This is a genomic window from Rhodococcus sp. NPDC019647 (assembly GCF_044389235.1).
Classification (GTDB): domain Bacteria; phylum Actinomycetota; class Actinomycetes; order Mycobacteriales; family Mycobacteriaceae; genus Rhodococcus_F; species Rhodococcus_F oxybenzonivorans.
The window spans coordinates 1-57,671 of sequence record NZ_JBIRXS010000030.1 but is presented as its reverse complement, the minus strand read 5'-3'; the positions used below and the strand labels follow the sequence as shown (position 1 = coordinate 57,671).

Genomic DNA, 57,671 nt, shown 5'->3' with positions numbered 1-57,671 from the left:
CGACTCGGGCCGCGGCGTCGTGATCCCCGCTCAGGGCGGCGGCGATGCTGCGGACCTGCTCGTACCCGGTCATTGCCAGGAAGGTCGGGGCGCGGCCGTAGCTCTTCATCCCGGCCAGGAACACATTCGGCTCGGGATGTGACAGTTCGGCGACCCCGTGCGGGTAGACGGTGCCGCAGGAGTGCACGTTCGGGTCGATCAACGGCGCCAACTGGGTCGGGGCCTGCAGCACGGGGTCGAGGCCGAGTCGGATCTCCGACAGCCAGGACAGGTCCGGCCGGAACCCGGTGAGCACCACGACCCGGTCGACGTCTTCGATGCGGGCCCCGGTGTCGGAGACCAACGCCACCTGCTCACCGTCGGATTCGATTGTCGCGGTGCGGAACCCGGGAACCACCTGCAACAGTCCGGCATCGACGGCCGCCTTGGCCCGCAGGCCGAGGGCGCCGCGGGCGGGTAGCTGGTCGTCCTCACCGCCGCCGAACGTGGAGCCGACGTCACCGCGGCGCAACACCCACGTGATGCGGGTGCCCGGGGCCTGCTTCTCCAGATTGGCCAACGCGACGATCGCGGTCAGCGCGGAGTGGCCACTGCCGGCGATGACGGTGTGTTTGCCCGCATACCTTGCTCGCACTGCGGCGTCGGCAAGGTTCGGGACCCGGTACTCGATCCGGTCCGCGGCAGCCTTCTCGCCGAGAGCCGGCAGGCCTTCGCCGCCGAGCGGGTTCGGGGCGCCCCAGGTGCCGGAGGCGTCGATGACCGCCTGAGCGATGATGCGGTCCTCCGTGCCGCCTGAGCGGCGCAGGTGCACCGACAGCGGTTCGGTGTCGCGGCCGGCGTCGACCACCCGGTCCCGGCCGCGGCGGGCCACCCCGATCACCTCGGTGCCCAGCTGCACCACGTCGCCGAGCGCGGATGCCAACGGCTGCAGATAGTTCTCGGCCCAGTCCTGACCGGTCGGATATGCATCCTCGTCGGGGGCTGCCCAGCCGGTCGCCTCGAGCAGGCGGCGAGCGGCGGGGTCGATCAACTCCCCCCAACGGGAGAACAACCGCACATGGTTCCACTCGGCGACGGCAGCACCGGCGAGCGGACCGCGCTCGAAGACCAGCGGAGTCAGGCCGCGCTCACGCAATTCGGCGGCGGCGGCGAGGCCGATCGGCCCCGCACCCACTACGACCACAGGCAAAGCATTCATCTCGAAATCCTTTCATCGACGTTCATCGATCTACTGATTTCGGAGAGTATCGATGCTCGTCGATGAATGCAACCATCGATGCATATCGATATAGTGAAGTCATGCGCTCCGTGGAGATGTCGGCCGTCCGGACTACCCGCCCGAAAGATGCGCTGGCGACCGAAGATGCGGTCACCTACGCCGGTTGGTTCGCCTGCCTGGCCGACCCCACCCGGGTCCGGCTGCTGCACCAGGTCGCATCCCGGCCTGCCGGGATCACGGTCGGCGAGCTCGCTGACGCCCTCGAAATAGGACAGCCCACCGTCTCGCATCACGTCCGCAAGCTCGCGGACGTCGGCTTCGTCACCGTGAACAAAAGCCGTACCAGCACCGTCGTCACGGTCAACCCGTCCTGCTGCACCGGACTGCCACACGCCGCGGACGCGGTCATGGGCGTGTTGACCTCGCGCCCGTGCTGCCCGGACGACCTACCCGGCGATGTAACCGTCCGCCCCATGACAGACGAGGACTGGGAGGACGTGCGCCGGATCTACGGCGAGGGCATCGCCACCCGCACCGCCACCTTCACCACCGAAGTGCCCACCCGGAAATCCCTGGACGCACAGTGGCTCCCCGATCATCGGTGGGTCGCCGAGATCGACGGCACGGTGGCCGGCTGGGCCACGCTGAGCCCGACGTCCGGACGGGACTGCTACCGAGGCGTCGCCGAAAACTCGATCTACGTCGCCGACGGCATGCGCGGGCGCGGCATCGGCAAGACCCTGCTGCGCACCCAGGTCATCGCCGCCGACGACGCCGGTATCTGGACGCTGCAGACATCGATCTTCCCGGAAAACCGGGCCAGCATCGCCCTCCACCACTCCGCCGGATTCCGCACCGTCGGCGTCCGCGAACGCATCTCCCAACTCGACGGTATGTGGCGCGACACCGTCTTCCTCGAACGCCGCAGCGCAGCGACGACCTGAACGGTGTTCGCAACCTTCGACTTGACCTTCGAGTCGAGTTGAAGGTTTACCGTCGATGACATGAGCACGTACAGGATCTCCCAGCTCGCGGCGCTCTCCGCGGTGCCGGCCACGACTCTGAGGTTCTACGAGACCGCGGGCTTGTTGCCCGCGGCGCGGACCGCGTCGGGTTACCGGATCTATGACGACGACGCAGTGGACCGGTTGGCGTTCATCTCCTCGGCGAAACTTCTCGGGTTGCCGCTCGAGGAAATCCGGGAGCTCCTCGAGGTGTGGGAGCAGGGGGTCTGCGCGCACGTGCGGCAGCGGATGCTGCCGATGATCACCGAGCGCATCACCGATGCGGACCGCCGGATCGCCGAACTTTCCGCGTTCTCGGCGCACCTGGCCCGTGTCCGCACCGACCTGTCCCAACTCCCGCCGGCAGGCGCTTGCGGACCCGAATGCGGCTGCCTCACAACCGCCCCGACGGCGCCGGTCACGGTCTCACTCACCCGGACCCGGCCCGAGCCGGCACCGGCACCGACAATCGACGACAGACCGGCGACTACGGTGGCGTGCACCCTCGGCGGCGACCAGAAGGGCGAACGGATCCAGCAGTGGCGGCAGGTCCTGGACTCGGCGACAGGCCGTGGGGACATCGACGGCGGCCTGCGGCTGCAGTTCCCGGCCGATCCGGACCTGGTCGCCGACGTGGCACGGCTGGCCGCGGCCGAGCAGGGCTGCTGCGCGTTCTTCGATTTCACCCTGCAGCTGACCCCCGGCGCCCTGGTGATGAGTGTGCGCGCCCCCGAGGCGGCCGAGCCGCTGGTGACCGAGCTGTTCGGAGTGAGGGCATGACGGCAGAATACGAACCGACGAGGGAGACGAGCAGTGGCACAGCCGCAGGGTGTGGTCGCGCGAATGGAACAGCACCAGGTGGCGATCTACCTCGCGGCGATGGTCGCCGGCGCCGGGATCGGCTGGGCCGCACCGGCAGCGGGCCCTGGCCTCGAGCACGCGATCAACCCGGTCCTCGGCGCGCTGCTGTTCGTGACGTTCCTGCAGGTGCCGGCCGCCGAACTGCTGCGGTCCCTGCGCGACGGCCGGTTCCCGGCGGCCGTCCTGGCGGTCAACTTCCTGCTCGTCCCGCTCGTCGTCGCCGCGATGTTCACCTTCCTGCCCGCCGACCAGGCGGTGCGGATCGGTGTGCTGCTGGTGTTGCTGTGCCCGTGCGTGGACTACGTAATCGTCTTCTCCGGCCTGGCCGGCGGCAGCAGCCGCCGTCTCCTCGCTGCGACCCCGCTGCTGCTGCTCACCCAGATGCTGCTGCTCCCGGTGTTTCTCGTGCTGTTTCTGGGTTCGGACCTGTCCGATATCGTCGAGGTCGGACCGTTCGTCACCGCGTTCATCGTCTTGATCGTCATCCCCCTCGCGCTGGCGTGGGCCACCCAGTTCTGGTCGGCGCGTGCGGAATCCGGGCGGCGCGCATCGGCGGCGGCAACCGCACTGATGGTTCCACTGATGGCGGCCACCCTGCTGGTGGTGGTCGCCTCCCAGGTGCCGAAGCTCGAGGGCCAGGTTGCCGATGTGGCCGCGGTGGTGCCCTTCTACGTGGTGTTCCTGGTGGTGATGGCGTTCGCGGGGCTGCTGGTCGCCCGGTTGTGTCGGTTGGACCCGCCGTCCGGGCGGGCCGTGGTGTTCAGCGGAGCGACCCGCAACTCCCTGGTCGTGCTGCCCCTCGCGCTGGCCCTACCCGACCCTCTCGCGGTCGCCGCGGTCGTCGTGGTCACCCAGACCCTCGTCGAGGTCGTCGGCATGGTGATCTACGTCCGGTTGGTGCCGCGTCTGCTGCCCGCGGCCACCGATATTTCACCCGCACCGGCCTGAGCCGGCACCCGGCGGACACTCACGACCTCCTCGATTACGCCGCGGCGGCGATCTTCGAGCGCCTCACTTCAGTCTCCGCAGCACTCGGAGTCATTAGTCGCGGCATCGGGGGTGGGATTGACCGGTGCGGCGCAGCAGCTCTCTCCCTTCCCGGCGTTGACCCCTTCCTTGACCGCGATCACCGCGATCACCAGCGCAGCAACCGGATCCGCCCAGGACCAGCCGAACAGGCTGTTGACCAGCAGGTCCACCAGTAAGACGGCGGACAGATAGGTGCACAGCAGGGTTTGCTTGGAGTCCGCGACCGCGGAGAGGGAGCCGAGTTCACGTCCGGCTCGCCGTTGCGCCCAGGACAGCACCGGCATGACCGCCAAACTCACAGCAGCCAAACCGATTCCGATAATCGAATGTTGCGCTTCGCCCAGTCCCATCAGCGACCGGAGAGCGTCGACACTCACATACAGCGCGAGTCCGAAGAAGGAGAAAGCGATGATCCGCAGCGCGATCTTCTCGCGCGCTTCGGGATCCTTGCCCGCGAACTGCCAGGCCACGGCCACCGCCGAGGACACCTCGATCACTGAGTCCAGCCCGAATCCGATCAGCGCGGCAGACGACACCCTAGTGCCCTCGGTCAACGCGATGACCGCCTCGAGCACGTTGTAACTGATCGTCGCGGCCACCAACCACCGAATCCGGCGCGAGAGCAACTGGCGACGATCCGCCGAGAGACCGGGTGGCCGCATCCCCGGGGTGCCGAGATCTGACGCCATCAGCAGCACCCGTCGGCATCCGCTGTCGGGCAATGGGACGGATCGACGGCCAGGACCAGACCGATCAAGTCGTCGAGCGCACGCCCGATACGAGGATCCGCCAGTTCGTAGCGCGCCCGTCGCCCCTCGGGAACGGCGACCACAAGTCCACAGCCCCGCAGGCACGCCAGATGATTCGACAGGATCTGCCGCGACACCCCGATCTGCTCGGCCAACTCGGACGGATAGCCCGGCGCTGACCGCAGACGCAGCAGGATCTGCGTGCGCGTCGAATCCGACAGCGCGTACCCGAAACGGGCAAGTGCATCACCGTGCACCAGAGTGTCCACACCCAGACGATACATCTGTTTCTGTATCCAGAAAAGCATGTACCCAAGCCCATTCATCGACTGTTCATTTGTGGACTGATTCGATGTCTGTCAATATCGACCTATGTCGAATCAGGAACTGCCGGAGAGTGGTGCATGTTGCTCACCGCTGGTACGCGAACCGTTGACCGAGGACTGGGCCGGCGATCTGGCCCGAATGTTCAAGGCCCTCGGTGACCCGGTCCGCCTGCGCCTGCTCAGCCTCGTGGCCTCTCACGCAGGTGGGGAGGCGTGCGTGTGCGACATCTCCGAAACGTTCGACCTGTCCCAGCCGACGATCTCCCATCACCTGAAGGTGCTCCGGTCGGCCGGACTGCTTGACTGCGAACGCCGCGGCACCTGGGTCTACTACTGGGTGGTCCCGTCCGCGTTGCAGCAGCTGTCCGCGGTGCTGCTCACCGAAGGTGGACCCGTCGTACCATCCGAGACATGCGCGGCGGAGGTGCCGGCATGAGCGAGGCAACCACCACCGAACACCACCCGGCCGTCGTCGGCAAACTGTCTACCCTCGACCGATATCTGCCGGTGTGGATCGGCGTCGCCATGGTGGCCGGGCTGCTGCTGGGCAGGATGATCCCCGGTCTGGGTGATGCCCTGTCCGCGGTGGAGGTCGACGGAATTTCGCTGCCGATCGCCCTCGGTCTGCTGATCATGATGTACCCGGTGCTGGCGAAGGTCCGCTACGACCGTCTCGACACCGTCACCGGCGACCGCAAACTCCTCGTCGGGTCCCTCGTGCTGAACTGGGTACTCGGCCCGGCGCTCATGTTCGCCCTGGCCTGGCTATTGCTGCCGGATCTGCCCGAGTACCGCACCGGCTTGATCATCGTCGGGTTGGCCCGCTGCATCGCCATGGTGATCATCTGGAACGACCTCGCCTGCGGTGACCGCGAGGCCGCCGCCGTGCTGGTGGCGATCAACTCGGTGTTCCAGGTGATCATGTTCGCCGTCCTCGGCTGGTTCTACCTCTCGGTCCTGCCTGGTTGGCTCGGCCTCGAGCAAACCACCATCGACACCTCTCCGTGGCAGATCGCGAAGTCGGTGCTCATCTTCCTCGGCATCCCGCTGCTCGCCGGCTACCTCACCCGCCGCTACGGCGAAAAGGCAAAGGGCCGTATCTGGTACGAGTCCAAGTTCATCCCCCGCATCGGGCCGTGGGCGCTCTACGGGTTGCTGTTCACCATCGTCATCCTCTTCGCCCTGCAGGGCGAGCAGATCACGTCCCAGCCGCTCGACGTCGTCCGCATCGCGATCCCGCTACTCGCCTACTTCGCCATCATGTGGGGTGGCGGCTACGCCCTCGGCGCCGCAATGGGTCTCGGGTACGAGCGCACCACTACCCTGGCGTTCACCGCCGCGGGCAACAACTTCGAACTCGCCATCGCCGTCGCCATCGCCACCTACGGCGCCACCTCCGGCCAAGCACTCGCCGGTGTCGTCGGCCCACTGATCGAGGTGCCAGTCCTCGTCGGACTCGTGTACGTCTCGCTCGCGCTGCGTAGAAGATTCGCCGAGCAGCGCACGCCCACGCCGGCCGTGACGCTCGACAATCACGACTCCTGATCGACACCTACCTCCGAAAGGCATTTCGCATGGCTTCCCGACCCAGCGTGTTGTTCGTCTGCGTCCACAACGCCGGCCGCTCCCAGATGGCCGCCGGATTCCTCACCCACCTCGCGGGTGATCAGATCGAGGTCCGCTCCGCCGGATCCGCCCCGGCCGAGACCATCAACTCCGCCGCTGTGGAGGCCATGGCCGAGATCGGCATCGACATCTCCGGCCAGTCCCCGAAGATCCTCACCCCCGACGCCGTCCAGACCTCCGACGTCGTCATTACCATGGGTTGCGGCGACGCCTGCCCCGTCTTTCCCGGGGTCAGCTACCGCGACTGGGCACTCGCGGACCCGGCCGGCAAGGGCGTCGAGGCGGTCCGTCCGATCCGCGACGAAATCCGCTCCCGGGTCGAGGCGTTGATCGCCGAACTCGTTCCCGCCACCGCCTGAGACGGGGACCGACCGATGACGAAACCCTCCGTGTTGTTCGTGTGCGTGAAGAACGGCGGCAAATCCCAGATGGCTGCCGGGCTGATGCGAAAAGCAGCCGGCGACGGCGTCGACGTGCACTCCGCCGGAACCAAACCCGGCACCGCCGTCAACGCCCTGTCGGCGGAGTCCCTGCTCGAGGTCGGTGTCGACATCACCGGTGAAACGCCGACACCCATTGACCCGCAGCTGGTTCGAGACGTCGACGTGGTAGTCACCCTCGGCCGCGAAGCTCACGTCGACCCCGTGGACGGGACCCGGTTCGAGAACTGGGACACCGATGAGCCGTCCGACCGCGGCATCGACGGGATCGAGCGGATGCGCCTGGTCCGCGACGACATCGCCGCCCGCGTCGATCAGCTCGCCGCCCAACTCTGCACCACCCAGCCCTGATACCCGAGGAGAACCTGCTCGTGAGCACCATCGAAATCTTCGAACCCGCCCTGTGCTGCAATACCGGCGTCTGCGGCGACGACGTCGACCAGGCGTTGGTCACCTTCTCCGCCGACATGGACTGGGTCCGCTCCCAGGGCGGAGACATCGCCCGGTTCAACCTCGCCAGCGAACCCCTCGCATTCGCCGAGCGGGAACCGGTCAAGGTGTTCCTGCAGGTTTCCGGATCCGAGGGCCTGCCGCTGGTGCTCGTCGACGGGGTCACCGCGCAGACCGGCCGTTACCCCGACCGCACCCAGCTCGCCAAGTGGTCCGGACTTACCGAGACCCCGTCCGCGGCTCCGGCCGGGATCGCCACGCTCGGGCTCACCGACGCCGGATCTTGCTGCGCCCCAGACGACGACAGCACCAGCTGCTGCTGAAAGGCTCTGCCGTTATGAAGTTTCTGGACACCCCGCCCCGCTTCCTGTTCTTCACCGGTAAGGGCGGGGTCGGGAAGACTTCCATCGCCTGCGCCGCCGCGATTCACCTCGCCCGCGCCGGCCGCAAGGTCCTGCTGGTCAGTACCGACCCGGCGTCGAATGTCGGGCAAGTGTTCGGGCTGACGATCGGCAACACCATTACCGACGTTCTCGCCGTGCCCGGATTGTCGGCGCTCGAGATCGACCCCGAGCAGGCCGCCGACGCCTACCGCGAACGCATCATCGGACCCGTGCGGGGGTTGTTGCCGGAGAAGGAATTGGCGTCGATCACCGAGCAGCTGTCGGGTTCATGCACCACCGAGATCGCTTCGTTCAACGAGTTCACCGCCCTGCTCACCGACCACGACACCGTCGCCGACTTCGATCACGTGCTCTTCGACACCGCCCCCACCGGGCACACCATCCGGCTTCTGCAACTACCCGGATCGTGGACCGACTTCCTGAACGACGGAAAGGGCGATGCCTCCTGCCTGGGCCCGATGTCCGGGCTCGAAAAGCAACGCAGCATCTACGCGGACGCGGTCGCCGCCCTCGCCGACCCGCAGCGCACCCGGCTGGTTCTGGTCGCCCGGGCGCAGCGATCCCCGCTCGCCGAAATCGCCCGCACCCATACCGAACTCGCCGACATCGGGCTCACCCACCAGTACGTCGTGATCAACGGTGTCCTTCCCGCTCCCGAGGACGGGGACGAGCTCGCTGCTGCGATCTACCGGCGCGAACGGGCTGCCCTCGATGGTTTTCCCCGTGAGCTGTGCGCTCTGCCGTCCGATCAGGTCGAGCTCAAGCCCACCAACATGGTCGGCATCAGCGCACTCGAGAGCCTCTTCACGGCGAATCCTGACGCCACGCCGCAGGCCTCCGGAGCAGAAGCAACACCGGTGCCGCAGGCGCCGCTGTCCGCCCTCATCGACGAACTCGCCGAAGCCGATCACGGGCTGATCATGTGCATGGGCAAGGGCGGGGTCGGCAAGACCACCCTCGCCGCCGCGATCGCTGTCGCCCTGGCGCAGCGAGGACATGACGTGCACCTGACCACCACCGATCCGGCTGCCCATCTGACCGACACCCTCGACGGACACCTCGCGGGCCTCGAGGTTTCTCGGATCGATCCGGTCGAGGCCACCGCGCAGTATCGGGATCGTGTGCTGGCCACCAAAGGCGCCGCCCTCGACGAGCAAGGCCGCGCCACCCTCGCCGAGGACCTCGCCTCCCCGTGCACCGAGGAAGTCGCCGTCTTCCAAGCATTCTCGCGGGTCATCCACGAATCTCGGCGCAAGTTCGTCGTCGTCGACACCGCCCCCACCGGACACACCCTGCTACTCCTCGACGCCACCGGGTCCTACCACCGGGAGATCGCCCGCCAGATGGGTGACAGCACGAATTTCACGACTCCCTTGATGCGGCTGCAGAACCCGGAGGAGACGAAGATCCTGTTGGTTACCCTCGCCGAAACCGTTCCGCGGCTCGAGGCCGAAGGCTTACAAGCCGACCTGCAACGCGCAGGAATCACGCCGTGGGCGTGGATAATCAACAACTCGCTTGCCGCCGCACAACCGATGTCCGACCTGCTCCGGCGGCGGGCTGCGGCGGAGCAATCGGAAATCGATGTCGTCGCGCACCCGCGGATCGCGGTCGTTCCGATGCAGCCCACAGAGCCGGTTGGCGAAGCGGCGTTGACCGCGTTGGTCGAAGCTGAGGTGTTCGGACTGGCGACCTAGCCGCCTGGAACCGGCCCACGGTCATAGCGCTATCGCATGCTCACGGCTGGTTCGTGCAGAAGGCGACGATGTCGTCGACGCGGAAGTGGTCGGGCGACACGTGTTCGCCGCTCACGACGATCAACTCCGCGGCCATCGACGCGGCGCGCAGCCGTTGCACCCACGGCCCGGTCACTTCGGCGATGTTCGCCACCGCATCCTCCGGCGACGCGTACACGCGGATCGGCACGCCCGCATAGGCGTCCGGCTCGTGGCGGACGGCATCCCATGCTTCAGTCTTCGACTCCAGGTCGTGCCCGTCGGCCGACAGCCTGTACGCCGCCGCGAGGGTGTCGCGGCCATGCTCTCCCCGCTCCCACACCGCCCGCATCGACAATGACGGAGCGACCAATATCGCTCCCGCCCATTGCATTTCCCGCAGGCGGATCGCGTTGGCGGCGGTGGTGGCCCCCATCGACTCGCCGATCAGGAACCGGCGCGACACCGGCCACCGGCACGACACCCAGTCGTGGAGGGCGCCCAACGCGTCCTGGGCATCTCGGTTTCCCCACAGATCGCCGTGCAGGTAGGGGCTGACGACGACAAACCCGGCCTCGAGCAGACCGTCGCGTGCGCCGGCCCGTTCATCGATCGACGTTTCATCGGCCGTGCGTCCGTGAAGGTAGTAGACGGCTGCGGATGGTGCCACTCCCTGCGGCACCAGGACGAGCGCGCGGTCACCGGATGCCGGAATGGTCACCGCGTACTCGTCGTACCGCGTGAGGCCGGCCGTGCGCCGCTCGAGCGGCACGGCGGATTCCTCACGAACTCTCATGCGGTCACGCTAACAAGGAGGCTCTGATCCCGCTGGGTCACAAGCTGCCGAACACCCAGCGGTTTACGTCTGTTCATCATGATCCGTTTCCCACAAAGTTCACTACTCATACCATTGGATAAATTGCTAACCAATAGTATGGTCCGCGTATGACATCGGTTGATGACGGACAGCGATGGCCGCCCGTCGCCTACGAGGACCATCCCTGGGTCAGCATCACCGCCGACTACGGATCTCGACGCGAACGTCGCCTCACCGCCGGCCCCTACCGCGCGGCGGTACCGCCATTCATCGCGAACCGGACCATCTCACTGAACGGCGAACTACAGGCGGTGACGGAGGAAGCGGCGACCGAACTCACCCGCTTCGACGCCGAGGTCGGCCACATCACCGCCCCGTTCGCATCCATTCTGCTGCGCACCGAGAGTGCATCGAGCTCGGAGATCGAAAACCTCACCAGCGGAGCACGCCAGATCGCGCTGGCGGAACTCGGCGAGCACGCCTCCCGTAACGCCCGCCTGATCGTCGGAAACGTCCGGGCCATGACCGCCGCATTGGAGTTGTCCGACCGCATCGACGCCGACGCGATCCTGCAGATGCACCGGGCACTGCTCGAACACGGCGATCCGAACACCGCCGGCCGATTGCGGCAACAGCAGGTCTGGATCGGCGGCGGAAGCCTCGGACCACACACCGCACAATTCGTCCCTCCGCATCACGACCGCGTTCCCGAACTGATCGACGACCTGATCGCCTTCGCCAACCGGGTGGACGTGCCCGTGGTCGCCCAAATAGCGGTCGCACACGCACAGTTCGAAACCATCCACCCGTTCCCTGACGGCAACGGGCGCGTCGGTCGCGCCCTTATCCAGGCGATGCTGCGCGGCGGGCAGCTCACCCGGAGCGTCGCCGTACCGGTGTCCGCGGGCCTGCTGCACGACACCGCCACCTACTTTCAAGCCCTCGGCGAGTACCGGTCGGGCAACCTCGAGCCGATCGTGCAGTCAATCGCGGAAGCATCATTCGCTGCCGTCGCCAACGGCCGCACCCTCATCCGGGACCTGGAATCGGTTCGAGCGGACTGGCGCACCCGGGTGACGGCGCGACGGGACGCGGCGGTACACCGCCTCGCCGACTTCCTCCTTCGTCAACCGGTCGTCGACAGCAAGGTCGTCACTTCCACGCTGGGGGTCACCGGCGCCAACGCGCAAATCGCGATCGACCGCCTGGTCGACGCCGGAATACTCACCCAAATCACCGACGGACGACGCAACCGGATCTGGCAAGCCAAGGACGTCGTCCGCGTCCTTGACGAATTCGCCGCCCGCGCCAAACGCCGCCGAGGATGAATGCGGTGGGCTCTCACTCCCCACTGTGGATTCAGGGCACCGCAACTGCGCCGATCCACTACGCGATCCCCTGAAGTGGTCGTCCCGACAGCTCGGTCCGGTACCGGCACATCCACGCTCGCCGACCCACTCGCATGTGATCTCCGGGCGCCGCGTTCGCCGGTGACTGGCAGACGGCCCCCGACTCTTGTGCAGCGGACCGTGTTGGCGCACCTGTTATTCCCCACCGAGGCCGCTGTATTTTGTATCAGTGACGCGATGCGGCAACGTCTTCGTCGAGGAATTCCTTCAATCCCCCACTGAAGACATCATTATCGTCGCCGGCAACCATATGACCGGCCCCGGCAACGTCGATCAGCGTGGCAGTCGGAATCAGCTCGACCAGCTCCTTCGCGCCTTCCTCGCTGACCACATTCGACTGCTTGCCACGAACCAGCATCGTGGGCACGGTGATCGCGGCGGCGGCGTCCCGGGCGCGTTCGTAGCGCACGATCGAGTCCGCTTGCCGGGTGGGTTCGTCACCCTGGCGTAGGAACGCCGGATCCCAATGCCAATACCAGCGACCATCACGCAGGCGAAGGTTCTTGCGCAACCCTTGCGGGTTGGGCTTGCGAACCCGGTTCGGGGTATACGCCGCGATCGCCGCTGCGGCGTCGTCGAGGCTGCCGAATCCATCGAGGCCGCTGCGCATGAAGTCCATGATTTCCGCGGTGCCGGCCGTTTCGACCCTCGGTGCGATATCGACCATGACCAGGCCGCGAGCGAGTTCCGGGTTCTCCCCTTGCCCGATCAACGACGTCATCCCGCCCATCGAGGCACCGACGAGGACCGGTTTCTCCCCCAGCTCGCCGATGATTGAGGTCAGGTCGGCGACCAGCGCATCGATGCCGTAGTCCCCGTCCGGTGCCCATTGGCTGTCTCCGTGCCCGCGTGCGTCCAGCGCGATCGCGGACCACCCGTCCGCCGCGAGGCTGCGCCCGGTGTTTCGCCAGGAATGCCGGGTCTGCCCGCCGCCGTGCAACAACAGGACCAAACCTTTCCTGTCGGCGCCTGATCCGCCGGCATCAGCCGTCGGTGGATCCCACTGGTCGGCGGCAAGGGTGACACCGGCACCACGGAATTCGGACTGTGTGACTACGGGATTCATCAAGGTTCCTCACCAACATTTGTCGAGTCGAGCATTCTCCACCATGTGCACCACGGGGTGAACGGAGTTTCACCTCGCGTTCGTTGCGACGAAAGATTTCGCCGCGCACCCCGGCCGGGAACGGACGCAAGGGCCGTTATCGAGTATCGAGCAGTTCCTTGATGTGCTCGACATGCTCGGAGTTCATCGGTGGCACTCCGAGTGTCTCTGCGCCGGGCCGCAATCCCGCGATCATCACGGCCAGGATTCTCCGCCACCCGGTGTCGGTGACGCCGCGGGTCGTTCCGACGACACCGCGTACGGACCACAGAACCAAATCCAGGTCCGCGTCCGTGGCATCCTCGCGGATCCGGCCGTGCCGCTTCGCCTGCGCCAGCAACTCGACCAGGATCCGACGATATTCATTCCTCAGAACTGTGGTCTGGTCGTCGTTCCACATACGCGACAGGCATCCGCGGTTCGACGCCAGGATGGCACCGCTGCCGTAGAGCAGCTGCTCCAGACCCTCGCCCACCGGCGCGGAACGGGCATCCCGGGCCAGGGCCACGAAGTCCTCGAGCACCTGGCGAACCAGTTCACTGATCAACGCATCCTTGGTGGGGAACCGGCGATAGAGGGTGCCGACGCCGACGCCGGCGACCCGGGCGATCTCGTCGACACCGACATCGAGGCCGCGCGCACTGAACACGGTCGCCGCCGCATCGAGGAGCCGTTGCCGATTCTCCGCGGCGTCGCGGCGCAGCGCCCTGCCACTTCCCTGAACGCTCACATCTGACCTCATTCGGATTCCTCGCCCACCAGCGTGCCCCCGGCGACCATCGCGAGCTCCGGGTGTCGCAACCCGGACGACTGCGCGAGATTGGTGCTCGTGTTCCGCTGAATTGCCGGGATGAACAGGGCCGCGACCGCGCCGAGACCCACCGCCACACCCAGCATGATGAATCCGTGGGTGTAGCCGGATTCCGGCGGAACCCCCGACGAGGACGCCCCGGCGGTGACAACGGTGGCCATGCAGGCCGCCCCCAGCGCGCCGCCGATCGTGCGGATGTTCGCGTTCATGCCGCTCGCGACACCGGTCTGTTCCGGTACCACCGCGGCGACGACAACATTCGACATCGCCGAGAAGGCCAGACCGAAACCAATCCCAACCAACGACATCGCGATGTAAATGTCTATCTCGGTTTCGTGCCGAAACGCCACCACGAAGTACCCGACCGCACTGACGATCGACCCCGCGATCAGCAGATTTTTCGAACCCAGCCGTGCCGCCAAGCGGCCGGAGGCGAGTCCGAGCGCGAACATGCCCACGCTCACCGGCAGCAGCATCAGACCCGACTCGGTAAGCGACGCACCGAAGCCGTATCCGGCCGACGTGGGTGTCTGGAGAAACTGCGGCAGAAAGCCGAACGCGGCGTACATGCCGACCCCCATCAGCAGCGCCAACAGGTTGGCGGCCCAGACGCTGCGGATCCGCATCATCGTCATGTCGATCAGCGGATTCGCCGACCGCGATTCCACCGTCACCCAGACCGCCACGATCACCGCGGCAGCCACCAGCAGCCCGACGACGATCGGAGAACCCCACCCCCACCCGGGCGCCTGACTCACCCCGAGCAACAACGCGACCAGCCACCCCGACAGCAACAGCGCGGTGAGCCAGTTGATCTTCCCGGCAGTGCGAACACGCGACTCGGGAACCAGGATCTGCGCGGCCAACCCCGCCAGCACGACCATGATCAGCGGAATCCAGAAAAGCCAGTGATAACCCAGCACGGCCACTATCGGACCGGCGAGGACGATGCCGAGACCGGCGCCGACAGCGGTGAGCGCGGCGATCATGCCCACCGCTCCCACCACCTTCTCCTCCGGGAACTCGTCACGAATGATCCCGAAGGCCAACGGCAACACCCCGCCACCGATCCCCTGGATCACCCGCGCGGCGATCATCACCGACAGCGACGAGGCGAGGGCTGCCAGCACTGACCCCACCGCCAGCGAAACAAGGGCCACCACGAACACCCGCTTCTTGCCGTGCATGTCACCGAGGCGTCCCATCACCGGAGTGAAGATCGACGCCGACAACAGGTAGGCAGTCAACACCCACGTGATGTCGGCCTGTGTCGTACCCAGCGCCGCCTCGAGCGTGGGCAGCACCGGGATCACCAGCGACTGCAGCAGGGCAAAGGCACCGACACCAACAGTCAGCACCGCAAATGTCAGCTGATAATGCGCCCGCCGTGAAGCGGTTTCCATAGATTCTCCCTACCACAACCGGAGCGCTCACTCCGCATATAGAAAAACTTAGCAGCCCTAATCGCAATCTGCCTACTCTGAGCGCAGCGTCACATAGGCGCTTCATCGTCTGCGCGACGACTATTTCCGCGCGGTGTTTCAGGCTTCGCAACGAGGGTCGACTACGTGGCCCTAGCAGGCGTGGTTCTGCGATCTGAGTCCAGACGAGTCACGTCGCAGATACGCGCGATGAGCGAGCATCGCTGCGCGCTGACCCCCGGCAGGCCCCTCAACCTCGGGATTTCGTCCTACACCGGGTGAGGGCGTGTAAATCACGGAAGTGCCTGCCTGGTAGTGGATTCTTGACTTGTCGACGGTCAAGGTTTGCCACTCAGAGAGGAGCTCGGCAGGGGAAGACTAACCGCTATCCGAGTCTGGTTCTCGACCGCGGCCGCGAGTCGTTGATCTTGTCGTCGGGAGCGCTGCTGCTGCGCGAGTCCGTCCGGGTCGCGGGGTTGGACCGTGCCTTGTCCGCAGCGTTCGCTCCGTGGCGGCCATCGCGATCGATCCACGATCCAGACGAAGTGCCGCCGAAATCCTCACCCAAATCACCGACGGACGACGAAACCGGATCTGGCAAGCCGAGGACGTCGTCCGCGTCCTCGACGAATTCGCCGCCCGCGCCAAACGCCGCCGAGGATGAATGCGGTGGGTTCTCACTCCCCACTGTGGATTCAGGGCACCGCAACTGCGCCGATCCAGATCCCGCTGGTCACGACCTTGCGAAACCCACCATCGACAAGCTCGCCGCGAAAGCCGAGTAGTCGACTACTCGCGATATCCGGGCTCGTTTACGCCAGGCTCGAATAGTGCCGTCCACGTGACTCGGCACCGGCTCGAGAGCGGAGGAATTACCCATGTGTGCTCAGGCTGCGCAGGCTCCGCGGCAGCAGCAGGCCCGCGGAGAGGAAGAGCGGTTCGAATACGACGCCTTCATCTCCTACGCCCACGATGATCGGCCGGTCGCCGCCGGCATCCAGAAGGGTCTGCACCGCATCGGCCGTCGAATGGGCCAGCTGCACGCGTTGCGGGTATTTCGCGATGCCACCGATCTGATCGCCAGTCCCGACCTGTGGGGCAGGGTGACCGAGGCGATGGGCCGCGCCCGGTACCTGATCGTGGTGCTGTCGCCCCATTCGGTCGCGTCGGGCTGGGTGAACAAGGAGGTCACCCACTGGCTCGAGCGGCATGGACCGGACCGGCTGTTGTTCGTCGTTACCGGCGGGCATCTGACCTGGGACGAGGCATCTGGACGGTTCGATCCGGACCGGTCCGATGTGGCCCTGCCGGTCCTGACCCAGCCGGGAATTCTGTCCGCTGAGCCCTTTTATGTCGACGTCACCGAGGACGCGCCGTGGGATCCCGCGTCACCGATGTTCAGGGAGAAGATTACCGATCTGGCCGCTCCCATCCATGGCAAGCCCAAATACGCTCTGGCCGGTGAGGATTTACGCGAACAACGACGCTTTCGGCGACTACGGCGAGCCGCCATCACCGGCCTGGTGTTGTTGACTGTCCTCGCGATCGTCGCGGCGACGCTCGCATTCGTGCAACGGCAGGAGTCGATACGCCAGCGGAACCAGGCGATAGCCGTGCGGCTGGTCTCGGAAGGCCAGTCCATGCTCGCCGGCGCCCGACCCGGCGGTGACGCACGCGCGCTGAAACAGATACTGGCCGCGCAGTCGATCGGCTCCGAACCTGAGGATGCCGCCCTGCTCGACGCCGTGCTCGCGCGGAACGAGCTGCTCGAGATCGCCGAGACCACAACAACGGATGTGAAGGACATTGCGCTTTCACCGGACGAGCGGCGCATCGTCACCGGCGGTGTCGACGGCACCGTACGGCTGTGGGAAGCCGACACCGGCAAGCCGATCGACCCGCCCATGACCGGAGACCAGGGCGAGGTGACCATCGTGATGTTCAGTCCGGACGGGAGGCGTATCGCATCTAGTGGCGCCACGACGGTGCGGGTGTGGGACGCGGACAGTGGAGCACCACTCGGCGCGCCAATGACCGTGGACCGGGGCGAGGTGACGAGCCTCGAGTTCAGTCCGGACGGAAGGCGGATCGCCACTGGCTCGACTGAAATGACTTCGAGCGGCTTGGTCAATCGCGGCGTAGTTCAGGTATGGGACGCGAACACCGGAGCACCGCTCAGCGCACCCATGACCGAGCATGACGGTGCGGTTGGGAGCGTGGCATTCGCCCGAGACGGGCGACGCCTCGTCGTCGGCTCGGGCGGACCCGTCCACGGCGCCGTCCGGGTGTGGGATACAGACACCGGTGCACCGCTCGGCTCGCCCATGACTGAGCATGACGGCATGGTCGTGAGCGTGGCATTCGCCCCGGACGGGCAGCATGTCGCCTCCGGCGGTGCCGACGGCACCGTCCGGCTGTGGGACGCCGACACCGGAGCACCCATAGGCGAGCCCATGACCGGACACGCGGGTGCAGTGGCGAGTGTGGCATTCGCTCCCGACGAGGCACGGATCGTCTCAGGCGGTGCCGACGGCACCGTACGGCAGTGGGATGCCGACACCGGAGCTCCGCTCGGAAAACCCTTGACGGGACACGAGGGTTGGGTCGTCTCGGTGGCCTTCAGCTCCGACGGCCGACGGGTCATCTCCGGTGGCGGCGACGAAGGCACTGTACGGGTATGGGATGTCGAGATCGGTTCAGCCGGCCAGGGTCGGGTGATGAGCGTGGCCTTCGCCCCGGACGGGCGCCGCTTCGTCTCCGCAGGTGCTGACGGCACCCTGCAGCTGTGGGACGCGGATACCGGTTCGCCGATCGGGGAACTGACGGCCGAACAAGGCGTGGTGATGAGCGTGGCGTTCTCCCCGGACGGGCGGCGTATCGTCTCTGGCACCTTCGCCCCAGCGTCGGATGGCACGACTGCCCAGTCGGGTACCGTGCAACTGTGGGACGCGGACACCCGCCAACCTATCGGCGAGCCGATGACCGGACACCAGGGCCATGTAATCAGTGTGGCGTTCGCGCCGAACGGGTGGCGCATCGCCTCCGGCGGCAGCGACGGCACCATCCGACTGTGGGACGCCGACACCCGCCAACCCATCGGCGAACCGATGACCGGACACCAGGATGCAGTGGTGAGCGTGGCGTTCGCCCCGAACGGGCGGCAGATCGCCTCCGGAGGCAACGACGGCACGATTCGACTGTGGGACCCCGACACCCGCCAACGTGTCGGCGAACCGATGACCGGACACCAGGGTGAGGTCACGACGGTGAGATTCGCCCCGGATGGGCAGCGAATCGCCTCCAGCGGTATCGACGGCACCATCCGGCTGTGGGACCCCGATACGCGGCAACCGGTCGGCGAACCTCTGAACGGACAGGGGGGTCCGCTTGCAAGTGTGGCGTTCGCGCCAGACAGCCGCCGCATCGCCTACGCGGGTTACGACCGCTCGGTACGACTGTGGGACACGGACACCCGCATGCCGATCGGCCCACCCATGAGCGAACACACAGACATGGTGCGCAGTCTGGCTTTCAGCCCGGACGGGCGGTGGGTTGTCTCCGGCGGTATCGATGGAAAAATCTGGCGATGGGCTATCAGACCGGCAGACTGGGCAGCCACTCTATGCGCCAAGCTCACCACGAATATGAGCCACCGGCAATGGCGCGAATGGGTTTCCCCCGACATCGACTATGTCGAAGTCTGCCCCGGACTTCCGATTCCCGCCGACGACACCCCAACCGGGAACTGATGGCGCACACAATCCGGCCGATGCCGGTAGGAGGTAGACGATGCACGCCGACGATCATCGATCCGAGCTGTGCCACCGACTCTGGAACGACCCGCAAGGCAAGACGGGATCTCATGGCCGCGCCATCCCCTATGAGAGCGCGGTGCTCGATCAATACCGGATCTACGTAGAGATGGCCGACCGGATCAGCGCCCGACGAGGCTTGACCAACTCGTTTTTCCTGAGCCTCAACACCGGCATCTTCGCCCTCGTGGCGGCCTTCGGAAAAATCTCACTTCCGGACAGGACGTGGTGGCTGGTGATCCCGCTGATCGCGGTGCTCGGTCAGTGTTTCGCCTGGTTCTATCTGGTTCGGAGTTACCGCCTCCTGAACAGTGCGAAATATCAGGTCGTCGGCGCCCTCGAGGAACGCCTTCCGGCCTCGCCGTTCTGGCGTGCTGAATGGTGGGCCTTGGGTGAGGGGAACGACCGGTCCCGGTACTGGCCCCTGTCCCATATCGAGCAGTGGATCCCGATTCTCTTCGGGCTTGCCTACATCTCCGCATTTCTCGCCATCACTTTCACGTGAGTGTGCTGCGTCGGATCCGGCTTCCACAGAGGTCGGCCCAGTTTCGGACTGGAAACAAACCGACTAGGCTCGTTGGTATGCACCAGCCGTGGCCGGTGATCGAGAGGCGCGCGGAGGCACAAGCGATCGCCGAGGCCATAGGCTGCGCCACCGGCCCCCGGGGAGTGATCGTCGACGGTGTCTCGGGCGCGGGAAAGACGACACTTTTGTCGGGATTTCTAACGTCTCGTGTTGGACCGACAACCTGGCTGGCCGGCAACGCGGCTACGAGTAGCACTCCGTTCGGGGCCTTCGCTCGCGTGATCGACAGCCCCGACCCCTGGGATGTGGCAGTGACCTTGTCGAAAATCTGCCGGACGGTCACAGATGAAAATAGGGACGGGACCATCGTGGTGGATGATGCCCACCTGCTCGACCCGCTCTCGGCCGCCATTCTGAACCAGATCGCCACCACTCACACCCTCTCACTGGTAGTCGCGCTCCAGACGGGAGTTCCGGTCCCCGAGGCAATTTCGGCACTCTGGAAGGACCGCGGATTCTCCCGAGTCACCCTCGATTGCTTCGGCCGTAACGAGATCGACACCGTCCTGATCGCCACACTCGGCGGCCCTGTGGACAGCAAGACTTCGGCGCGGATCGCGGCGGCATCGCAGGGAATTCCCCGCTTTCTCCGTCACCTGGTGGAGGGTTCGTTGGCCGACGGCAGGCTGATCTGCTGCAACGGTATCTGGCAGCTGCGCGGCGAGCCCACCATCACCGAGGAATGTGCACTGCATCTGCGTCACCGGTGTGCAGCAGCACCGGCGGCCGCCAAGCGAGCTCTGGCGGTAGTAGCCTTCGGTGAACCTCTCGACGTGGCAGTTCTCGAGACGCTGACCAGCACAGATTCGATGCTGGCGGTCGAATGCACCGGATTGGTCCGTTTCGGCACAGAGGGCGGGATTGTTGTGGCGCGACTGGCGCACCCCTTCCTCGGGGAGCTTGTGCGGCAGCAGGTTGATGGTGCGGAGGGTCGCCGCATCCGTGGGGAACTCGCAGCCCTACTCGGCGCGGACGCCAGGGAACCGCTCACACGCATTCGGGCTGCTGAACTCTCCATCGGTACCGACCATCATCGAAGTCCGCAGTCGCTCACCGCGGCTGCCGCGGACGCGACTGCGCTCTGCTCCTTCGCGAGCGCAGAAGAACTCGCTCGCGCAGCCTCGGCCGAGGGCGCCGGCTTCCGGGCTCAACTCCTTCGCGCAGGCGCACTGGCGTGGACGGACCGAGGCGGCGAGGCGGAACAAATGCTGGCCTCACTCGATCCGGTGAACAGGCCGGAATCCGACTACACCCGGTGGGCAGTGCTGAGGGCGGGAAACCTGTTCTGGAACCTCGACGCGCTCCCCAGCGCATACAGGATCCTGAGAACTGCCTACGCACATGTCGCCAGTCCAGCAGGACGCCACTGTGTGGAGGCGGCGCGCGCGGCCATCGACGTCTCGGCCGGCCGGGTGGTCTCAGCAACGGAGGCCGCAGCTCGGGTTCGCCACTCTCCGAACGCTCCGTCAGCCGCGAAAATGTGGGCGGCGAGCGCGAGCTGCATGGGTCTCGCGATGATGGGACACGGAGACGAGGCGGCCTCCCTGGCCGATGAATCGCTCCCCCTCACTCAACCCGACACAGCTGTGCTGCGGTTCTCCATCGGCCATGGTCATATCACGGCTCTCATCTACACAGGTCGATTCGCTGAGGCAGAACTGGTTGCCGCCCGCTGCCTCGAGCTGGCGCGACACCACGACGCCGCTTGGTTCGGCATCAACGCGCTGGTCGGGAAACTCGACTTGGCCCGGGGGCGAATCGGTGACGCACACAAGAGATTGACGGAGGCCGCAGCGGTCCTTCACACATCCAGTCCCGAGCGACGCGTCGTCACCAACCTTCTCCTGACCCGGGTCCTTACTGTCACGGGACGGACCCCGGAGGCGGTGTGCGCGTTCGAGCAGGCCGAGACGTCCTTGGGCGAACACCGACATCTCTACCGATCCGACGTTGAGATCTCGCGAGCCTGGATCTCGGCCGCTTCCGGTAACCTCGGCCGCGCGATCGGCTTGGCACGTGGTGCTGCCGCCGAAGCGGAGGAGGCGGGTCTTCTCGCCGTTGCCGCGGAGGCAGCGCATACGGCCGTCCGGTTCGGGGACAGCGCTTCGGCCGTTCAGCTGCACGCCCTCTCGACTGCCGTCGACGGGCTGCTGATCGGCCCGATGGTGGTCCACGCGTCCGCTCTCGCCGACTCTGACGGTGATCGATTGGTCGCTGCTGCCGGGGAATTCGAATCCCTGGGTGCCTCTCTTCTGGCTGCGGACGCCTACGCACACGCTGCGGGGGCATACCGTCATGCCGGTAATCGCCGCGACGAACTCCGCTCCTCCACGCGGGCGTACGCACTGGCGCAGAAGTGTGACGACGCCTGGACCCCCGCGATATTCGCATCGGCGGCCCCGCTACCGCTGACACCCCGTGAAAGGGCCGTCGCTGCACTTGCAGCCGGCGAGCTCACGAACAAGGAAATCGCTCAACGACTGGGTGTATCTGCACGCACAGTCGAGGGACACGTCTACCACGTGCTGATGAAACTCGATGTCCGCGATCGAGAAGAGATGGCCGAGACTGTCGCGATGGGGACCTGCCGCTAGGCGTCGGGGTCGATCATGAGCCTGCACACCAAGGATTTCCGATTGTCGACGTCGAGTTTTGTGGACATCCGATACACGTGACCTTCGACGGTGCGTACCGACAACGTCAATCGTTGGGCGATCTCCCGGTTGGTCATACCGATCACGACGAGCGCGGCGATGCCGACTTCACGAGGTGTCAGCCACGTAGGACTATCGAGAGCACGTAACGCGGGTGTCTTCGCACCGGGGCACAGGCCGGCGAGTCTACGGGCTGCTGCCGTCGACAACTGCCGACTGGCATCGTCACCATGCCGCCGATGTACGATTGCAGCCTGCGCGGCCGCATCAGCTGCGAGTAGGTAGGCGTGCATCCTTTCGAACTCCGTTGCGACGCGGTCTAATCCGTGACCGTCCCGCACACCGAAGCTGTGTGCCTGAGCAGCAGCCACGCGCACCAAGGGACCGTCCACCGAATGGGTCAGTGCCCGCAGTCGGCCCGTGGCGGATCGGTCTCCGAATCGGACCGAGGTATGCAACGCCACCGTCTCGACACCGAACATCGACCCGGCGTGAGCCCGCCTCGCAGCCTTGCGTGCGGCCGCGATTGCCTCACGATGCTCGCCACGCGCCGCCAGCATCCAGGCGCGTGCGAGCAACAGATCGGGTTCGAACGACGCCATGTGGGCACCGAACGACGACTCCGCAGCAGCAAGCGCTTCGGTGGCATCATCGGTCCGCTCCTGCATGCCCAGAGCTTGACACAGTCCGATTACACTCAACGTCAGCCAGATCGGGGGTCCCCCGTCCAACGCCGCGGCCCGACCGCGCCGGAACTGATCCTCTGCGTCGGCCGCACGACCCACTGCGAGATGAGCAAGCCCGCGAATGTACATGTCGACCACCCAGTTTGCTCTGCCTTGGTGGGTGGGCACGTAGCGTTCGAGCACCGAATCGAGGGTGTCGAGCTGTCCCGATACGGTGGCGGCGAAGACCTCGGCAACACCGATCTGCATGTGCCCGAGCATGAATCCCACCTCTTTTGCCGCCTCCGCACCACGCGTGGTGACACCTCGGACCTGATCTGTGCTACCCGCTCGCGCCAGCGCTGCGCCACCGATGGACGCTGCGAGCGCCAAAGCCGGCGGCGTCCCTTCGCCGGGCCCGAATAGGTCGCGAGTCAATTCGAGCGATCGCGGCACGTCCTTGGCGAAGAAGTCGAAGGTCAACTCCACGGATGTGACGACGTCCCGTCCGTGGCGGCCCGTCACGCGAGCACGCATGTCGGCCAGCTTCTCCCGCGCGGCGGCCTCACGGTCCGCGAAAAACAAGGCCGTGGCACGCCACATCCCCCAGGTGAGCGATTCCGCCTCGGACATCTCCGCAGGATCAACGGCCGCGAGCAGCGTGTCGGCATCGTTCACCCGTCCTTGCCACGTCATCGCCCGTGCCGCGACCATGGCCGCTCTGATTCCGCCTCCTCGGGACAGGGCCGCCTGGGCGAGGCGCTCGGCGAGCGCATACTCACACAGGTCGAGCGCGGATTCGGCCGCCTCGACCGTTCGAGCGACATCGATCTCGCCGTCACTGTCGAGCGCGAGCGTCGCCAGCCGCAACGTGTCGCCCGGCGAATCACTTGCAAGGTGGGCGCGCACAATCCGTCCTCGCAGTACGCGGGCGGCCAGCACGCCCGTCTGCTCACGCAGCACTTCCCCCAGGATCGGATGGCTGAGTGTCGCGGCGCAGCCCAGGCCCTCGGAGCGAAACCGCAGAAGTCCGCTGCAATGTGCGGCAGCGACGGCGTCAGGTGACGTGGCGCGCTGGAGGACGTCGACGTGGATGCCCTCTTCCAGAGCCACCAGCTGAAGCGCGTCGAGCACGTCGGGAGGCACGTTCCGCAACCGCGACCCGAGCAGCGATGCCAACTCCGTGCTGACAACGGGCCGCGATCGCAACCTCCACACGCCGTCGGATCGCTCGAACAGGCCGGACTTCCATGACCCTTCGACGAGATGCCGTAGGTAGAGCGGGTTCCCCTCCGACATATTCCACAACCATTGCGCGCCGACGTCGTCCATCGGCCCGCCGAGAGCAGTTTCGATCACCCGCACCGCTTCGTCACAAGTGAACGCGTCGAGTTCGACTCGATGCAGGACGGCGTCGGGGAGAAGCGCGGTACTCGGGCGTGATCCACGGCCGCCGAGCGTCACGACGAGTCGAACACTCCCATCGTCGATCAGACATCGGAGCAGAGTGGTGGACAGCGGATCGAGCCGGTCCGCATCGTCGACGACAAGGGTTGCCGTGCATCCCCGGAGTGCGATCACAGCGCTCGTGAGTGCGGTGTCGGGATCCGGTGCCGCACCGATATTCACCACCGAAGCGAATGCGCCCAGCGGGACGCCGCGCAACGAGTCCGCCCCGACGACCCAGACTGCCTCGCAGTCACGCTCGCACACGATCTTCTGCGCCAAGCTGGTTTTTCCCACCCCAACCGCGCCGACGATGACGATACCGCGCGTCGAATCCCGCGCGAGGGCGCTGATCTCGGGCCCCCGCGGGATGGATGGCCACGTCAGAACCATGAAACACAGTCTAGGTGCGGCAGAAGCGCGGGGGAAGGAGGTGGGTTGCCTCCCGATCCGCAGATCGGGAGGCAACGCGCTACCGGCCGTCGTGAGGGTTGACGCCCCCGTCGTCACGGAACCCGGGGCTCGACACGGGGATCTTGAACTGCAGCACCCTGTACGGCCATCCCTTGTCGGGGCCCTCCGTCTTCCACTGACTCACGAAGATATGGAACCCGCCGTCCAACTTCGATCCGGGGACGATCGACGGACCGTAGAGTTGGGCCACCGCATCGTCTCCCTCCTGTCCCCAGCCGACCCCGCGCAAGGCTGTGCTCTTGTGTGCCTCGTAGAGGTTGTCGGTGATCTTGGAGAACACACGCACGTCGATGTCGTAGCCGCCCGCGTCGGAGCTGTCGAACGTGACGAGTACCCACTTTCCCTGGATTGCCCGCAGACACATTTCACCGAACTTGGCGGCTGAGTGCGCTCGCTCCAGCACCGGGGTCGGCTCGTTGCCCCAGCGCCACGCGCCGTCCTTCCAACCCCACCCCTCGTACGCATTCCGGTCGGTGATCCTGTCCTCGCGCACACGCCGGAGGATCAGCGGTTTGTCGCGCTGGAAGCCGGTGGAGAACACGTAGACCCATCCGTCCCCGGGAGCATCCCACGTCCAGAGCTGGGCAAGTCCGCGGTGGATCCCCGCATCGAATTTCGCCCCGGTGTGCTGCCACGTGTGTCCGTCGTCGGTCGACTTCCAGATTTCGGTCCAGACGACGTTGCCGAGGCCCTTGTTGACCATGGCATGCAGGTACATCGTGTCACCGATGGTGACGACGTCGGACGGGAGAACTGTCGAGAAGAACGGATTGTCGTGTTGGTAGTCCCAGAGCTGTCGCGCATATCGGGGATCGCCGCCGGCGGCCTCACTCCACACGATTCCCTCGTCGAGCTTCTTGGTGTCGGAGAACAGCGCTACCGGCGAACGCCAGTCACCGTCACCTACTCGGGGTCCACGGAAGGTGTCGCCGAATATTGCCAGCATTCGTCCCGACGGTGTGCGTGCCATCACGCCGAGATCGGTTGCGGCCATGCCGAACCTGTCGGTCAGCCCGGGACCCGTCACCTCCTTGATCTTCTTGGAGTGGTGCACGTTGGGCCCGGCCTCGATCGGTACCGCCGGCCGGGGTGGTTCCGGTGCCGGCAACCGCCACCCGTTATGGATGACTTCGTTCCATTCACCCTCATAGACGTTCCCCGTGACCGGCCATCCCCACAGCTGCTGCATTCGCGTCGCAACATCTTTGGTGGCCTTGTCGAAAAGGCTGGTGCCGGGAATCCCGATGGTCTGCTGCCAGCGCTTCAGGCCGTCTTTCGAGGACTGCGGTTCGTTGCCGAAGGTGTTCGACCACGATTCGGTGGGCCCGTCCAGCGGCCCCCAGTAGTGACCGGGCGGTAGCGGAAAGCGATCGGGATCTTCGGGTAGTCCCGCGTACCGCTTCGCCGCGGTCAGCACGACGTCATAGGGAAAGGTGTCGGGGACGTCCCAGTGCGTTCCATCCTTGAAACCTTTGAGAACGCGCGAACCGTACGTGTAGTTGTTGTGGCTGCTCACTCCCCTGCGGTTGTGGCCCACCCCGCCGATGTCGACGCGCTCGATCGGAATGTCGTACTCCGTGGCGACCTTGGCGATGACGAAAGCCACCATGTCGAGCATCTTCGTGTGAGCGAGCCACTGCTCGCGCGACTTGGGGCGTTCCTCGCGGTTCGGATTACCGCCACTCCAGGTTTCAGTGCTTCCCGAAGTGCCCACCATCGCGATCTGGACGCTGACACGGTTGTCGCTGAGCACGCCCCAAGCGGTGTTCTTGGTGCTGACGGTGTTGATGATGTGGTGGTCGTCGATCAGGTAGTGGTAGCTGCCGTTCTGCGCTCCGGCCTGGTAGTTGGCAACATTCTCGGCGCGGGCCACCCAGTCCTGGTTCTCGGTGGTGTGCAGATAGATCCGCAGATATGCGCCGTGACCGGTGTCGTACCCTGGGCCTCCGTACCACGTGATCGGGTATCCAGTGGGCGACGTGACCGGCTGCGGTTGCGCTGGTTCGACGACCGGGGTCGGAACGTCTGCGGCGACACCGTCCCACTGGCCGAATTGCTCTTTGAGGATACGGTTCCGGTCGATGCCGACGCCTCCCACCTTCTGCTTGTCGATCTCGAATTGGTGCAGGTGCGCCGCGGGGTGGACGCGACCGTTGCTGCCCCAATTGTGCATCCAGAAATAGGTGCCGATGCCGTCGCGGAGCGCCCACTCGATGGTCGGGTAGTTGCAGTAGACACCCATCCTGGTCTTGCCGAGCCGTTCCTGCCACGCGAGCAGGTAAGGGCGAACCAGCGTATTCCACTGTTCCTCGCTGGGCGACGCATCCACCGACACATAGATTGCCGCCGTCTCGGGGCCACCGGCCTCACGGTGAATCTGTATCCCCCGCTCAGCATCCCGTCGACCCTGCTCCGCTCCACCGAGCCAGTCGGATTTGCCGAATTGGAAGTTGGAGACGACGACCATACCGCGTGCGCGCAGGGCGTCGGCCTCCTCCCTCCGCAGCGGTTTGCCGAGCATCCATCCCGCCCTCGGGTCGGAGATGTACCGAATGGCACCGGCGAATCCGCCCGACTGGATCTGAGCAGCTGTGGGAACACCAGCGGAGAAGTCGACCAGGAGCTTGCCTACCAATGAGGTGTGTCCGTTGTCCTTCGGCGCCTGACGCGGATCTTTGGCTTCCTTCAGCCATGTCGAGTCGGGATCCAGATCGGGTCCGCCGAAGCGGCCTGGCGCACCGAATGTCTCGAAATGCAGATGAGGGCCGCTCGAACCACCCTCCGAGCCGACCACGGCTATCTGCTCACCCGCGTGCACTGGATCGCCGAACTTCCACTGTTCCCCAGTGTGTGGGTTGATGAACGACGATGGCGGCGTGTGGCCGAACGTGAAATCCAAACCCCATTGATTCTGGGAGTCGATCACCAGCCAGGAGCCGTAGCCCTGAGGGTCGTCGTCGATTCCCACATGGGCGATGGTGCCGTCTGTCGGTGCATAGATGGGCGTGCCGTTGTTCGCGGCGATATCGACGCCGCGATGATCCGGCCGGTCCGGGGTTCGGTAGCCGCTGCTCACGCCGGTGTAGGTTCCGGGGGCCAACGGATGGTAGCGATTCATGATTTCCTCACCAGTGAGATGGAACTGCGGTCCGCGACAACGCCGGGGTGCTCCATGTCGGACCAATCACCCCACTGCGCTGAATAGTTCGATCCTCTCCCCTGCCGTGTGGGTTCGTCGTGAGTAGTCCGGTACTCGATTCGCGAGCCAGTTGTCATCGACGTCAGAGGATGAGGTCCTGGAGGCGGATCAATTCACGGGGCAGAGTGGTGCCCTCGACCTGTTCGAGTGGATCAGCCGCCACGTAGGCATCGAGGTCGAGCCCGGTCAACTGGGTGATCCTCCGGACCGGAACCTGAAACGTGCGATACGCGCCGTAGGAGAACGACTCCTCCCCTTCCGTGAACTCGTCGAGCAGTGCCGCCTGAGTGAGCAGGTAGCCGGTAACCGAGAGGCCGCCGTCTCGCTTGGCCATCGCCACGGTCTTCCAGAACTGACGCGGCAGCGCCACCCCACGGTAGCGGGGATCGTCGGCGGCGAGCACCGGACCCGTCAGGACGCTCACGGCAAGATCGGCGTTGTCGGCGTTCTTCAGCACGTAATCTTCGAGTCCGAGCCACAGCGTCCTGCCCGCGTTGAAGTCGTGGTGCTGCGGAGTGCAGTTCGTGAAGTGGAACGTATCGTCGTTTGCCGTCTTCGCATTCGGGCCCCAGGCGGGGTCCAGTCGGCGCACGAGGTGCCCACGGTCGAGCGGGTTGTCCTCGTACACACGCTCACCGGTTTGTTGGCGTGCCGGGAGCCGAGGGTCGAGAATCCAGCGGTCACGGTCCCGCTTCGGATTCTGCGACTGCCGGCCGTCGATGTTCACAGCCGTGAACAGCGCAAGAGCCCGCTCTGTGTGCATGACTACGCTGAAGTGGTGGTAGCGGAGCTCTTCGGACGCAATCGAAGCGACGTGCGGGCCGGGCACCGGCAAGGGTAGATGAACTCGTAAAAACCACGGGTCGTAACCACGACGGTTGCTGTAGTCGGGGTCGATCGAAATTGCTTCGGAGTCAACAGGCTCACCGCCGGCGGCCCTGCGAGGTTCGGCGGAACCGAGGCGGACAGTAATCTCCAACGGAACGCGCACGGTGATTTCCTCCCTGGGCACCACGTCTTGCCGGGGCGATGAAGAGGGTGTCGCTAATTCCTGCTCCGCGCTGACGATCTCGTCGACGAGAGCGCGCCAGTTCCGCGGCATGTCCTGGTCGGCGACGAACTTCATGATGCGGCTGATCCGCACCCCCTCGTTGAGGATCCCACCGAACTCGGTGTGCTGCGGTGCTCGTACGCTCGCGTGGTGGAGCGCAACTACCTCCCACTGGTCGTTGAACACCGGCGAGCCTGAGGAGCCCGGTTCGGTGTCCGCCGAATAGTGCAGGAATCGTTCGGGAATATCGACGATGCGATTCTCCCGCAAGGCAATTTGCTTCTTGTCTCCGCGCGGATGCTGCACGATGGTTACGAACTCTCCGATGACGGCCTTGCCCTCAGCTGCGAACAGCCGGTTGAATCCGAACTGGGCGAGAACCGGCGCAGGTGCCCGAACCGCCACCAAGGCGAAGTCGCGCTCCCGATTGGCGAGGAAGAACCGGCTCGGATCCAGCGGGAAGACCTGCACCGGAAGCGGGTTGCCGTCGATACCGTCCTGATAATCGAACTCGATTACGCTGCTGCGTGCTGTTTCGGCGCTCGGCAGCACATGGTGATTCGTCAGAAGCAAGGTCGGCGAAACGAGAAAGCCGGTGCCGTAGCCCTGCAGGTTTCCCCGGGAATCGCGGATGTTCACCCTTCCGATCGACCGTGCCGCTGCCACCCCGGCATCGAGATAGCGCACTCCCACGAAATCGGAGGTGTTGATGATTTTTTCCAGCACCTGATCGGCCGAGGCGTCACTATCCACCCACTCGCTCACCCGGTCGAGCGCCTCTTCCACGAGGACACCCGACGCTGCGGTGGGGGTCGCCTGCGGTACGTCCTCGCCTGTGTAATAGCGGGTGAGCCGATCCAGGCGTTTGGCGATTCGTTCGGGAGTCTCGACGGCCGCGATTCCACCGCGACCGGCAAGCGCATCCACATGATCGCGTCTCTGCGCGGCCCTCTCCCGTGCGCGGCGCTCGGCCGCTTCGGCCTGCCGCTGTTTCTCGGTCGCGAATGTCTTTGCGGGCGAACCGAGTCGAACTCGAGGTCTTCCCATACTGTTGACGGTGGTCATCATTCTTCCTCGGGTAGTACTGGGCGGTTGCTACCAGCCTTGTCCCGTGCGGCACGGCAGTCATGAGTGGTCCGCTACTCATATTTCGGCGTCACCGCGGAATCGCTACGCTCGAACTGCTCGACACCGTTGCGGACCACCTTGCGGACGGCACCGCCCTCGGCCACGAGGGCGTCGAGGATCGGTACCGCCAATTCTGGGCGGATCGGCGTTTCGGCGAGTAGTTGCCCGAGTTCGAGCGCCTCCGACCCCAGCGCGCCGACGATGAGCCTGCGGCGGGCTCGATCCAGTGCAGCTTCCATGTCCAGCCGCTTTGCGGACTCACCACGCCCCGCCGGTATCGGGACTGCCGTGTCCAGCAGCAGCGCACGGACCTCGGAGGCCGTCAGATTCCGGTCGGTGGCCCACACCAGCATGGCAGCGGCAGCCACGTACAGCGCGGCGAAGGTCGTCCCCTCCATTTCCGGTTCATCGACAATCTCTTCGCAGGTGGTCCCGGAGATGGTTCTCGGCGCGTAGATGTCCGGCTTGCCCTCTCGGGAGAAGTACGGCGTCTCGTGGGTGAGGGAGCCGTCATCCTCGACCGCACCGACCGCAAGTGCGTCGGTGCTCCACGCAGGGAAGCTGGGTTCGTCCGAGTGATCACCTGATGCGATCACCAGTCGACCCTCTCTGACCAGATCGGCGATGATCGTGTTCTGGGTGTCGGTCGGCTCCGCGTTCCCGTAGTCGAGGACGATGATGTCGGCTCCCGCTCGCCCCGCCTCTTCCAACCACAGACAGACTTCGCGCTCCGACGGCTCGCCGTTCGTAAACGCCAATTCGTGTGACAGCAGTTCGGCAAGAGCAGATTCATCGACTCCTGTTTCACCGGCGACGACCCGCCCGGGTACCCCCTGGTTGATGGCACACTGGGTGAGCGCGACGGCGACCTCCTGACGGCGCCGGGCAGTGAACGGCCCGGCGACCGCCAGCTGCAATGGGCGCATCACCGGAGTCGCGGGTGACAGTCGTTCTACGTCGGATTCGAGTTCGGTCGACGTCCCGAAGAAGTCGCTGCCGATCGCCGCTGCCGTAGGAACCTTCCCGGGTGGAACCGCGACTTGCTTGACGAGGACCGGCAGATCGTCCGCATCGAACGAATTGCTCTGGCCAACCAGATCGGCCAGTTGTTCCCACAGTTCGAGGTGGCGCAGTTGGCCGTACAGTTTCGACAGTTCCGTCTCGGAGAAGCGAGTGAGTGTCGGCAGATTGCGGCGGATCCATTGCCACACCTCGGGCCAGGAGAGTGCCTCGAGGCGAATCGTGCGCACTTCGGACGGTCGCAGCGACTGCGTCAGTTGATCGAGATCGCTTGTGCTGGCCACCGCCAACCGTGCGCGGCCGCGTCGTCCGGTGAGGGTGACGAGTGCGTTCAAGAGGTCAGATGCGCCGGCGGAATCGCCTGCGAGCACGTCCGCATCGTCGATCACGATCGCGGCCGGCACGGCCCCGAGGTCCCCGATCAACCGTTCCCACCAGTCGTCGGCGCTGAACCTACCCGCCGACACCGCTCGAAGCCCTTTGCCGTCGATCAGTTCCTTGACGAGGCAGGCCAGTTCGCGGACCGGGTCGGGTTCCGCGAGGAGACGCTTGGCGCTGATGAAGAGCTGCGCGATGTCCGGATCGAGTTCCTCGAGTACCCGGTCGAGAAGTGAGGTCTTCCCAGTCGCCGGCATGCCGACCACCTGCAGAAGCCGCGCCGAAGTGTTCCCGGACAACACGTCCACGGCCTCACGCAACTCGGTGAGCCGGGAGATGAAGCGCAGTTCACCTTGACGTACGCCCAGGTGGCGACTGACCTTGCGCTGTGCGGGCCGCGGCCGAGCCTTCGCGTCTGGGTCGAGGACCGCACCGGGATCGCTTCCGCCGACGAATAGGCAGGGCACGGCCCAGTTCAGCAGAGGGTCACCGCTGTTCTCGTCGCCGTTGATCGCGAGACGCGCCAAACGCAGTGCCTCGGCGACGGATTGCCCGGCGGTAAGTCCCTGATAGAAGAAGCGGGTGAAGAGTCGCTCGGTCCCGAAGGGCAGCACGGCTTGCATGCCGATTACCATCGGACACGCGTCCCGCACGCAGTAGTCCGCCGAAGACAGCTGGCCCGGCCACGTTTCGTCCGCCGCCGAGACACCCGGCGCGCGTGCCGTCTCACATCCCGCGAAAACAGCGAGTCGGAGATCCGGAAGCTGTTGTAGCAAAAGGGCGAATTCTTGGCTCGGCAGAAGTGTTCCACGACCGTTTCGGCGTTCCAGCTTGAGTCCGTAAGGATTGGCATGCCCGAGGTAGTGGAACAGATGAAAGCCGCGGCGTTGCATCCCCATACGAGTGCGCAGACGCTCGACCGAGGGGCGATCCTCCACCACCACACGCAACAGGCCTCGATCGACCATCGGCTGCAACTCCGTCAGCAAACTGCGCTTTTCAGCATAGAGGTCGAACGGTGCCTCGGACTCGTCCGGGCCCGATCGAAGCGGACTCGACATGACCAGCAACAGATTGAGTGGTGGATCGATCGGCGCTTGCCGGATCGGGTAGGTGCGCGATCGTCCCGACCGCACCACGTGGACATCCCGCGCCATGGACAGAAACCGTTCAGGGCGCTGGGGGTCCAGTAACAACTCCCACGGCCATGCGGCGATCCGGTTCGGCGCCGCCAGTATCCGAATGAGCAACTGGTACCCCGCGGTCCCTGCCGTGCCACGTGTCTGCTGCAGAAGCGTGACGATCTCCGGCACACCGAACACCAGGTCCGTCAGCACCTTCCCCACCTCGAGCGCTTCGGGGCCGGCGTCCGGGCGAGCGTGCCGGACAGCATCGGTGAGCCATTCACCTGGTTCGTCCACCGGCCTGCCGGTGACATCGCGGGGTAGCTTCCACTCGGGCAGGGGCCGTTTCACCGCGAATACCGAACCCTGCGGGGATCTCGCCGAGAGCCACACGTGGTCCCCGGCTTCAAGGACACTGATTTCCAGCTCTTCGAAACTGCGCCTCGATAGCGGAATCATGCTTTCCAGCTCCTACATATCCGCTGTCCGTGCTACCTCGTCCAAGTCGACAACGCTCACCAGGTCCGTGACGGGATGCACTCCCGGGGCACTGACCGTGATGCGGTAGTCCTGAGCTGCGAGGTCCTCGACAGTTGCCTGCTGCCAACCGTCGGCTGACGTCGAGAGCCGATATTCCCGGACCGGCCCGCCGATGGCCGGCTCGACATGTGCGACGAGTTCGGCGCCTGGGTCGTCGGTCCGCGCACGGATCACCAGTGGTTCGGCGGTCGTCACGTCGTCGACTTCGAGCGACACCGATTCGCTCACCGCAGGAAATACGTTCGGCGGGGTGATCACTGCAATGCTCAATACCCCGCCGACGTGGTCGAGCACCGGGTCGTCGTTCTGCAGCGAGGCATGTTTCTGGCTGAAGAAGGCGGCGTTCTTCCACCCCTTCATAAGTTCGGGTGGGGTCGCCGACAATTTCGGCACTGTGCCGTCGCCGCCGCTTTCGCCCGGTCCGCGCACGGGCAGCGATACGATCTTTCCGTCCATCAACCGGGCAGCCCAGTGTGTGCGCTGGAAGTCGCCGATGATGGGACGGATGTCGTAGCCCTCGTCCCTGTCTGCTTCGAGTCGCTCCTGCACCTGAGTGCGCAGCTGCCGGTGCAGCGTCACCGCGTCCTTCATGCGGGCGGCGTCCAGCCCGGTCCCCGTCCAGTCGTCCATCTTGTCGTCCAGGTTCGACCACGACGCATTCGGGCCTTCGAGACATCGATAGGACGGCAGCAGCTGATAGGCGGAGGTGAAGGAACCAATGAGGTTGCCGAGATCGACGGTGAACGGGCCCCATCCTTTGCGGAATCCGTTGACGAGAAACTCGAGCGCGTTGATCGACCCGGAGTACGGCGTGCCGAACGTGATGAGTGTCCGGGTGTCCTTCCACCCCTCGAGCAATTCGAGGTAGAGGCGGGCAACGATGCCACCCATGGAGTGACCCACGAGGATCAACTGTGCATCGGGATTGCCCGACTTCTCCCGCCAGCGCGTCAACCATCCGTGAGCTTGCCGCGCCAGCTTGCGGGCTGCCACCCGATTGTCACGTCGCCAGTCATACGGAAGCTCGAAGTAATTCTCGCCCGGTACCACCCCGAACCGGCGCACCAAATCAACGCGGAACTTGGTGTAGCCGTCGATCTTCCAATCCAAGCCCGGAAGTACATGGAAGTCCGGCATCACCCGGGTCGCTACCACACCGTCGCCGAGATCGTCGACCTCTGGATCGTCCCCGTCGAGCTGCAACCGCTTGATGTTGTTGCCGAGCGAGAGCACTCCCCGCAGCGCAGCCCCTGGAGTCGACGCCCACACCTCCTTGCCGTCTCGTGCCAGAACCGATCCAGTGATCCCTGGTATCAACACAACGACATCTTTCATGGCGGCCTCCACACCGAACACCGGCAACGGTCCGTTCCGACCCCAGTGTTCTCAGGTCCGCGAGGGAGCACACGAGTAGCCGACTACTCGTTTTTAGTTGGTCGTGTGGTGAGGTTCATCAACTGGGCGAGCTCGTCACGGTCCGCGACACCCAGTTTGATGCACGCGCGGTAGACGTGTCCCTCGACGGTTCGGACCGACAGGAAGAGACGGTCGGCGATGTGCCGGTTCGACAACCCTGCCGCCACCATCGATGCGATCTCACGTTCCCGAATCGTGAGCGGCAGTGGATGTGCGGCCTCCGCAAGAGCAGGAGACAACATCCGGTCGCATTCGTCCGCCAGTGCTGCCGCCGTGGCGGCGCACTCGACCGAGAGTCGTTTGACATCCGCGCGGAGGAAGGCGATCGCGGCCTGCGCAAAGGCATCGGCGGCATCGGGAAGTGCACCGACCGTTCGAAATCTGTCAGCTGCCGCCGCCAGCCCGGGTCCGTCGGCGGAGGCTGACGCGGATGCTTGTGCTGCCGCGATTCGGACGAGTTCGCCGTCGCACTGTTCGGCAAGGGCCGCCAGTCGCGGAGCAGTGGAATGGTCACCGAATCGAGTGGCAAGGTGCAGTGCGGCCGCCTCGACACCGAACTGTCCCGCAGTTGCTGCTGATTCGGCGGCGGACCGTGCGAGCGCGATGGCCTGCGAAGTCTCACCCTGAGCCGCGGCGAGCCACGCGGCAGACAGTTCGAGTTGGGGCCCGAACACTGCCACGTGCCGGCCACTGCGGGCTCGCGCCTCCGAGATGACGCGCTGCCCCTCGTGGATGCGGCCGAGCACGGCGTATGTCTGTCCCAGGGCAATGTACGCGGGGACGCTCCAGGACACTGCGTCAGCGGTGTCGCCCACGTCGAGTGCTGCGATCGCCTGTTCGAGGCGCTGAGCCGCGGCGGTGAACCGTCCGCGGACGAGTTCGACCGTCCCGACCAGGATATTCGCCAGCCCCCATGCCAGGTATCGGCCACTCGACGCGAACGCGAGATACTGTTCGGCTCGGCGCTGCGCCCTATCGAACTGCCCGGTCATGGTCAAGGCCAGAATCTCGCCGTGCCCGGCGGGAAAGCGCAGCAGTCCGTCGATCTGTTCGGCAACGGCCGCGCTCCGCGCCGCCAACGCGGGAACCTCGTCGCCGCGTCCCATCAACGCCAGCGCCAGTCCCCCGCCGAAGAACGCCCATTCGACCGCCCACGGCCGCTCCGAGGCGAGAACAGTGCACGCGGCGTCCACCGCTTCCTGCGGTCGATTCTCGAAGACCGCGCACACAGATCCGATTCCCTCGACCACCGGAAGGAGACTCGGTTTGGTGACACGCTCGCGTAGCACTGCGAGGACGTCGTCCGCTTTCTCCGAATCGCCGAGTGCCCAGAAGAGGTTCGCGATACGTGATGTCCCCCAGCGCACCAACTGCGCTTGAGTCAACGAGTCGGGGGAAAATGCGAGCAGCAGTGCCTCGGCTTCGGCCGCGTGCCCCTGCCACAACAATGCCCGGGCAAGGAGGTCGGCCGCTCCGAAGTCACCCGTTTCTTCGAACGCTGCACGTGCCAGACGTTCACCGAGCGGGACATTGGCCAGCCCGATGGCATCCGCAGCCGCCGACGCGAGCAGCGCCGGGTCGACGGATCGGTCGCTGTCGAGTGCAAGCTCGGCGAGACGTATCCGGTGCGCCGCACCCGTCACCGCACCATTACCGAGCTCTTGCACCAGCTTCCCGCGTAGCCGGCGTCCCGCCGCACGACCGACCCGTCGGCGAATCACCTCGGCGAAGAGCGGATGGGTGTAGCGCACATCGAGATGGTGTCGTTCTTCGGCGATCCTGATTAGGCCGCGTCTTTCCGCCTCTTCCACTGCGTTTTCACCGGCGAGAGCGCACAGAACATCTAGGTCGAGCGGCTCGCAGAAGGTCAGCAGTTGAAGCGCTTGGAGCACGTCGGACGGGATTTTCTCGATCCTGGTTTCGAGTAGTGACGCGAGCTCGGAGGTGATTGCTGCGCGACCCCGCAGCTGCCAGACACCGCCGGACCGGCGGAGTGTCCCCGCTTCCAGCGCGCCCTCGACGAGATGGCGGACAAACAGTGCGTTGCCCCCCGACGCCTCCCAGATCATGTCGGCACTCAGCCCCTCGAGCGGGCCGTCCAGCACGGACTCGACCAGTTCGATGCTCTGCTCGCGCGTGAACGGCATCAATTCCAGCCGGAGAAGGTGCCCGTCCTTCCACAGGGACGTGATCGCGTCGGGCACGGTCTCACCGCTCCGGACGGTCGCGACGATATTGACCACCCGATCGAGGGCCAGTTGGTGCAAGAATGTTGCCGAGAGCTGATCGAGCAGGTGGGCGTCGTCGACACCGATCACCATGTCCTGGTGGGTGTCGCCGTCGTGAATGAGGGCCTGCCGTGCCGTGGAAAGTAGCGTGACCGGATCCCGAGAGGTCGACGCACCCACCAGGTGAGCGAAAACGCCGAGCGGGATGCTTCGGGCGGATTCCGTCCCGGCAACCCAGCGCACCTCGCCGGGCAGTGATTCGGTCGCGAACCGGGCGAGGGTGGTTTTCCCCACGCCAGGATCGCCGGTAAGGACCACCCCGCAACACTCGGACCGGGCCTTCAGCGACGCGGTGATGGCGTCGAACTCGGCTTGTCTTCGAATCAGGGGCCACCTCTGACTCATTCTCGAAGTCTAGTTTGTCGACACCCTCGTTCTCAGCCCCTCCGCTGCAATTCATAACGAATGTACGGTCTCATTACGACCTCGTCTGGCTCCCATACACAGAGAACAGGTAGTCCACTACCCATGATTGGAGTGGGTACATTCGGCAGACTGGACTCAGGACCCCGCAGAGGGCCTTCCGAGGTGCAGGAGATGGTCATGAACACTCTGCCTGAGCGAATCTCCAGTGACACGGAGCGGCCAGCCGACCGCGCCGCGTACCGTGAAACATGCTCGGCTCCATGGATACTCGACCAGTCGATACGACTGGGCGACAACGACGCACGATTGATCGTCGTCCGGGACGAGTACACCGATACGAGTTACCTCGCGCTTCTCGTCGGCAACGTCACTGGCAGTGCGCCCGTTACCGTGCGAGCAGTCGACGAGGAGGCTCTGCTCATCGAGGGCAGCCGCACCATGTTTCCGGAAATTTTGATCGGCGTTACCGAGTCACCGAGCGCCTACATCGGCCGTCGGTATCTCGAATGCCGGACAGCCGTCGAGGGGTCACTCCGATCGACGATCGACTCGATCGGAGTGCACTCGGTGATCGCCGAATGGAACGCGCGGGCGTGAGGTCCGGGAGCGCTCAGTCCTGTGCGAAATTCAGGTACGCCTTGGACGGGGTCGGCCCCCGCTGCCCCTGATACTTGGAGCCCGCGGCCGAGCTGCCGTACGGGTGCTCCGCCGCGCTCGACAACCGCAGAAGGCACAGCTGCCCGATCTTCATTCCCGGCCAGAGCGTGATGGGCAGGTTCGCCACATTGGACAGCTCCAGGGTGATGTGGCCGTTGAACCCGGGATCGATGAACCCGGCGGTCGAATGTGTGAGCAGACCCAGGCGACCGAGTGACGACTTACCCTCGAGTCGCCCGGCAAGGTCGTCGGGCAGCGAACACACCTCGAGCGTGGAGCCGAGAACGAACTCGCCGGGGTGCAGAACGAAGGGCTCTCCCTCGGCCGGTTCGACCAGCGTGGTCAGTTCATCCTGCCGCTGAGCTGGGTCGATATGGGTGTAGCGGGTGTTGTTGAACACCCGGAACAAGCTGTCGAGGCGCACGTCCACGCTCGAAGGCTGAACCATGGAGGGATCGAACGGGTCGATGCCCAGACGTCCAGTGGAAACTTCGGCACGGAGATCGCGGTCGGAGAGAAGCACAGGTAGAGGTTAACGGGTCAGCGGGTGTGGATTGCCATCGAGAGCAGCAGATCGGTGCAGGTGTTCACGAGGTCTTCCTCGGGCAGTGACACGGTGCCGTTCAACCAGGCCGTCAGTGTCTGCGCCAGGCCCCCGACCATGAAATGCGCGGCAAGGTCGAGACGGGGACTCTCCGCCACCTCGTAGAACCCGACGGTCTGCTTGGTCACCAGGCCGGCGAACAAACGCGAACTGTCGAGCCGTCGCTGCGCCAGCACCTCACTCGACTGCGCTACCGAGAACATGAGTCGGCCGTGCCGGGGATCTTCGGCGACCGCACGGACGATGTTGCGCACGCCTGCTTCGACGATCTCGCGTTCGCCCGGCCCCGCCGTCGACACAGCTTCCAACGTGCTGGTGGCGATGCGTTGCACGACATGGTCGTAGACGGCGACGATCAGCGCGTCGCGGTCGGTGAAGCTTTCGTAGAAGTAACGAGTGGCCAGTCCGGCCCGCTTACAGACTCCGCGTACCGACAGCGTGTGGTCGCCGTCATCCCCGCCCAGTAGGTCGAGTCCGGCCTCGATCAGCTGCGCGCGACGCTCGGCGCGGCGCGCATCGCCCTCCAGACCGCCATACATGCGGCCACCTGTCGAACCTGACGGTGCCGTAACCATGGCGACCATCTTTCCACCGAACTCTGGACGACGAACATATATGTGAGTACGGTCGTATTCAGATCACGCCCCGTGGATGGATAACAGGAGCAACTATGTCGACGTCACTCGACGCACCAGACCGTCTCGACCAGGTCATGGATGGTGCCGGCCTACTGGCGGGCGCTGCCAACATCATCATGCAGTTGGCACATCCCGGAGTCGGGTACGGCGTGTACGAGAGTCGGGTCGAGAGCGGGCAGCTCTTCCGGCATCCGATCAAACGATCCCGCACCACGCTGACCTACCTCGTGGTCGCCGCACGAGGCACCGACGAGGAGAAAGCCGTCTTCCGTCGAGGCGTCGACCGCGCCCACGCCAAAGTGCGGTCCACCGCAGACAGCCCGGTCCAGTACAACGCTTTCGACCCCGAACTGCAGTTGTGGGTGGCCGCCTGCATCTACCGCGGATTCGAGGACGTCACCCGGGCCCTGCACGGCGACCTCTCCCCGGAGGCGTCGGCGTACTTCTACAAGGAAGGCGCCACTTTCGGCACCACCTTGCAGGTCCCACCGGAAATGTGGCCGGCCGACCGCGCCGCCTTCGAGGAGTATTGGAACCGTTCGCTGGCCAACGTGTCGATCGACGACACCATCCGCGAACACGTCCTCTCCATCGCACGGCTCGAATTTCTCCCCACCATCATCTCGCGCCTCTTCGGCCCGATGAACCTGTTCTTCACCAGAGGTTTCCTCCCCCAACACTTCCGCGAAGAAATGCAGCTGACCTGGAGCGAGACGGACCAGCGACGTTTCGACCGCATCCTCCGGACCATCGGCGCCGTCAGCCGCCGCCTGCCCAACGCCCTGCGCGAACTCCCCTACAACCTGCTCATGCGCGACCTGCGGTGGCGAATCAAGTCCGGCCGACCACTCGTCTGAGCATCGGCGTGTGCGCCTCCAGCGAGACCGACATCATCTGCTAATGTTTGCCCCGCAGGGTGTTGGGCCTGCCTACGGGCGCCCAATATCATGCGCGCCGATGTAGTTCAATGGCAGAACATCAGCTTCCCAAGCTGAATACGCGGGTTCGATTCCCGTCATCGGCTCCAACAAGACCTCACTAGCGACCGAGTCCGAAATCGGATACAGCCGGGGCGTTTGCGGGCGATCAGCATCGTCACCTTCATCCCGGCCGATCCCATGCAGCGCCCAGAGGGCAGTTTCCAGGTTCCAGGCGGGCCATCCCGGGACGAGCGGAGCCGGATCACCAGGTCCCGATCCGGGTCCACCGCCCTCAGAAGGGCGGTCAACGCCTCCGCCTCGATGCGCGGGATCGCCCCGCGCCGCCCTATTGCGGGATCTTCCGCCGATTACCCCAGTGTCAGATTGAAATCATCGAGGAGCGAGGCGGTCACCGCATCCCGTGCCCAGCCGTCGGTGTCGAGTGGTGCCGAGCGCACCACGGTCAGCGCCGGTGTCGTTCGTCCGTCGATCAGCATGAGCGCGAGTTCGTTTCGTCCGTGCCGGCACTCGTAGCGAAGGCCCTGCGCTGCGGGGGTGTTCGTCAGAATGTCGATCGCGGTCCGGCGAGTCTGCCCGTAGTCCCGCCAGGTACACGCCGTCAGGGAGGCGTCCTGGCCGAGCCGGATCAGGTTCCGCTGCCCGTCCAGGACGGCGATGTCGACGTTGTCGTCCAGCACGAGTTGCGCCAACGACTTGCCGGCCAGGAGCCGCTTGCGGATGATCAGGTCCGGTGGGATGTCCTGGCCACGCAGAATCCCTTCGGCGACCACCGCTCCCACGGACAACCCGACATACAGGTACCCGCCCAGCGCGGCCCCACCCGGGCACACGGCCGGGTCGTGGACCGGCTCGAATCGCCCCTGGGCCGGAATGGCAGTCGTGCGGATATCGAGGGTGCTGGCATCGACCCAGGGCGCGATGTTACTTCGGTTGAACGCATTCGGAGGATATGACGAGGATGTCCAGTGCACCCGCCACACCGGTGTCCCCGCCGCGATGATGTCGATGTTCGCCGGATTGCCGTTGTAGGCCCCCACTCTCCTACATTCCCCGCTCGGCAGCGTTGATCATGTTGTCGACGGCGATCTCGGTCAGATCGCCGTCCTCGAGTTCCTGCAACGGGGTTCGGCCGTCGAGGATGTCGGAAGGGGTGCGCCACCAGGACGTGACCCCCCACGGATCCTCGGCCGCCCCCAACCTGCTGTTGGCATACGCCACGATCGGCCACACCCGGTGATGCACCGTATCGAACTGGAACGTCGGATAGTGATAATCGGGGCGCCGCCCCAACGGCAAACCGAGCAACACACCCTCGTCCCGCAACTTCTTCACCAGGGTCCGCGATTCCCCCGCCCGCGGGGCCAGCACCCGGCCCGCCTCCCCGGCCTTGAGGGTCGCCACCCGCTCGAGCAACGACTGCCGCCGCTCGGCCGCCGCCCCGGCGAGGTCTCCGGCACGGGTTCCCACCGGGCCGGCGAACGCCTCATCGAGAATCAGCTTCGCGATCAGCGCCCACTCCTGCCGCGGGGCATTGCGAGTCACGTACTCCACGAACTCGCCCGCCACCTCCACACCACGGCCCGTACCAGCGCGGTAGGCGGCGGCATTCAACCGGTGACCGCGCCCGGCAACAACCCGCGGCCCACCCCCGCTCTTCGCGGCCGGGACTTTGATCACCTTCCGCCGTGTCCGATTCTCCGCCATCCCACACCTCCGAAACGTAAAGAACGTAAAATTATCGTACTCCACGTACATTCCGTCGGAAAGGCTGCATCCACGGTTCGAGGTCTTCCCGTCACCCGTTTAGCTGACCCAACCTTGGTCGGCCAGGGCTGGATCAGATGTGGCGAGTCAAGAACGGTAGCCCTGGCACCGTCACAGGTGTGTTGTCGATACCCTCGCGGCCTCAGCCCTGTCGTTGTGTCGGTTCCGGAGGATCGCCGGCGGGAGCCGAGCCAGGTCGGGTCGACGCCCTCACCGAGGGCTTCGCTCGTCGCCGACCACAAGCCACTACTCGTAAAGCTCGTCACGAGAACATCCCGATTGTGTAGCTCTACCGCAAGATCGAGGACGAGCCCTCCGACTGGGTCAGTATCGACGACTATTCCGCCTCGTTCGAGATGGCCTCGTATGTCGTCGCCACCGGCCGGCGCAACGTCGCCATCCTCGGCGGTCCCGGCACGTCCAGAGTGTCCGCCAACCGCATGAGCGGATACCTCGACGCCCTCGCCACAGCGGGCGTGCAGGCGATCAACGAACCCGATCTGTGGGCGACCTGACCCGCGCATCCGGAGCACAGGATTCGACGACACGACCATGCAAACATCCCCTCAGTACGACGCCCGGCCACCGCTGGCGTCGTAGACGGCGCCGGTGGAGAAGCTGAGCGCCTCCGAGCACAACCATGCGACGAGTTCGGCGATCTCCTCGGGCCGTCCCATCCGGGCCATGGGGGTCAGGCTCTGCGACCGCGCGAGAATCGCCGGGTCGGTGCCGGCATTCATCGGGCTCTGCACCGCGGCGGGTGCCACGACGTTGGCCAGGACACCGGTCTTGGCGACTTCCTTGCCGAGTGATTTCGTCAGCGCGATCACGGCCGCCTTCGACGCCGAGTAGGCGCTCTGGTTGGGATTACCCTCCTTCGCGGCGATGCTCGCCAGATTCACGACCCGCCCCCAGCCGGCGGCGGCCATGGCTGGCACGAATGCGCGGCAGAGGAGGAACGTCCCGTCGACGTTGATGCGGAACGTTCGGCGCCAGTCCTCGAGGTCGATGTCCACCAGAGGAGCGGACGGTCCCACGACACCGGCGCTGTTGACGAGGATGTCGATGCGTCCGAGCCGAGCGGCGAGCTTCTCGACGGTGTCAGCGTCGGTGACGTCGAGGTGCTCGTCGGCCCCGGTAGCGACGTCGGCGGTGACAACGCGGACCCCGGCGTCGGCGAGGCGTTTCGCGCACGCCGCGCCGATTCCGCTCGCGCCGCCGGTGACGAGCGCCGTCGCGCCCTCGGGATAGGTGGCCATGGGTTTCTCCTCGCGACTGTGTGCGCATTAGTCTTTTTCTATGTGCGAAATCAGAATGATTGGTTCCGCACTGTGTATGAATTGGAATATATGGCCTGAGCCACACGTGACCAACTCGTCGAAGGGACTCCGATGGAGATTCGCTGGCTGCAGGCGTTCGTCGCCGTCGCCGAAGAACTGCATTTCGGCAGGGCTGCCGCGCGACTCCAGATGGCCCAGTCGCCGCTGAGTCAGACGGTGCGCAAACTCGAGAAGGACATCGGCGTGCCGCTGTTCGAGCGAAGCACCCGCAGTGTCGCGCTGACGTCGGCCGGCCATACGTTTCTGCCGCACGCCTACCGCATCCTCGAGAGTGTCGACATCGCGCGGCAAGCCAGCCGCGCGTCCGCCGGGGGCGTGTACGGCCGGATCAAGATCGGCTTCACGGGCGTGCTCAATCACCTGTCCCTGCCCCCGCTCACCCGCGCGCTCCGGCAGCGCTATCCCGACATCGAACTCACCCTCGTCGGGCGCATCATGACTCGTGAAGCTCTCTCTCAATTAGATAGCGGCGCACTCGATCTCGCATTCGTCGGACTTCCCGTCGAGACGGCCTCGGTGTCGACCCGATTGATTCGCCGTGAGCCATTCGGGGCGGTGCTCCCGGCGGACCACCCGCTCGCGTCCGAGCCGGAGATCGACTTGCGCGACCTGGCCGAGGACGGATTCGTCACCACACCGCTGTCGGCCGGCTCGGCATTGCAGGAGGTCGCGATGCGGGCCTGTGTTGATGCAGGGTTCCGTCCCCGCGTGGTGCAAGAAATCACCGACCCGTACATGATCTTGATGCTGGTGGCGACGGGTGTCGGCGTGGCGCTCATGACGTCGGGCATTGCGGCGCTCACGCCCCCGGGCACGGTGTTCGTGCCGCTCACCGGCGAGCCGATCTACATGAACCACGGACTCGCATGGTCCCCGCGTCGGGTCTCCGACGCGCTCCGGGTGGCCCTCGCGGTATCGGAGGACATTCTCCCGACCCCCGATTAGGACATTTTCGGTCTATATCTAAGACTTTTTTTGCGCTGGACTGCGCATAGTCCGCCATGACACGCTCGTCACGGTCCGGAACTTCGTGTGAGGTGGATCACCTCCGAAGAAGCGCTTCGCGGCGCACCGGACCCCTGGGACGAAAGGAACACCATGGCAAGCACCTCTACTCGTGACACCGGGGGACAACCGAACGAGAACGCCCGCCGGGCCGCCGTCTCGGGGTTCCTCGGCAGCACGCTGGAGTACTACGACTTCTTCATCTACGGGTCCGCGGCCGCGCTGGTCTTCCCGCGGATCTTCTTCCCGGGCGGAGGAGCCACGGCGACCCTGCTGTCGATCGGCACGCTCGGTGTCGCGTATATCGCGCGTCCGCTCGGCGCAGTACTGTGGGGACATCTCGGGGATCGATACGGGCGCAAGAATTCGCTGCTGGCGTGCCTCATGCTCATGGGTATCGCGACCGTGGTCGTCGGGTGCCTGCCCACATACGACCAAATCGGCATCGCCGCACCCGTCATCCTGGTGTTCCTGCGATTGCTGCAGGGCCTGTCGGCAGGCGGCGAATCGCCGGGATCCTCCGCGTTGACGCTCGAGCACGCACCGGACAACCGTCGCTCGTTCTACACCTCGTTCACCATGAGCGGCATCATGTTCGGCATCGTGCTCTCGAGCCTGGTGTTCATTCCCGTGGCCGCGCTGCCGGATGACGCGCTCTACTCGTGGGGCTGGCGTGTCCCCTTCCTCCTCAGCATCGTCGTGACGGGTGTAGCGGTTTGGCTGCGTCGCAAGCTCGACGAGCCGGAGGTCTTCGAAGAGTTGAAGGAACACGACGACACCGCGGGCATTCCTGTGGTCGAGATGTTCCGCTCGCACTGGCGCACCGTGATCCGCATCAGCCTCAGCGCGACGTTCGCGATGATCAACACCATCGTCAACGTCTTCGCGTTGGCGTATGCGGTGCAGGTCGCCGGGCTCGAACGCTCCACGATGCTGTGGGCCATCGCCGTCGCCAACTTCGTCGCGGTCCTCACCCAGCCGCTGTTCGGAATGCTCGCCGACCGGATCGGCCGCAAACCGGTGTTCGTGACGGGCGCCGTCGGTGCCGCGGGCATGGTGTTCGTGTTCTTCCACGCGATCGGAACGGGCAGCGCGCCGATGGTATTCGCGGCCGGCATCGTTCTGATCGGCCTGTTCTACGCGATGCCCAACGGCGTGTACCCGGCGTACTTCCCCGAGCAGTTCCCCGCCAAGGTCCGGTACACCGGAATGGCCGTAAGTCTCATGCTGGGACTGTTGGTCGCCGGCTTCACCCCGGCCATCGCACAGTGGCTGTCGGCGGGTGACACCGCGAACTGGGCCCCAGTCGCCTGGATGTGCCTGGGCTTCGCGCTGCTGTCGTCCGTCGCCGCGCTCACCGGTCCCGAGACGTACCGCACACCCACCGAGCATCTCGGCGAACCCGGCACGACGACGGCCGGCACGCGGCACCAGGCGCTCGTCCGCACCGACGCCTGACCGGACCTTCACCACTGCAGGAGATTTTCATGCACCCCGTATCCACCCGGCACCGGATCCGCCTCGTCGGGGCAGGGATCGCCACGTCCCTGTCGCCGGCGCTACACGAACACGAGGCCGCCGCCCTCGGCCTGACCGACTACCGCTACGACCTGATCGACATCGCGGCGGAGGGCATTCCCGTCGACAGTTCCGGCGACGCGCTGCGGCAGGCCGTCGCAGCGGGTTGCACCGGACTCAACGTCACCCATCCGTGCAAGCAGGTGGTCGTCGACTCCCTCGACGAATTGTCCGGCAACGCGCGGCTTCTCGGCGCCGTCAACACCGTCGTCGTCCGTGACGGGCGGCTGATCGGTCACAACACCGACCACAGCGGATTCCTCGCGGCGCTGCGCCGGGGATTGCCCGATGCCAAGCTCGGCCGCGTCGTCCTCGCCGGTGCGGGCGGTGCCGGTTCGGCCGTCGCCTACGCGCTCGCCGCCGCCGGAGTGACGGACCTGCGGGTCGCCGACCTCGACCCGGCCCGTGCCGCGGACGTCTGCGCGCGCCTCGCGGCGGCGTTCCCACAGACGCGGGTCACGGCCATCCCCCTCGACGCGATCGAAGCGAACCTGGAGCACTGCGACGGCGTCGTCAACGCCTCTCCGATCGGCATGGTCGGACATCCGGGAACGCCGTTCGACACCGACGCGCTCCATCCCGGACTGTGGGTCGCCGACATCGTCTACCGCCCGCTGCGAACCGAACTCGTCGCGGCAGCAACCACTCTCGGCTGTGATGTGCTCGACGGCGGTCAGATGCTCGTCGCTCAGGCGGCCGACACGTTCGCCCTCCTCACCGGCATCACGCCCGACCCCGACCGCATGCGACGCCACCTCGGCGAACTGCTCGCCGATCAGTGCGCCCCGACCGTTCTCGAGGAGTCCCGATGACCGCGCGTCCGTTCGCCGCACCACTCGACCTGGGCAACGTGCGACTGCGCAACCGCTTCGTGTCGGCGCCCATGGAGCGCAACTACTGCGAGGTCGACGGCACGATGACCGACGAGTACATCGCGTACCTAGAGCGCCGTGCGGCGGGCGGTGCCGCTCTCGTCTTCACCGAGGCCAGCTACGTGCGGGCCGACGGCAAGGGGCGTATCCGGCAGATGGGTGTGGACGTCGACGAACGCATCCCGGGCATCGCGAAGGCGGCCGAGGCGATCCATGCGCAGGGCGCGCTCGTCGGCGTGGAACTCAATCACGGTGGCCGCACCGCGCAGGGTTCCGTCAGCGGATTCGTCCCCGTCGCACCGTCACCGATCCCGTGCGCGGTGGTCGGCGGTGAAATGCCCGAGCAACTCGACGGCGACGACATCTTTCACATCATCGAATGCTTCGGCGAGGCCGCCGCGCGCTGTCAACAGGCCGGGGTCGACGTGATCTCGCTGCACGGCGGTCACGGCTACCTCATCCACCAGTTTCTCTCGCCGGCGTACAACCACCGCGACGACGAGTGGGCCGATCCGGCGCTGTTCGTCAACAAGGTGATCGACGCCGTGCGCACGATGGCACCGGGTATCGCTCTCGGACTGCGGTTCTCGGCGTTCGAGGCCGTCGACGGCGGTCTCGACGCCGAGACGACCCGCGCCCGCATCGACGCGATCGACACCGACCGGCTCGACTTCCTCGACGTCTCCGCCGGCAACTACGAATCCGGACAGTGGATCATCCAACCCGGCGAGTGGCCCCGCGGCCTCCTCGCCCCGTACTCCGAGCAGTACACGCGTGACTTCGGCCTCCCCGTCGGGGTCGCAGGCCGGATCAGCTCACCCGAGGTCGCGGCGCAGATCATCGAATCCGGGCAGGCCGACTTCGTCAGCATGGCCCGCACCCTGCACGCCGACCCGGACTTCCCGAACCGCGCGCTGGACGGCGGCCGGTACCGACCCTGCATCGCCTGCAACTACTGCATCGACAGCCTCGCCGCCGGACCCGTTCCATGCTCGGTCAATCCGTGGGTGGGCCGCGAACTCGAGCAGCCGTCGAAACCGGCGGCCGCGGCGGTGCGTGTCGCCGTCGTCGGCGGCGGGCCGTCTGGGATGGCGGCCGCCCGCGACCTCGCGCTCGCCGGGCACCGTGTCGACCTGTACGACGAACGCGACAGTCTCGGTGGAGATTTCGCGTTGGCTGCGCGACTGCACGAGTACCCCGAGTACTCACGGATCGTCGACTGGTACCTCGCCGAGATCGCCGACCTCGACATCACCTGCCACATCGGCACCCGGGTCGACGCCGCCGCACTGGCCGGCCTGGACTTTGACGCCGTCGTGCTCGCGACGGGCGGCCGCGGACCCGAGGTCGACCTCCCCGGGGCCGACACCCGAAGGATCCGCGACGTCCGCGAGTTCCTGCAATCCGGAGACCCCGCACCCGCGGCGATCACGATCTTCGGCGCCGACCGGGAAGCGGCCGCGGTCGCCGACGACCTCCTCCAGCACGGCACCGAGGTGGTCATGATCGGCCCGCAGGAGACGATCGCCCACGACGTCGGCCGGCGCGGAAAGATCGTGCTGCTGCCGCGGCTCGCGGAGAGTGCGAACCTCACCACCCACCTGTCGTCGATCGTGACGCGGATCGAGAAAGACCGGGTGGTGATCTCGACCGCCGGAGACGAGCGGATGGTGGACGCTCCCGGCGAACTGCTGATCTCGCACGGCGTCGAGCCGCGCACCGACCTGCTCGCCGCAGTGCGGGCGCTGGCACCGCGACTCGGCGTCCACACGGTCGGTGACGCGAGTGGCGACGGCGGCTCCATCCACGCCGCTCTCGTCACCGCAGCCGACGTCGCCGCGAAGATCACCTCTGCCGCGGATGCTCGCGTGGAGGTCAGCGCGTGATCGACATGCCGCCCCTCGGTCTCGGGACCTGGCCACTGACCGGTCCGGACGCCACCCGGGCCGTGCTGTCCGGCATCGAGGCCGGTTACCGGCTCATCGACACCGCCACGATCTACGACAACGAGGAGGCAGTGGGTGTGGCGCTCGCGGAGTGCGGATTGCCCCGCGAGGACCTGTTCGTCACCACGAAACTGCGTGGAAGCGACCACGTGTCGGGCGACATCCGCGGCGCGGTCGAGCGCAGCCTGAAGAATCTGGGACTCGATCGGCTCGACCTGTTCCTCATCCACTGGCCGCTGCCACGCCACGACAAGTATGTGGCGGCGTTCGAGGCTATGCTCGCGTGCCGCGACGCCGGCCTCGTCCGCTACGTCGGCGTCTCCAATTTCCTGGAGACGCACCTGCGTCGCGTCGTCACCGAAACCGGAGAAACGCCGGCAGTCAACCAGATCCAGATGGACCCGTCGGTAGCCCGGCTACCCGTCCGGCGCGCCAACGACGAACTCGGTGTGTTCACCCAGTCGTGGAGCCCGCTGGGCCGCGGCGACGTGCTCGACTCACCTGTGGTCACCGACATCGCCCGGCGCCTCGGCGGCACCCCCGCACAGGTGGTCCTGGCCTGGCACTTCGCGCAGGGTGTCGTGCCGGTCGCGAGATCCGCGAATCCCGCGCGCCAGGCCGAGAACCTCTCCGCCCTCGGCGTGCGGCTCACCACCGACGACGTGGCCGCCCTGAACCGTCTCGACCGCGGCGAGTCCGCGGCCCGGGACGTCGAAACCGAGGAGCACTACTGATGGCCCTACGTATCGGCATCGTCGGCTGCGGCAAAATCGCCGGCAACCATGCCCGGGCCTTGCAGCAGGTGCCCGGCGTCGCGCTGATCGGCTGCTGTGACACCGACGTCGACCGCGCCCACGAGTTCGCATCCGCGCACGGCATCTCGCGGGCCGTCGATTCGGTGGAGGAGTTGATCGGCCTCGGCCTCGATGCGTGCACCGTCTGCACTCCGCATCCGGTGCACGAGCAGGTGGTCGTCGCTGTGGCGGAGGCCGGGATCCACGTGCTGTGTGAGAAGCCGATCGCGGTCGACGTCGCCGGGGCCGACCGGATGATCGCGGCCGCCGAGGTCGCGGGCATCACGTTCGGTGTGCTGTTCCAGCGCCGGTTCTGGCCGGCCGCGCAGCGCATCAGGACGGCCATCGACGACGGCCGGATCGGTATTCCGGTGCTCGGTGAGGCGTCGGTGCTTCTCCACCGCCCGTCGTCCTACTACTCCGCCGACGAATGGCGAGGGCGGTGGGACACCGACGGCGGCGGTGTCCTGATGACGCAGGCCGTCCACCAGATCGACATGCTCCAGTGGTTCATGGGTGAAGCCGTGTCGGTGAGCGGCGTCATCCGCACCCACACACACGGCGACCACATCGAGACCGAGGACAGCGCGTCCGCCGTCGTCTCGTTCGCGTCGGGCGGCACGGCTACCGTCACCGCGACCACCGGCGCCAACCACAACCTCGGCAATCGGGTCACCGTGATCGGGCAGACCGGTGCGATTGCGAGCGTCCTCGAGTTCCCAGAGGGCAGGGAGGGCGTCAACGAGATCTGGACGGTCCCCGGCGAAGTGGAGTTCCGCGCCCCGTTCACCCCCGACGTCCGCGCCAATCTCGACGTCACCGAAGTCAACGCCGGACTCGCCGACTTCCACACACTTCAGGTGCAGGACTTCGCGGACGCCGTCCTGACCGGTCGCGACCCTGCCGTCACCGGACGTGACGCGCGCGCCTCGCTGGCGATCATCGCGGCGATCTACGAGTCTTCGCGCACCGCCCGGGTCGTCGACCTCACGCCCGCACCGACTTTCGCAACGACATCCGCTCAGGAGACGCTATGACCCCGGAACACACCATCGCCACCTACGACGTCGTCGTCATCGGCTCCGGAGCGGGCGGTCTGTCCGCCGCCGTGGCCGCAGCCGACGGGGGAGCCTCCGTCCTCGTCGTCGAGAAGGCGGACACGTGCGGCGGCGCGACGGCGTGGTCCGGCGGCTGGATGTGGACGCCGCGGAACCTGTTCGCGCACGCGGACGGCGTGAACGAGGACCGCTCGCTGCCGCGCACCTATCTCGAGCACCGACTCGGTGAGAACTTCGACGCCGCCAAGGTCGACGCCCTGCTCGACGGCGCACCCCAGATGGTGGAGTTCTTCGAGAAGAAGACGGCGCTACAGTTCGTTCCGGGCGCGAAGATCGCCGACATCCACGGCGACACACCGGGTGCGGGCACGGGGCACCGCTCCGTCGGGCCGAAGCCGGTGAGCCTCCGGAAACTCGGCCCCGACGTCGCGGCGCTCCTGCGTCGGCAGCTCTACGAGACGTCGTTCCTCGGCATGGGCATCATGGCCGGTCCGGACCTCCAGGCCTTTCTGCACTCGACCCGCTCGGCGAAGGCGTTCGCGCACTGCGCCCGCAGGGTGTCCACGCACCTGCTCGACCTCGCCACCACCCGCCGCGGCCAGCAACTCGTCAACGGCACCGCGCTCGTCGGCCGGCTGCTGCGGTCGGCGCTCGACGCCGGCGTCGAGATCCGCGTGAGCACGGCGGCCACCGCGCTGACCACCGACTCGGCGGGCACCGTCACCGGTGTCCGGCTGGAGGGCCCGGACGGGGCCTACTCCGTGTCCGCCCGCCGCGGAGTCGTCCTCGCGACAGGTGGCTTCAGTCGCGACATCGACCGGCGCCGCGAACTTTTTCCCCGCACACCCACGGGCCGTGAACACTGGACCCTCACCCCGTCCACGACCACCGGCGACGGCATCACCCTCGGCGAATCGGTCGGCGGCCGCCTTGACCGCTCGGTCGCGTCCCCGGTGGCGTACTGCCCGGTGTCGATCATCCGGTACCGAAACGGCAAAGAGGGTGTGTTCCCGCACATCCTCGACCGCGGAAAGCCCGGTGTCATCGGCGTTCTCGCCGACGGCCGCCGCTTCGTCAACGAGGCCCTCGGCTACCACGACTACACCCTCGCGATGGTCGAACAGGTCCCCGACGGCGACGAGGTCTGCTCCTGGTTGATCGCCGACCAGCGGTACCTGCGGTACTTCCCGCTCGGCATGGCCAAGCCGCTGCCGATCCCGACGTGGCCGTACCTGAAGTCCGGCTACCTCACCCGCGGCCGCACGGTGCGCGAACTAGCCGAGAAGATCGGCGTCGACCCCGACGGCCTGGAGAAGACGGTCGCAGCGTTCAACGAGGGCGCCCGCGACGGCGTCGACCCCGAGTTCGGCCGCGGAACCACACCCTTCACCATCGGCTCCGGCGATCCCGACAACCCGTGGCCCAACCCCTCCCTCGCACCGCTCGAAGAAGGCCCGTTCTACGCGGTCAAGGTGGTGCCCGGCAGCTTCGGTACGTTCGCCGGTCTGGTCACCGACAGCATGTCCCGGGTACTGAACGACGACGACCAGCCGATCGACGGGCTGTTCGCCGTCGGGGTCGACCAGTCCAGCGTCATGGGGGGCCACTACCCGTCCGGCGGTATCAACCTCGGCCCAGCCATGACCTTCGGCTACCTCACCGGTCGCCACCTCGCCTCGCCGACAGGAGATCTGCGATGACCGCCCCACTCGGACTCGCCGCACTCACCGTGCTCGACACCGCGCCGCTGCAGCAGGTGGACCTCGCCGAGAAGCACGGCTTCGACACCATCGGGATCCGGCTGCTGCCCGCCGCGCCCGGCACCACCGCTTACCCGCTGCACGAGGACGACGCCGCCCTCGATGCACTGATCCGTCGCCTCGACGATTCGCCGATCGAGGTGTTCGATCTCGAAATCATCCGGCTGCGAGCAGATTTCGACCCGAAGTCGTATGTTCCCCTGCTCGAGGCGGGCGCACGCCTCGGCGCGAAGGCCGTGCTCGTCGGCGGCGACGACCGCGACCGCGCCCGGCTCACCGACTCCTACGCCCGGCTGGCGGAACTGTGCGCGCAGTACGGCATCGTCGCGAGCCTCGAGTTCATGCCGTGGACGGCTGTGCCCGACGCGACCACCGCGGTCGAGATCGTGTCGCAGGCCGACGGGTCGGCGCGTAGCGTACTGATCGACGCTCTGCATACCGCCCGTTCGACGACGACCCTCGACGACCTGGCGGCGATCCCACGAGAGTGGCTGCATTACGCGCAGATGTGCGACGGTTCGGTGCCTGCACCCAACAACGACGCCGAACTCGTCCGCCACGCGCGTGAGGAACGGCTCGTGCCCGGCACCGGGGGCATCAACCTCACCGACATCTGGTCGACACTGCCCCCCGACCTCCCCGTGAGCGTCGAACTGCCCAACGAACCCCTCCGCCGGGCGGTCGGCACCGACGCGTGGCTCGACCGACTCGTCACCCAGACACGAAGAGTGCTCGACACGAATTGCACCACTTCAACCCACTGACCACGATCGCTGCGACCCGACGGGCGGCCCTGCATCTCGCGAGCTGGGGGTCGTCGACGACGTGCCGTGGGATTGCGTGGGGCCAGGCCGAGGATCAGGTGGATCTCATCGGCCGGAGGGAACTTTACGGTGCGACCGTGCCCTCGGGCATGTCATTACCTCAGGTCGATCGCACCCGCACCTAACGGGCGTGCACCGTAGGGCCTAGCCCGAAGTGGAGGGGCGGGCACAGCGCGATGGAGGGCAGAAAAGTGGGCGCCTCCGGTCCCCACACAGGGAAGTGCATATAGGGGAACGCACCGAGTAGCTGGCAATGTAGCTCCACCTGATGAGTGTTCACAGTCCCGGGATCACACGTAGACATGGCGCCGATCACGAAGTACTGCAGTGCGCATCCACTCGGAACAGGTGGTGGTGCTGCATTTGCGGGCGCCGCGGTCAGGGACAAGGCGGCGGCCACCGTGGACGCGATGAGGGTCAGGCGCAGAAGCCGAGACATGGAATCCTCCGGTAGTGGGGGTCCCGACCCACGCACCATCCTCGCAGTCGAGCCCCATCGCCGTGGCCTGTTCGGCGCCTACGCTTGCAGGAACGCGGCCTGAACTCGCAACAGATGACCTTCCGGGCTCAGCTCTTCATACCGCTCCATCACTTCCGACCAGCGGCCTGCCGCAAACAGTTCGGCACATTGAGGGTCTTCGTCCATGCCGGCTTCCATCGCCAGGACGGCACCCGCTCGAAGTGCGGCAGCCTGTGTTCGGTAGGCCCACACGTCGAGGCGACCGGACCCGCTGTATCCGCGGTGAGCCAGGGTCCACACCGCCGGATCTCGGGTCGTTTCCACTGTCCCGTCCGGTCGGTAGAGCGTCGAGGAGACCACCTGCTTGATGAAGTCGGCTGCGCGCACCATCATTCGAGACTAAATCGGCCAGGCCGCCATCGTCGGATGACACGGCAATGACTCGCCGATCACGTCTCATCGCTCATCCGCCAACACCTGAAATCGAGGCACCCGAACTCGTACACAACGTTTTTGACGCTACCCAGACACGCCCCAGGCCCCGCGAACGTCGTCGGCGGCCGACTTACGACGCAAAGCGGACAGAACATGTACTGCTCGTGAGTGGCGGATAGAGTCGAATAGGTTCGCCCGTCCAATCTCTGGAGCGACCGCGATCGATCTCGCTCTGTGGAGTGCGCAGTTCGACCAGTGACACCATTTTCCACGACCCCGGTGGCAGATCCCGTACTATAGTGCGGGTAGACGTACAATAGTACGTGCACGCGAGTCGCTAGGGAACGGAACTATGGATCTGACCCGGCCGCTACAGACAGTGACGCCCACGCTCGACGGTGATGTGCTCGCTGCGCTGGCAGCCGCGTCCGAGGCGACTTTCACGACCGGCCAGCTGCACCGGGTGCTGCCGCGCCATTCGGAAGAGGGGATACGAAAGGCGTTGCAACGATTGAGCAAGCAGGGCACCGTGCTGTCTTCCAGAGTAGGTAACGCATTCGTGTATCAGCTCAATCGTGAGCACTTGGCCTTCCCTCATATCATCGGTCTCGCCGGTTTGTCAGGGGAATTCCTGCGCAGGTTGGAGGCGCGGTTCGACAGCTGGAAGATTCCCCCGGTATATGCCGCCGTGTTCGGCTCCGCTGCACGCGGAACGATGTCGATCGACAGCGACATCGACATCTTCCTTGTCCGGCCGGACGCCGTCGCAGACGAGGAGTGGGATGAACAGGTGGCAGAGCTGATGGCCGAGGTGACCAGATGGACCGGCAACGATGCGCGAGATCTCCAGTTCATGCAGAGTGAGATCGCCGGCCGCGGCACGGACGCACCAGTCCTGCGAGAGGTGGCGAAAGAGGGGCTGACGGTGGCCGGTTCGCGGGCTGGTTTCACCCGGCTGCTGCGTCAAGGTAATCGGTAGTTGGGCGGACGCGGCGTGACGCTGTGGGTGCACGCGGACATCGCAGCGAGAGTTTCAGGATGATGCGACAGTGCGAGTCCGCGTGCAGACGTGCCAGACACCGGACGATGTGAGTGTGGGCCGGCCCGATTCTACTGGTGGACCAGAAAATCGGGGCGCAATGTACGGAACCTCTCGAATTCGCCCTTCCCCGGCGACGGAGCGAGGACGATGGGCGCAGAGCTCAATTTTGACACTCCGGCCGCACCAGCGCTGGCACCAGAGTCCGCGTCAGGTGCGACCGGGGCGGATGTACAAGCGGCCAGGGGGTAGATGGATTTGACTGCGTCACGGGAGAGCAAAGAAGCCGACCTCGTCCTAGCAGGTGGCGGCGTCAAAGGAATCGGGTTGGTCGGCGCCGCGTCTGCGCTCATCGATGCCGGATACACGATTCATCGCGTGTCCGGTACGTCGGCGGGCGCGGTCGTGGGTGCCATCCTTGCGGCCGTCACCGCCAGCGGGGAACCTGTGACCGGCGAGCAGTTGAAGAGACTCACCCATCTCAACTATCGAGAGTTTCTCGATCCCGGTCTCCTCGAGAACATCCCGATTCTCGGGCAATCGTGGGCGCTGCTGCGGGGCACCGGACTCTACCGGGGCGATCGTGTCCACCAGTGGATCAAGGACACGCTCGACAGGCTCGGAGTCTCTACCTTTCACGACCTCGAGATTGACGGCACCCTGCCAATGAAACAGCGGTACAGGCTGGTGGTCACCGTGACCGACGTGACGACGGGGCAACTGGTCCGCCTGCCCTGGGACTTTGAACGGGTCTACGGCCTCGACCCCAACGCTCAATCCGTCGCCGACGCGGTACGGGCGTCCATGGCGATCCCGTTCTTCTTCCGTCCTGTCTCGTTGACCAGTGCCGCCGGAATGACCTCGACGCTGGTAGACGGCGGAGTGCTCTCGAACTTCCCGATCGATTCACTGGATCGGACCGATGGACAGTTGCCCCGACGGCCCACCTTCGGGGTCACCGTTCTGCCCAATCTGCCGGCCGGGAACGATGACGTCATCCCCCATCTCAGACTCCTGCGCCTTCTCGGGCCACCGCACCTGTTCGAAAGCGTTCTCACCACCATGCTCGTCGGTCGCGATCAGGCGTACCTGAACCAGCCGTGGGTGAGTGTCCGGGCAATTCGGGTGAACTCCACCGATGTCGGGGCCCTCGACTTCGACATTCACCAGGAAGACGTCGAGGCTCTCCACCGAAACGGATACGAAGCGGCACAAGCGTTCCTATCCACCTGGAATTGGAATTCCTACGTTCAGAGGTTCCGGCAGATGCCGCCCGGGTAGCTCCCGTAAACTGCGCTCCGCCCGGGAACCGGCCCCGGTCACGGTCCGCAGCGAATTCCGCGGCGGCGTCATCCGGCATCGGTTTTCTCCACCAACCGGTCTATGCCGTCGAGCATGCGGTCGAGGCCGAAGCGGGAGTCGTCCTCGAGCCAATCGGCGTCGTCGCTCCCGTCCGGATCGAATGCCCCGGCGGCGATCGCGGACAGTAGCGCGGGGAATCGCTCCCGGTCGAGCAGGAGTGGGAGCATCTGCGAATAGTCGACCGGTGTGGTGGACGCCGCCGACCGCTCCAGGTCGTTGACGAACCGGGCGCGCCCGATCACGAACAGTGAAACATTGAGTACCACTTGAACCTTCGTGTCTTCGGGCAACGTTGTGTCCGCGAGGGTGCGCAGTCCCGCCTCGAGCCACGACAGGTTGTTCGGCCCGGTCGGCGGCGCCGAAATGGACAGTTCAGCCCACCAAGCATGGACGCGTGCGCTCCGGTACTCGGCTCGGGCCCAGGCTTCGAGCCGGTCCCTACACGGACCGGACACCGGCAGGTCGGTGGGCGGGGCGCCGATCGCGCGGTCCGCCATCAGCTCGATCAGGTCATCCTTGCTGTCGACATACCGGTAGAGCGACATCGTGGTGAACCCCAGTTGCTTGGCAACGCGGCTCATCGACAGCCCCGCGAGACCTTCGACGTCGGCCACCTCGATCGCGGCGTCGAGCACCCGGTCGAGCGTGAGCCCCTTGCGGGGACCGCGCGACCCGGCCTCCTCCAGACCCCAGGCCAGCGTCTACGTACCTCTCATACTTTCTGCCACTGATGTGGCAGAGGTTGGAGAAGTACGTACTTCACGGCTACCCGTGACACCGTGCGATGCTGCTGCGGGTTTGACCGTGTCCCACACCGACGCTCGAGGTGCAGGAACAATTCTTATCTGATTCACCCCCGCCTGGGGTGTCGCGGTGGGAACACTGCGGCGGACCCGGCGATGCCGTGGCCTGCTCGGGGTGGGACTGGTCTTGTCGCGGCACTGCCGGACCGGCGCATGCTCGGCGGGTTGCGTCCAGCAGAGTGGTGTATGAATCGGATTCGAACCTGACCGGCGTGTCGTAGCCAAAGAAGGCGGCCATCGCGTGACTCTTCGAGAGAC

Annotated in this window: 48 protein-coding genes, 1 tRNA gene and 1 pseudogene (1 of these 50 running past the window's edge); 28 read left to right on the top strand and 22 right to left on the bottom strand. The window is 65.9% G+C overall.

Going from position 1 to position 57,671, the window contains the following annotated elements:
• Window positions 1-1,198, bottom strand: partial view of an NAD(P)-binding domain-containing protein gene (locus tag ACH49N_RS32465; RefSeq protein WP_358276853.1) — the 5' portion only. 80 nt of this gene lie to the left of the window's left edge; only the first 1,198 of its 1,278 coding nucleotides appear in the window; its start codon is at window positions 1,196-1,198; its stop codon lies off the left edge, out of view.
• A gap of 101 nt (window positions 1,199-1,299) precedes the next feature.
• Between ACH49N_RS32465 and ACH49N_RS32460 the strand changes: the two genes are divergently transcribed.
• The 3 genes from ACH49N_RS32460 to ACH49N_RS32450 all read left to right on the top strand — a co-directional run bounded on the left by ACH49N_RS32460 (window position 1,300) and on the right by ACH49N_RS32450 (window position 4,032).
• Window positions 1,300-2,163: a GNAT family N-acetyltransferase gene (locus ACH49N_RS32460; protein WP_358276852.1), complete on the top strand. Its 864-nt coding sequence runs from the start codon at window positions 1,300-1,302 to the stop codon at window positions 2,161-2,163.
• A 60-nt stretch (window positions 2,164-2,223) separates the two neighbouring features.
• Window positions 2,224-3,003, top strand: coding sequence for a MerR family transcriptional regulator (locus tag ACH49N_RS32455; RefSeq protein ID WP_358276851.1), 780 nt, complete (start codon window positions 2,224-2,226; stop codon window positions 3,001-3,003).
• A gap of 63 nt (window positions 3,004-3,066) precedes the next feature.
• Entirely contained in the window at window positions 3,067-4,032 is a 966-nt protein-coding gene (locus tag ACH49N_RS32450; RefSeq protein WP_397504874.1) for an arsenic resistance protein, read from the top strand.
• 68 nt (window positions 4,033-4,100) lie between these two features.
• Here the strand turns inward: ACH49N_RS32450 and ACH49N_RS32445 are convergent, their stop codons facing one another.
• A complete protein-coding gene (locus ACH49N_RS32445) occupies window positions 4,101-4,802 on the bottom strand; it encodes a cation transporter (protein ID WP_358276849.1) in 702 nt (233 codons plus the stop codon).
• Window positions 4,802-5,131: a metalloregulator ArsR/SmtB family transcription factor gene (locus ACH49N_RS32440; RefSeq protein WP_250772125.1), complete on the bottom strand. Its 330-nt coding sequence runs from the start codon at window positions 5,129-5,131 to the stop codon at window positions 4,802-4,804. Before ACH49N_RS32440 ends, ACH49N_RS32445 begins: the two co-directional genes overlap by 1 nt.
• A gap of 103 nt (window positions 5,132-5,234) precedes the next feature.
• On the opposite strand from ACH49N_RS32440, the gene ACH49N_RS32435 reads away from it, so the two are divergent.
• Genes ACH49N_RS32435 through arsA form a run of 6 tightly spaced genes read left to right on the top strand, consistent with a single transcriptional unit; the run spans window position 5,235 to window position 9,805 of the window.
• Window positions 5,235-5,624, top strand: a complete 390-nt coding sequence (locus tag ACH49N_RS32435; RefSeq protein ID WP_213576566.1) for a helix-turn-helix transcriptional regulator — start codon at window positions 5,235-5,237, stop codon at window positions 5,622-5,624.
• Window positions 5,621-6,733 (top strand): ACR3 family arsenite efflux transporter, encoded by a 1,113-nt coding sequence (gene arsB, locus ACH49N_RS32430; RefSeq protein WP_358276848.1) that lies wholly within the window; start codon window positions 5,621-5,623, stop codon window positions 6,731-6,733. Before ACH49N_RS32435 ends, arsB begins: the two co-directional genes overlap by 4 nt.
• A gap of 29 nt (window positions 6,734-6,762) precedes the next feature.
• Window positions 6,763-7,173, top strand: a complete 411-nt coding sequence (locus ACH49N_RS32425) for an arsenate reductase ArsC (RefSeq protein WP_358276847.1) — start codon at window positions 6,763-6,765, stop codon at window positions 7,171-7,173.
• Between the two features lie 15 nt (window positions 7,174-7,188).
• Entirely contained in the window at window positions 7,189-7,605 is a 417-nt protein-coding gene (locus tag ACH49N_RS32420) for a low molecular weight phosphatase family protein (protein WP_250772133.1), read from the top strand.
• A gap of 20 nt (window positions 7,606-7,625) precedes the next feature.
• Window positions 7,626-8,027: an arsenite efflux transporter metallochaperone ArsD gene (gene arsD, locus ACH49N_RS32415; RefSeq protein WP_358276846.1), complete on the top strand. Its 402-nt coding sequence runs from the start codon at window positions 7,626-7,628 to the stop codon at window positions 8,025-8,027.
• A 14-nt stretch (window positions 8,028-8,041) separates the two neighbouring features.
• Window positions 8,042-9,805: an arsenical pump-driving ATPase gene (gene arsA, locus ACH49N_RS32410; RefSeq protein WP_358276845.1), complete on the top strand. Its 1,764-nt coding sequence runs from the start codon at window positions 8,042-8,044 to the stop codon at window positions 9,803-9,805.
• Between the two features lie 40 nt (window positions 9,806-9,845).
• Here the strand turns inward: arsA and ACH49N_RS32405 are convergent, their stop codons facing one another.
• The gene (locus ACH49N_RS32405; protein WP_358276844.1) at window positions 9,846-10,619 is read right to left on the bottom strand and encodes a serine aminopeptidase domain-containing protein; all 774 of its coding nucleotides are present in this window, start codon (window positions 10,617-10,619) and stop codon (window positions 9,846-9,848) included.
• Between the two features lie 149 nt (window positions 10,620-10,768).
• Here ACH49N_RS32405 and ACH49N_RS32400 point away from each other — a divergent pair, with 149 nt between their 5' ends.
• Window positions 10,769-11,968: a Fic family protein gene (locus ACH49N_RS32400; RefSeq protein WP_358276843.1), complete on the top strand. Its 1,200-nt coding sequence runs from the start codon at window positions 10,769-10,771 to the stop codon at window positions 11,966-11,968.
• Between the two features lie 247 nt (window positions 11,969-12,215).
• On the opposite strand, the gene ACH49N_RS32395 is transcribed toward ACH49N_RS32400, so the two are convergent.
• The 3 genes from ACH49N_RS32395 to ACH49N_RS32385 all read right to left on the bottom strand — a co-directional run bounded on the left by ACH49N_RS32395 (window position 12,216) and on the right by ACH49N_RS32385 (window position 15,368).
• Window positions 12,216-13,115 (bottom strand): alpha/beta hydrolase, encoded by a 900-nt coding sequence (locus tag ACH49N_RS32395; protein WP_358276842.1) that lies wholly within the window; start codon window positions 13,113-13,115, stop codon window positions 12,216-12,218.
• Window positions 13,116-13,251: 136 nt separating this feature from the next.
• Window positions 13,252-13,896: a TetR/AcrR family transcriptional regulator gene (locus ACH49N_RS32390; protein WP_358276841.1), complete on the bottom strand. Its 645-nt coding sequence runs from the start codon at window positions 13,894-13,896 to the stop codon at window positions 13,252-13,254.
• A complete protein-coding gene (locus ACH49N_RS32385) occupies window positions 13,893-15,368 on the bottom strand; it encodes an MFS transporter (protein ID WP_358276840.1) in 1,476 nt (491 codons plus the stop codon). Before ACH49N_RS32385 ends, ACH49N_RS32390 begins: the two co-directional genes overlap by 4 nt.
• Before the next feature lie 526 nt (window positions 15,369-15,894).
• Between ACH49N_RS32385 and ACH49N_RS32380 the strand changes: the two genes are divergently transcribed.
• The 4 genes from ACH49N_RS32380 to ACH49N_RS32365 all read left to right on the top strand — a co-directional run bounded on the left by ACH49N_RS32380 (window position 15,895) and on the right by ACH49N_RS32365 (window position 22,378).
• Complete coding sequence (locus tag ACH49N_RS32380; protein WP_358276839.1) at window positions 15,895-16,050, top strand: hypothetical protein; 156 nt, start codon at window positions 15,895-15,897, stop codon at window positions 16,048-16,050.
• A gap of 214 nt (window positions 16,051-16,264) precedes the next feature.
• Window positions 16,265-19,135, top strand: a complete 2,871-nt coding sequence (locus tag ACH49N_RS32375) for a TIR domain-containing protein (RefSeq protein ID WP_358276838.1) — start codon at window positions 16,265-16,267, stop codon at window positions 19,133-19,135.
• A gap of 40 nt (window positions 19,136-19,175) precedes the next feature.
• The gene (locus ACH49N_RS32370; RefSeq protein WP_159924594.1) at window positions 19,176-19,703 is read left to right on the top strand and encodes a hypothetical protein; all 528 of its coding nucleotides are present in this window, start codon (window positions 19,176-19,178) and stop codon (window positions 19,701-19,703) included.
• Window positions 19,704-19,780: 77 nt separating this feature from the next.
• Window positions 19,781-22,378 (top strand): helix-turn-helix transcriptional regulator, encoded by a 2,598-nt coding sequence (locus ACH49N_RS32365; protein ID WP_358276837.1) that lies wholly within the window; start codon window positions 19,781-19,783, stop codon window positions 22,376-22,378.
• Here the strand turns inward: ACH49N_RS32365 and ACH49N_RS32360 are convergent.
• The 6 genes from ACH49N_RS32360 to ACH49N_RS32335 form a co-directional block, all read right to left on the bottom strand.
• Window positions 22,375-24,942 (bottom strand): LuxR C-terminal-related transcriptional regulator, encoded by a 2,568-nt coding sequence (locus tag ACH49N_RS32360; RefSeq protein WP_358276836.1) that lies wholly within the window; start codon window positions 24,940-24,942, stop codon window positions 22,375-22,377. The genes ACH49N_RS32365 and ACH49N_RS32360 overlap by 4 nt on opposite strands.
• A 79-nt stretch (window positions 24,943-25,021) precedes the next feature.
• Window positions 25,022-28,141: a DUF4185 domain-containing protein gene (locus ACH49N_RS32355; RefSeq protein WP_358276835.1), complete on the bottom strand. Its 3,120-nt coding sequence runs from the start codon at window positions 28,139-28,141 to the stop codon at window positions 25,022-25,024.
• A gap of 163 nt (window positions 28,142-28,304) precedes the next feature.
• On the bottom strand, window positions 28,305-30,338 hold the full coding sequence (locus ACH49N_RS32350) for a DNA/RNA non-specific endonuclease (protein ID WP_397504853.1): 2,034 nt from the start codon (window positions 30,336-30,338) through the stop codon (window positions 28,305-28,307).
• Between the two features lie 74 nt (window positions 30,339-30,412).
• A complete protein-coding gene (locus ACH49N_RS32345) occupies window positions 30,413-33,382 on the bottom strand; it encodes a CHAT domain-containing protein (RefSeq protein WP_358276833.1) in 2,970 nt (989 codons plus the stop codon).
• A 12-nt stretch (window positions 33,383-33,394) separates the two neighbouring features.
• On the bottom strand, window positions 33,395-34,798 hold the full coding sequence (locus ACH49N_RS32340; protein WP_358276832.1) for a hypothetical protein: 1,404 nt from the start codon (window positions 34,796-34,798) through the stop codon (window positions 33,395-33,397).
• 83 nt (window positions 34,799-34,881) lie between these two features.
• Window positions 34,882-37,512: a LuxR C-terminal-related transcriptional regulator gene (locus tag ACH49N_RS32335; RefSeq protein WP_358276831.1), complete on the bottom strand. Its 2,631-nt coding sequence runs from the start codon at window positions 37,510-37,512 to the stop codon at window positions 34,882-34,884.
• 198 nt (window positions 37,513-37,710) lie between these two features.
• Here ACH49N_RS32335 and ACH49N_RS32330 point away from each other — a divergent pair, with 198 nt between their 5' ends.
• Entirely contained in the window at window positions 37,711-38,130 is a 420-nt protein-coding gene (locus ACH49N_RS32330) for a hypothetical protein (protein WP_358276830.1), read from the top strand.
• A gap of 13 nt (window positions 38,131-38,143) precedes the next feature.
• Here the strand turns inward: ACH49N_RS32330 and dcd are convergent, their stop codons facing one another.
• Entirely contained in the window at window positions 38,144-38,713 is a 570-nt protein-coding gene (gene dcd / locus ACH49N_RS32325) for a dCTP deaminase (protein ID WP_358276829.1), read from the bottom strand.
• Between the two features lie 17 nt (window positions 38,714-38,730).
• Window positions 38,731-39,378, bottom strand: coding sequence for a TetR/AcrR family transcriptional regulator (locus tag ACH49N_RS32320; RefSeq protein WP_358276828.1), 648 nt, complete (start codon window positions 39,376-39,378; stop codon window positions 38,731-38,733).
• A gap of 86 nt (window positions 39,379-39,464) precedes the next feature.
• Here ACH49N_RS32320 and ACH49N_RS32315 point away from each other — a divergent pair, with 86 nt between their 5' ends.
• The gene (locus ACH49N_RS32315) at window positions 39,465-40,289 is read left to right on the top strand and encodes an oxygenase MpaB family protein (protein ID WP_358276827.1); all 825 of its coding nucleotides are present in this window, start codon (window positions 39,465-39,467) and stop codon (window positions 40,287-40,289) included.
• A gap of 96 nt (window positions 40,290-40,385) precedes the next feature.
• Window positions 40,386-40,459, top strand: a tRNA-Gly gene (locus ACH49N_RS32310).
• A 261-nt stretch (window positions 40,460-40,720) separates the two neighbouring features.
• Here ACH49N_RS32310 and ACH49N_RS32305 read toward each other — a convergent pair.
• On the bottom strand, window positions 40,721-41,410 hold the full coding sequence (locus ACH49N_RS32305; RefSeq protein WP_358276826.1) for a hypothetical protein: 690 nt from the start codon (window positions 41,408-41,410) through the stop codon (window positions 40,721-40,723).
• Window positions 41,411-41,414: 4 nt separating this feature from the next.
• Complete coding sequence (locus tag ACH49N_RS32300) at window positions 41,415-42,077, bottom strand: hypothetical protein (RefSeq protein ID WP_358276825.1); 663 nt, start codon at window positions 42,075-42,077, stop codon at window positions 41,415-41,417.
• Window positions 42,078-42,493: 416 nt separating this feature from the next.
• Here ACH49N_RS32300 and ACH49N_RS32295 point away from each other — a divergent pair, with 416 nt between their 5' ends.
• Window positions 42,494-42,652: a hypothetical protein gene (locus tag ACH49N_RS32295; protein ID WP_358276824.1), complete on the top strand. Its 159-nt coding sequence runs from the start codon at window positions 42,494-42,496 to the stop codon at window positions 42,650-42,652.
• 51 nt (window positions 42,653-42,703) lie between these two features.
• Here ACH49N_RS32295 and ACH49N_RS32290 read toward each other — a convergent pair whose 3' ends face one another.
• Window positions 42,704-43,396, bottom strand: a complete 693-nt coding sequence (locus ACH49N_RS32290; RefSeq protein ID WP_358276823.1) for an SDR family NAD(P)-dependent oxidoreductase — start codon at window positions 43,394-43,396, stop codon at window positions 42,704-42,706.
• A 132-nt stretch (window positions 43,397-43,528) separates the two neighbouring features.
• On the opposite strand from ACH49N_RS32290, the gene ACH49N_RS32285 reads away from it, so the two are divergent.
• From ACH49N_RS32285 to ACH49N_RS32250, 8 genes are all read left to right on the top strand, one after another.
• Window positions 43,529-44,422 (top strand): LysR family transcriptional regulator, encoded by an 894-nt coding sequence (locus tag ACH49N_RS32285; RefSeq protein WP_358276822.1) that lies wholly within the window; start codon window positions 43,529-43,531, stop codon window positions 44,420-44,422.
• Between the two features lie 153 nt (window positions 44,423-44,575).
• Entirely contained in the window at window positions 44,576-45,940 is a 1,365-nt protein-coding gene (locus ACH49N_RS32280) for an MFS transporter (RefSeq protein WP_358276821.1), read from the top strand.
• Window positions 45,941-45,969: 29 nt separating this feature from the next.
• The gene (locus tag ACH49N_RS32275) at window positions 45,970-46,872 is read left to right on the top strand and encodes a shikimate dehydrogenase (protein WP_358276820.1); all 903 of its coding nucleotides are present in this window, start codon (window positions 45,970-45,972) and stop codon (window positions 46,870-46,872) included.
• The gene (locus tag ACH49N_RS32270) at window positions 46,869-48,818 is read left to right on the top strand and encodes an FAD-dependent oxidoreductase (RefSeq protein ID WP_358276819.1); all 1,950 of its coding nucleotides are present in this window, start codon (window positions 46,869-46,871) and stop codon (window positions 48,816-48,818) included. The genes ACH49N_RS32275 and ACH49N_RS32270 overlap by 4 nt, the downstream gene beginning before the upstream one ends.
• Window positions 48,815-49,612 (top strand): aldo/keto reductase, encoded by a 798-nt coding sequence (locus tag ACH49N_RS32265; protein WP_358276818.1) that lies wholly within the window; start codon window positions 48,815-48,817, stop codon window positions 49,610-49,612. Before ACH49N_RS32270 ends, ACH49N_RS32265 begins: the two co-directional genes overlap by 4 nt.
• Window positions 49,612-50,709: a Gfo/Idh/MocA family oxidoreductase gene (locus tag ACH49N_RS32260; RefSeq protein ID WP_358276817.1), complete on the top strand. Its 1,098-nt coding sequence runs from the start codon at window positions 49,612-49,614 to the stop codon at window positions 50,707-50,709. Before ACH49N_RS32265 ends, ACH49N_RS32260 begins: the two co-directional genes overlap by 1 nt.
• Window positions 50,706-52,430, top strand: a complete 1,725-nt coding sequence (locus tag ACH49N_RS32255) for an FAD-dependent oxidoreductase (protein WP_358276816.1) — start codon at window positions 50,706-50,708, stop codon at window positions 52,428-52,430. The genes ACH49N_RS32260 and ACH49N_RS32255 overlap by 4 nt, the downstream gene beginning before the upstream one ends.
• Window positions 52,427-53,254: a TIM barrel protein gene (locus ACH49N_RS32250; RefSeq protein ID WP_358276815.1), complete on the top strand. Its 828-nt coding sequence runs from the start codon at window positions 52,427-52,429 to the stop codon at window positions 53,252-53,254. Before ACH49N_RS32255 ends, ACH49N_RS32250 begins: the two co-directional genes overlap by 4 nt.
• Window positions 53,255-53,435: 181 nt before the next feature.
• On the opposite strand, the gene ACH49N_RS32245 is transcribed toward ACH49N_RS32250, so the two are convergent.
• A complete protein-coding gene (locus ACH49N_RS32245; RefSeq protein ID WP_358276814.1) occupies window positions 53,436-53,753 on the bottom strand; it encodes a hypothetical protein in 318 nt (105 codons plus the stop codon).
• 78 nt (window positions 53,754-53,831) lie between these two features.
• The gene (locus ACH49N_RS32240) at window positions 53,832-54,164 is read right to left on the bottom strand and encodes a hypothetical protein (protein ID WP_250772219.1); all 333 of its coding nucleotides are present in this window, start codon (window positions 54,162-54,164) and stop codon (window positions 53,832-53,834) included.
• A gap of 397 nt (window positions 54,165-54,561) precedes the next feature.
• Between ACH49N_RS32240 and ACH49N_RS32235 the strand changes: the two genes are divergently transcribed.
• Window positions 54,562-55,188 (top strand): nucleotidyltransferase domain-containing protein, encoded by a 627-nt coding sequence (locus ACH49N_RS32235; protein WP_358276812.1) that lies wholly within the window; start codon window positions 54,562-54,564, stop codon window positions 55,186-55,188.
• Between the two features lie 312 nt (window positions 55,189-55,500).
• Window positions 55,501-56,529 carry a patatin-like phospholipase family protein gene (locus tag ACH49N_RS32230; protein WP_358276811.1) on the top strand — a complete coding sequence of 343 codons (1,029 nt, stop codon included), beginning with the start codon at window positions 55,501-55,503 and terminating at the stop codon, window positions 56,527-56,529.
• 68 nt (window positions 56,530-56,597) lie between these two features.
• On the opposite strand, the gene ACH49N_RS32225 is transcribed toward ACH49N_RS32230, so the two are convergent.
• Both ACH49N_RS32225 and ACH49N_RS32220 read right to left on the bottom strand, forming a co-directional pair.
• Window positions 56,598-57,245 (bottom strand): TetR/AcrR family transcriptional regulator, encoded by a 648-nt coding sequence (locus tag ACH49N_RS32225; RefSeq protein ID WP_358276810.1) that lies wholly within the window; start codon window positions 57,243-57,245, stop codon window positions 56,598-56,600.
• A 66-nt stretch (window positions 57,246-57,311) separates the two neighbouring features.
• Window positions 57,312-57,671 (bottom strand): annotated as a pseudogene (locus ACH49N_RS32220) (hypothetical protein); the annotation flags it as partial.

What these genes read in the sequence shown, in the direction of transcription:
- ACH49N_RS32460 (WP_358276852.1), top strand. Translation starts at nt 1,300, where the DNA reads ATGCGCTCCGTGGAGATGTCGGCCGTCCGGACTACCCGCCCGAAAGAT.
- ACH49N_RS32455 (WP_358276851.1), top strand. Translation starts at nt 2,224, where the DNA reads ATGAGCACGTACAGGATCTCCCAGCTCGCGGCGCTCTCCGCGGTGCCG.
- ACH49N_RS32450 (WP_397504874.1), top strand. Translation starts at nt 3,067, where the DNA reads ATGGAACAGCACCAGGTGGCGATCTACCTCGCGGCGATGGTCGCCGGC.
- ACH49N_RS32445 (WP_358276849.1), bottom strand. Translation starts at nt 4,802, where the DNA reads ATGGCGTCAGATCTCGGCACCCCGGGGATGCGGCCACCCGGTCTCTCG.
- ACH49N_RS32435 (WP_213576566.1), top strand. Translation starts at nt 5,235, where the DNA reads ATGTCGAATCAGGAACTGCCGGAGAGTGGTGCATGTTGCTCACCGCTG.
- arsB (WP_358276848.1), top strand. Translation starts at nt 5,621, where the DNA reads ATGAGCGAGGCAACCACCACCGAACACCACCCGGCCGTCGTCGGCAAA.
- ACH49N_RS32425 (WP_358276847.1), top strand. Translation starts at nt 6,763, where the DNA reads ATGGCTTCCCGACCCAGCGTGTTGTTCGTCTGCGTCCACAACGCCGGC.
- ACH49N_RS32420 (WP_250772133.1), top strand. Translation starts at nt 7,189, where the DNA reads ATGACGAAACCCTCCGTGTTGTTCGTGTGCGTGAAGAACGGCGGCAAA.
- arsA (WP_358276845.1), top strand. Translation starts at nt 8,042, where the DNA reads ATGAAGTTTCTGGACACCCCGCCCCGCTTCCTGTTCTTCACCGGTAAG.
- ACH49N_RS32405 (WP_358276844.1), bottom strand. Translation starts at nt 10,619, where the DNA reads ATGAGAGTTCGTGAGGAATCCGCCGTGCCGCTCGAGCGGCGCACGGCC.
- ACH49N_RS32400 (WP_358276843.1), top strand. Translation starts at nt 10,769, where the DNA reads ATGACATCGGTTGATGACGGACAGCGATGGCCGCCCGTCGCCTACGAG.
- ACH49N_RS32395 (WP_358276842.1), bottom strand. Translation starts at nt 13,115, where the DNA reads ATGAATCCCGTAGTCACACAGTCCGAATTCCGTGGTGCCGGTGTCACC.
- ACH49N_RS32390 (WP_358276841.1), bottom strand. Translation starts at nt 13,896, where the DNA reads ATGAGGTCAGATGTGAGCGTTCAGGGAAGTGGCAGGGCGCTGCGCCGC.
- ACH49N_RS32385 (WP_358276840.1), bottom strand. Translation starts at nt 15,368, where the DNA reads ATGGAAACCGCTTCACGGCGGGCGCATTATCAGCTGACATTTGCGGTG.
- ACH49N_RS32375 (WP_358276838.1), top strand. Translation starts at nt 16,265, where the DNA reads ATGTGTGCTCAGGCTGCGCAGGCTCCGCGGCAGCAGCAGGCCCGCGGA.
- ACH49N_RS32370 (WP_159924594.1), top strand. Translation starts at nt 19,176, where the DNA reads ATGCACGCCGACGATCATCGATCCGAGCTGTGCCACCGACTCTGGAAC.
- ACH49N_RS32365 (WP_358276837.1), top strand. Translation starts at nt 19,781, where the DNA reads ATGCACCAGCCGTGGCCGGTGATCGAGAGGCGCGCGGAGGCACAAGCG.
- ACH49N_RS32360 (WP_358276836.1), bottom strand. Translation starts at nt 24,942, where the DNA reads ATGGTTCTGACGTGGCCATCCATCCCGCGGGGGCCCGAGATCAGCGCC.
- ACH49N_RS32355 (WP_358276835.1), bottom strand. Translation starts at nt 28,141, where the DNA reads ATGAATCGCTACCATCCGTTGGCCCCCGGAACCTACACCGGCGTGAGC.
- ACH49N_RS32350 (WP_397504853.1), bottom strand. Translation starts at nt 30,338, where the DNA reads ATGACCACCGTCAACAGTATGGGAAGACCTCGAGTTCGACTCGGTTCG.
- ACH49N_RS32345 (WP_358276833.1), bottom strand. Translation starts at nt 33,382, where the DNA reads ATGATTCCGCTATCGAGGCGCAGTTTCGAAGAGCTGGAAATCAGTGTC.
- ACH49N_RS32340 (WP_358276832.1), bottom strand. Translation starts at nt 34,798, where the DNA reads ATGAAAGATGTCGTTGTGTTGATACCAGGGATCACTGGATCGGTTCTG.
- ACH49N_RS32335 (WP_358276831.1), bottom strand. Translation starts at nt 37,512, where the DNA reads ATGAGTCAGAGGTGGCCCCTGATTCGAAGACAAGCCGAGTTCGACGCC.
- ACH49N_RS32330 (WP_358276830.1), top strand. Translation starts at nt 37,711, where the DNA reads ATGAACACTCTGCCTGAGCGAATCTCCAGTGACACGGAGCGGCCAGCC.
- ACH49N_RS32320 (WP_358276828.1), bottom strand. Translation starts at nt 39,378, where the DNA reads ATGGTCGCCATGGTTACGGCACCGTCAGGTTCGACAGGTGGCCGCATG.
- ACH49N_RS32315 (WP_358276827.1), top strand. Translation starts at nt 39,465, where the DNA reads ATGTCGACGTCACTCGACGCACCAGACCGTCTCGACCAGGTCATGGAT.
- ACH49N_RS32300 (WP_358276825.1), bottom strand. Translation starts at nt 42,077, where the DNA reads ATGGCGGAGAATCGGACACGGCGGAAGGTGATCAAAGTCCCGGCCGCG.
- ACH49N_RS32295 (WP_358276824.1), top strand. Translation starts at nt 42,494, where the DNA reads ATGGCCTCGTATGTCGTCGCCACCGGCCGGCGCAACGTCGCCATCCTC.
- ACH49N_RS32290 (WP_358276823.1), bottom strand. Translation starts at nt 43,396, where the DNA reads ATGGCCACCTATCCCGAGGGCGCGACGGCGCTCGTCACCGGCGGCGCG.
- ACH49N_RS32285 (WP_358276822.1), top strand. Translation starts at nt 43,529, where the DNA reads ATGGAGATTCGCTGGCTGCAGGCGTTCGTCGCCGTCGCCGAAGAACTG.
- ACH49N_RS32280 (WP_358276821.1), top strand. Translation starts at nt 44,576, where the DNA reads ATGGCAAGCACCTCTACTCGTGACACCGGGGGACAACCGAACGAGAAC.
- ACH49N_RS32275 (WP_358276820.1), top strand. Translation starts at nt 45,970, where the DNA reads ATGCACCCCGTATCCACCCGGCACCGGATCCGCCTCGTCGGGGCAGGG.
- ACH49N_RS32270 (WP_358276819.1), top strand. Translation starts at nt 46,869, where the DNA reads ATGACCGCGCGTCCGTTCGCCGCACCACTCGACCTGGGCAACGTGCGA.
- ACH49N_RS32260 (WP_358276817.1), top strand. Translation starts at nt 49,612, where the DNA reads ATGGCCCTACGTATCGGCATCGTCGGCTGCGGCAAAATCGCCGGCAAC.
- ACH49N_RS32255 (WP_358276816.1), top strand. Translation starts at nt 50,706, where the DNA reads ATGACCCCGGAACACACCATCGCCACCTACGACGTCGTCGTCATCGGC.
- ACH49N_RS32250 (WP_358276815.1), top strand. Translation starts at nt 52,427, where the DNA reads ATGACCGCCCCACTCGGACTCGCCGCACTCACCGTGCTCGACACCGCG.
- ACH49N_RS32245 (WP_358276814.1), bottom strand. Translation starts at nt 53,753, where the DNA reads ATGTCTCGGCTTCTGCGCCTGACCCTCATCGCGTCCACGGTGGCCGCC.
- ACH49N_RS32240 (WP_250772219.1), bottom strand. Translation starts at nt 54,164, where the DNA reads ATGGTGCGCGCAGCCGACTTCATCAAGCAGGTGGTCTCCTCGACGCTC.
- ACH49N_RS32235 (WP_358276812.1), top strand. Translation starts at nt 54,562, where the DNA reads ATGGATCTGACCCGGCCGCTACAGACAGTGACGCCCACGCTCGACGGT.
- ACH49N_RS32230 (WP_358276811.1), top strand. Translation starts at nt 55,501, where the DNA reads ATGGATTTGACTGCGTCACGGGAGAGCAAAGAAGCCGACCTCGTCCTA.